Genomic DNA, 57,671 nt, shown 5'->3' with positions numbered 1-57,671 from the left:
GACATAGCGCTTGTTGTTGATGGAGGTATAACCGGACGACAGTTGAAAGGAGTCGCATGGAATCGCGTGTTGACGACACAGCGCAATAAACTTCAGCAATTGCTGTTGCGCATCCGGCGCATCGGTATAGTGCATGGTGGAACCGCTATACCCCAGACTCCATTTCGGCCCGAACAGCGTCTTTCCGGTTAGGCGCACAAATGCTTTTGTTACATCCAGCATGCGCGGCCCGATAAACAAATAGTAATCCAGATCCCCGGCCTCGGCCTGATAGCGCCGGTAAGCCTGATGGTAATTATCAATTTCATTGCCCAGATCCAGCCAGGTACTGCTCAGATTGTCGTAGAACAGCCCAAAACTGACGTCTTTCCGCCGGGTTAGGGTAAACGGAAGATGTTTATACAAGGGATCGGTGGTTGCCGCGTTGTAGCCCATCGCATCCAGATTTCTGAACTCAAAGCGGCGCCCGGTACGGTTAAGGTCGCCCGTCTTTTCGCCCAGGCCATAATAACGTTCTTCGGGAAAACGCTGCTGATAGTGAGCGACGCCATCCCCGTGCATATTGAGTAAATAGGCGCTGGTCGCCCGATCCTTGACCAGCCGCCGCCACTCGCCCTGCTCGTTAAGATATTCCCACTCCAGCCACAGCGGTTGATGTATCGTCACCCGCATGCGATCGGTGCTGACGCGCAAGCCGTCGTCCTGTTCCAGCAGGGTAAATCCCGGCAGGCTGAAGCCGTCGCTGCTTTCCCGGCATCGGCCCTGCCAGGCAACATCCTGCTGCGGGGCAATGCTCCAGGTTCGTTTCAGTTGCAGTTTACCGTTTTGTTTGATCAGCACCCGGCCCATGTCCGGCTCTAAAATGTACAGGCGAAAAATGTGTTTTCCATCGACAAGCAGCTCCAAATGGTCGGAAGTCTGATGTCGGAATACCCAATTCTTTAGCGTTTTCATGCAGCGTCCTTTTCAGGATGATTAAAGCAACAGTGAGATTAAATCTGGCGGGCTTTCTGGCGGCGCTCGGCAATGAACATAATCAGGAACACCGCGCCAATCAGGTCAAAAAAGCCCATAGCGACAAAGAGCGGATTAAAACCAATGTTGTCCGCCGTCACCCCGATCAACAGCGAAAACAGGAAGCTGGCGATCCAGGCGAAGGAACCGCGCATACCGTTCACCGTCGCCATTTGCCCTTTATCGAATGACTCCACCACCAGCGCGCTGAGCATGCAGGAAATGACCTGATGACCGAACCCGCCGACCGAAATAAGCAGAATCGCCATCCACGGCTCCTGGGCGAGGGTAACCAATGCCAGCGACAGCATAAGGAAGGCGCCGGTAACCGAACTGGCGACAATCGAATTGACGCGCGTGCAGCCAAACAGACGGACATATATGCGGGTCAGGTAACCGCTCGCCACGCTGCCCAGATCGGCGGCCAGAAAAGGCAGCCAGGCAAACATGGCAATCTGTTTCAAATCCATGCCGCGCTCGTTGGCCAGATAGAGCGGCACCCAGAAGCTCAGCACCGCCCAGGCGGGCTCGGCCATGAATGCGGGAATAGCGATACCGTAAAAGCGTTTGTTTTTTGATACCGTTTTCAACGCGGTTAAAAACGGCAGTTTAACTGGCGGCAGTTCATTGTCCTGACGGATAAACGCCAGTTCGTCATGGCTCAGATTGGGGTGATTTTCTGGCTCATGGTAAAACAACCACCACAGCACCACCCAGATCATCGCCAACCCGCCGGTAAACATGAAGGCACCCTGCCAGCCAAAATTGACATGGGCGATGACGACAATCGGCGGCGCCAGCATCGCGCCGATGGAAAAACCGACCCCCGCCCAGCCTGCCGCGACCGGGCGCTCTTTCTTGGGAAACCACTCCCCCAACGTTTTCGCGTTAGCCGGCGTCGCCGCCGCCTCGGATGCCCCCATGAAAAAGCGCACTATCGCCAAATGCAGCCAGCTTCCAGCGCCCGCATGCAGCATACACATCAACGCCCAGATGATCGCGCAGATAAGGAAACCGACCTTCAGGCCAATGACGTCAATCAACCAGCCACACAACGGCTGAAAAATGGTGTAGGCCAGTTGAAAAGCGCCGACAATCCACGAGTACTGTTCCGTGGTGATACCCAGACTGGTTTTCAGTTCCGGGGCCAGTATGCCGAGTGAGTTACGGGTGATGTAGTTGACCGTCACGCCGAGTAAAAACAGCGCCAACATCCACCAGCGAAGATGTTTGAATTTTCGTTTTCCCTTTACCGCAACCGGTGACTGATTAATATCAAGACTCATGATGAACTCCTTGTGGGGAGGTGAGGTTACATTGGTCTGACATGTCGGCAGATGTTTGATATTTTTTGCTTCTGGAGACGCGTCATTTTTTTATTTGTTTGTATTTCATGAAGTTAATGTCTAAGTCGCAATTGCCACTGACAAAAATTGGTTTACCAAAAGGAGACTAGAACAATAAAAAACGACGTGAAACTCACTTTTTTGCAAAAATTTTCATGGTAAGTTCAGAATGAGCGCGGATGGCGTCATCTGACAAGTCGCAGTGCTGTTTTTTGGTCATGAAAACGTTGTCATTGACTAAGTTGAACGGGATCACAAAATGAAAAGAAACCTGAAAATACGTGAAATCGCGGCGCAAACGGGGTTCTCAATCAGTACGGTATCACGCGTTTTGTCGGGCAAATCCAATACCAGCGACGCGGCGAAATCCCACATTCTCGCGTGTGCCCGTCAAAACGGCGTCTTGAACGATCTGGCGACCGGCCGCTTGCTGCTGAATAGCATGACCGTATTTGCTCCGCCGCGTGCATTTGACGTCCGGTCTGACATTTTTTACCACAAAGTGATACAAAGCATTATTGACGCCCTGGCGCCTCATGACGTGCACCTGCGCTACTGCGGACTGGATGAAAACAACAGCGACGTGCCGTTGTTTCTGGAGAAAATGAACGATCCCGAAACAGAGGCCGCGATATTAATCGGTATCGACGATCCGTATATTCATGCGTTGGCCGCCGATATCGGCAAACCTTGTATTCTAATTAATTGTCTCGACCGGAAAATGAAACTGCCGGGCGTTGCGCCGGCTCATCAGTTGATTGGGGAACTTTCGGCGAACTATCTGTTCGAGCAGGGACACCGCGATATTCTGACGCTACTCTGTTTGCGCCGCTATACCATGGAGTTACGTTTAGCCGGCATTTGTGACGCGTATCAGCACCATAATTTGCCTTTCTCCGATCGATACCATCTACTGACGCTGCAAAGTTTCAGCACCGCCGAAGCCGAACAGCGGTTGAAAGCGTTTCTGGCCGATTGTCCGGCTGCGCAAAAACCAACGGCTATTCTTGCGGGAGGCGACTTTATTGCGGTCGGCGCGGTCAACGCGCTGAATCAGGCTGGCTTACGCGTTCCACAGGATATGTCGGTCATGAGCATGGATGGCTTCAATCTGGCCGCCATTCATGATATTCCGCTGACCTCGGTACATGTCCCCCGTGAAGGCCTGGGAGAAGAAGCCGTGCGGCTTCTGCAATACCAACTGATGCGCCCGGACGCGCCCATTGGCAACCTGTTGCTGAACGGTAAACTGGTTATCCGCGACTCCATCCGGCGTCTTCGCCCCAGTAAAACCCACTCGCCGGTGCAGGACGACCATCTCTATGATTGAGGCTTATCAGTTCGGGTTAACCAGTCGCGCGCCGCGTCAAAGAAGTTCTGCGCCAGCGGCGTCGCCCGCCCCGACTGGGCCACGACAATGGCGGCAAGCCTTCGCATGGGCGGTAAGGCGATCGGCCTCACACGCAGGGCCGGTGTCATCTCGGGTATCAGACTGCCGCGCGGTACAATGCCGCAGCCCAGCCCGACGAAAACGCTTTGCATCAACTGCAAAATCGACGTGCTTTCCACCTTGACCCACAGCGAATACCCCATTTCGCGGAAATGGTCATCCAGATAGCGGCGGAAATAGCGGCTCGGCTCCGCCAGACACAACGGCAGTTCGGCCAGATCGTTCAGTGTCAGCGTAGTGTTCCCTGCCACCTGCGGGAAATGCTGTGGGTGGAATAACAGGTCAACGCCCTGCTCCGTCAGCGGCGCGACCTGGAAATGCCACTCCTGCAATGTCGAGAGTTCAAAAAAACCGATACCGACATCCACAGAGTGAGCACTCAATGCTTCCAACAGTTGATCGGCGCTGAATAGGGATATCTGGAAATCCAGTTGCGGATAAATTTCATTCACCGCCGCCAACATGCAGGACAGCGCAATACTGCTTTGAGGAACCGTCCCAATGCGCAATACGCCGCTCACGCCGCGCTTCAGCGCGACGACTTCCAGTTTTAGTCCCTGATAGACGGCAACGATCTCCCGTGCCCAGGCCAGGATGCGTTCGCCTTCGGCAGTAAATCCCACAAAGTTATTTCCCCGATTGATCAGCGACAGATCCAGTTCCCGTTCCAGATTCTTTAACCGCATTGAGAGCGTCGGCTGACTGACAAAGCTTGCCTCGGCAGCACGGCCGAAGTGACGTTCTTTTTCCAAATTGCAGAGGTAAATGAGCTGTTTGATGTCCATAGCGGCAGCCTGTGATGATGTAGGACAACAGTATATCATTGCCCGGCGCTTTCACCGTGCATCAACGCGGGCTGGATGGGTGTAGGGATAATTGCCCGGCCATACCCTGAAAAATTCGAGTTGCAGGACAAAACGTTATCGATTGAACAGCACAGCGCGTTGCCCCTTTGAATCGAAACCAGAGATAGGCGAGTAACAAAGCCAATCCACATGCAACTTGAAGTAGGACGGGTATATACTATTGAATCCATTTGATAAGGCGCCGAGGAGAGGAAACCTGATGATCGATAAGCACTCTTCGATCCCTTTCTATCTGCAAATCGAGCAAATTCTGAGCCAGCAGATTCGTGAAAATGTCCTAACGCCCGGCGATCCGTTGCCGACTGAGGCTGAAATGTGCGAGCAATATCAGGTTTCCCGCATGACCGCGCGTAAAGCGGTGGATTATTTGGTCCGGCAGGGGCTGGTTGAGCGTTTTCGCGGACGCGGCACCTTTGTCGCCCAACCGGATACGCGAATCAAAGTACAGCTCCCGCTCGATCAGCATCTGACATCCAGCGAGGTGGCCAGCACGGTCCATCGACCTATCGTTAACCAGTTACTGCATTTCTCCCGCCAGGCAGCCAGTCAAGATATCGCCCGCCAGCTACAATTGGCTGAAAACGCCAACATCTATTACATGGCGCGTTTGCGGCTGATTGACGGCATCCCTTTTGTCTACGAGCAATCCTGGATGAACAGCGACCTGTTTCCCGACCTCAGCGAGCACCATCTTAGCCGGTCAAAATACGCCTATCTTAAATCCAAGGGGTACGATGCGGTCGGCGGCCACAAGCAGATCTTTGCCGAATTGCCTACGTCAGAGGTTCGCGAGGCGCTGGGGCTGGCACGCGATGAACCGGTGCTGCGCGCCAGCGTCGTCGCGTTCTTTGACGATCAGGTTCCTTTTGAGCTATCGAACGTCTATTACAATCAACGTCACTATACTTTCACGCTGGATGCCCCGCTGCGCTTGCTGATGGGTTGATAACGGTCATTAGGGTGTCTGATGAAAACCTTTATCTCGACCCGCTGAAGCCGATCAGCCAACGCTTTATTTCAGCGCAGGCCAATACCCCTTATTCGCCTCGATCAGCGCATCCAGCACCTTGCGGGCTTTTTTGGCATCCACCACCAGACGATTAAGCGTCAGCGCCTGCAAAGCTTTGCCGTAAGACCCCTCGAACCAGGCTTCGACAGTCAGCCGTTCATAGGCAAACTGCTGCTCAATCATCCCCTTATAGAAGGTAGGAATATTCCCCACGCCATAAGGCCGCGGCCCGTTAATCCCCAACGTCGCCGCCACTTCCACCATCGCGGTGTCGTCCAGATTGTTGACCAGTCCGTTATTTTCCACGATCACCACGAAAATGCGGTGTTGGTTATAGGCGATGGACTCCGCCACTTCGACAATCATGTCGCCATGCGCGTCGTTGTGCACCACGCTGGCATCTTTGGTCGTACCTGCTTTCACCGCGGCGCGGCAGGTTTCAAACACCCGCTTCTCGCGTCCCGCCATCACTTCGTTGGCGCGGGTGAAATTCGGGTCCAGCTTGCTGAGCTTATATTCGGGATAAAGGTAGTATTGCAGATAGGTATTGGGCAGATAGTCCGGGAAATCGTGCAGCATATCGGCCACAACCGCATAGGTATCCAGCCATGAGCGATCGCGCTGCTCCGCATCCGCCGGTTTGAATCCCTGATTGCTGATGATTTCTTTCAACTGCGGCAGCAAATCAATACCCTGACGATCGTACAGATGGGTAAACCAGCCAAAATGATTCAGACCAAAATAGACCGGCTCGAATTCATTCACATCCCGCGCCAGCAAACGCGCGTAAGAGCGCAGCAGATTGACCGGCTGATCGCAGATATTGAGAATTCGCCGATCGTGAGGAAATTTCACCCGTAGCGCATCGGCGACAATCGCCGCCGGATTGGTATAATTGAGAATCCAGGCATCCGGCGAACGGCTACGCACCCGCTGCACCAGTTCGATCATATCGCCGATGGAGCGCATACCGTAGGCAAAACCGCCGGGGCCGCAGGTTTCCTGCCCGATAACGCCCAGCGACAGCGGGATTTTTTCATCCTTTTCACGCATTTCATAGCCGCCGGTACGCATCTGGCAAAATACAAAATCCACCCCGCTAAAGGCTTCATCCACATCCGTGGTGTAGGAAAAATCCAGTTCGGGATACTCTTCGTCAAACAACAGTCGGGCAAAATCGCCGATCACCGCCTGACGCTGCGCATTAACATCAAACATCACCAGCCGCTGTAAAGGGAAGGTCGCTTTACGTTTGCACAGCGCTTTCAACAGTCCCGGCGTCCAGGTTGAACCGCCCCCCACAATTACAATACTGTATCTTTTCGTCATCGCCATTGTCTCTCTCATATGGTTGAAAAAAACGTTACACCGTCACTCCAAGCGCGGTTTTAACATCGTTGGCGATTTTTTCCACTTTCGGACCGTAAATCACCTGAATGTTGTGCTCGTTAACCCGTTTAATGCCATTCGCCCCGGTGGACATTAAGGTTTTATCCTCCACCCGATTCATGTCTTTCACCAGCACGCGCAGACGGGTGAAGCAGCAATCCACCTCTTCAATATTGCTCTCGCCACCCAGACCGGTAATGATGGTTTTGGTACGTTCATCCGCGCTGACCGGCGCAACTTCACGCGCTGTCTCTTCCGCTTCCCGCCCCGGCGTTTCAACATTCATCCGCCTGATAATGAATCTGAAGGTAAAGTAGTAAACCGGAAGATAAATCAGCCCCAGCAACACCGCATACCACCATTGCGTTTTCGCTCCGCCCAGTATGCCGAACACCACCAGGTCGATCGCGCCCCCCTGAATATTGCCGATCATCAGATGCAGCATGGACATCAGCATAAAAGACAGGCCGCTCAACGCCGCGTGAACCAGATAAAGGAGGGGTGAGACAAAAATGAAGCAGAATTCTAGCGGCTCGGTAATACCTGTGGTGAACGAGGCCAGCCCCCCAGCCCACATCAGCGCCTTGACCCGTTTTTTGTGTTCCGGGCGGGCGCAGTGATACATCGCCAGCGCCGCACCGGGCAGGCCAAACATCATGATGGGGACTTTGCCCTGAGCCAGGAATTGGGTGGCTTCACGGATGATGTCGTCACTCATCGCGCCGGGATGGGTTAATGACACATTGAAAATATTCAGTGCGCCGACGATGGTTTGTCCATCCACGCTGGCCACCCCGCCGATTGGCGTAAAACGCACCGTTTCATTGAGGATATGGTGCAACCCGGTAGGGATTAGAATGCGTTCGGAGAACCCGTATAAAAACGCACCGTACTGCCCGCTCTGGCCGATCAGTTCACCTACCCAGGCTATTATCCCTTTGCCGATAACCGGCCAGATGAGCGCTAACCCCAGTCCCACCAGCGGCAGGAAAAGTACGGTGATGATGGGCACAAACCGCCGTCCGCCAAAAAAGCTGATGGCAGTCGGCAATTCAATCGTATAGAAGCGGTTGTGCAGCAGCGCCGTTACCACCCCGGCGATCACCCCGCCCAGCACGCTCATGTTATAGGTAAAAATCCCCAACGTTTGCGTAAACTCCGCCGCATACATCAGCGCAGCGGTATGGTCCATGCCCGCGGCGGTCAGCGCATCAACGGCGGTGGTCACCGGCGTCAGGTTTTGTGCGGCGAGCGTGGCCCTGACCCCGACGTGCATGGAGATAAAACCAATCACCGCAGCAAACGCGGCAGTGGGTTTCTCCGCATTGGCCAGGCCGATCGCGCTGGCGACAGCAAAAAATAGCGGCAGATTGGCAAACAGCGCTCCGGCGATCTGGCGGATAAAACCGATCACCAACTGAGGGATTTTCATATCGGCAAAAGCATCGCCGGTCACGGCCGGATTCTGCATCGCCGCCGCCAGACCGAGAAAAATCCCGGCGGCGGCGATAACCGAAATCGGCATCATTAACGCTTTCCCGAAAGCATGAATTTTAGTGCCAAAATCTTTCATCGTTCGTTTTTCCTGTTTTTCCGTACTGGTTAAGTAATACCCGGAAAACGGAGTTATTTGTATAGACAACTAGACAAAATAATCAGAATCAGCACTGAGTCACATTTTAAACCTCGATAACCCCCCTCTATCCCTCCATAGCGCCATTTGATTAGACGGTGTGACGGACACACCCTAGACTCACATAACAAGAGCAAATATTTAAATTTTTGTTCACATATATAAAACATTAACACCTGCGGATTTAACAATGAATTTCAAACCATCCATTAAGCCATATCGCAATGCTGCTGGGGGCTGGGGTTCTCTGGAGGCCACCGCGCGATTTGTTCTGGACAGCAGACAAGCGCTGAAAAATATTAAAAACTTGTTACGCGTCAATAAATCAAAAGGATTTGATTGTCCGGGTTGCGCCTGGGGCGATGACAACAGCAGCACGTTCAGCTTCTGCGAGAACGGCGCGAAAGCCGTGAGCTGGGAAGCCACGAGCAAAGCGGTAGGCCTCGATTTCTTCGCCGCGCACAGCGTGGCAACCCTGCGTCGACAAAGTGATTATTTCCTCGAATATCAGGGGCGCTTGACGCACCCGATGCGCTATGACCGCGCCAGCGATCGCTATGTGCCCATCAGTTGGGATGACGCTTTTTCCCTGATTGCCGCTCATGTCACCAATATGGCGCATACTGACCGACTGGAGCTTTACACCTCCGGCCGCGCCAGTAACGAAGCATCTTATCTGTATCAGTTGTTTGGACGCATGTTGGGAACCAACAATTTCCCCGACTGCTCGAATATGTGTCATGAAGCCAGCGGCACCGGGCTGAAGCAGAGCATTGGCGTCGGTAAAGGCACCATTCGTCTGGACGATTTTGAGTATGCCGACGCGATTTTCGTTTTCGGCCAGAATCCCGGCACCAATCATCCCCGAATGCTGCACAGCCTGAGCCACGCAGCCAATCGCGGCGCACATATTGTTTCGTTCAACACGCTGCGTGAGCGCGGTCTGGAACGCTTTTCCAATCCGCAAAACCCGCTGCAACTCCTGACGCCGCTCTCCGGCGCCATCAGCGAAACCTATCTGCAACCCAATCTGGGCGGGGATATGGCCGCCGTCCGCGGCATGGTGAAAGCCTTACTGGAAACGCACCGCCTGCGTCTTGCCGCCGGGGAGCCGGGTCTGTTCGATCAGTCGTTCCTGTTCGCGCACACCCGGCAGGTTGACGACTATCTGGCTGTGGTGGATGCCACCAGTTGGCGGAAGATCGAGCGGCAATCAGGATTAAGCGAAACCCAGTTGCGTTATGTGGCAGCCATTTATCAGCAATCGCCCCGCGTCATTTGTACCTGGGCGATGGGCGTGACGCAGCATAAACACTCCGTCGCCACCGTCCGGGAAATCGTCAATTTGCAACTGTTGTTCGGTCAGTTAGGCAGACCAGGGGCCGGGCTATGCCCGGTTCGCGGACACAGTAATGTGCAAGGCAACCGCACCATGGGCATTGATGAAAAGCCTTCCGCCGCGTTTCTGGATCGGCTGGCGTCGCATTTTGATTTCACTCCGCCCTATGCGCCGGGACATAACACCGTCGAAGCGCTGGAAGCGATGCTGCGCGGCGAGGTGAGCGTATTGATCGCGCTGGGGGGAAATCTCGCCGCCGCCGCCCCCGACACCGCGCGTACCGAACAGGCGCTCAGCCGTTGCGATCTGACGGTTCATATCAGTACCAAGCTGAATCGCAGCCACTTGGTTACCGGTCGGGTTGACGCACTGATTCTGCCGGCGCTGGGACGCACCGACCTCGATATGCAGGCTAGCGGGCCACAATTTATTACCGTCGAAGATTCATTCAGCATGGTGCACGCCTCTCAGGGAGTCGGTCAGCCGTTGTCCCCTTTGCAACAATCTGAAACCGCGATTGTTGCGGGGATCGCCCATGCCATATTGGGGAATGAAAAACTGGACTGGTTGGCGCTGGCGGACGACTACGCGCTTATCCGCGATCATATCGCCGCGACCATCCCCGGCTTCGAGCACTTTAACGCCGACTGTGATTTGCCCGGCGGATTTTTTCTGGGCAATGCCGCCGCCGAGCTGCGCTTTAACACCGCCAGCGGCAAAGCGCAGTTCAGCCTCGCGCCGCTGCCCGACTCGCTGTTTCCCCAGTTGGCTGATCAAGCGGCGCCCTTTACCCTGCAAACGTTACGCTCCCACGATCAATACAACACCACGATTTATGGTTTGGATGATCGCTATCGTGGCGTATACGGCCAGCGGGAAGTGTTGTTCATCCATCCTGACGATATCGCGGCGCTGGGGCTGGAAGAGGGCGAGCGGGTGGATATCGAAACCCTGTGGAACGATGGCATCACCCGAAAAGTGAGCGGTTTCAAGCTGGTCGGCTACAACATTCCGCGCGGCAACCTGGCGGCCTACTACCCGGAAACCAACCCGCTGGTGCCGTTATCCAGCTTTGGCGACGAAACTCATACGCCAACCTCAAAATCCGTACCGGTGAGAATATGCCGTAGCGAGCCGGCCGAACCATCACTGCGTATCGCGTGACGGAACCGCACGTCAGGCTTGCCGCCGGCACCCGATTCGCGTAAAACTGTTTGCCGCTAATCGAGCTACTTACAACCGTATTTCTGGACGCCATGTTTCAAGATAATCCGCTGCTTGCACAGCTAAAACAGCAACTTCATTCTCAGACGCCACGTGTTGAAGGTGTCGTTAAGGGCACCGACAAAGGCTTTGGCTTTCTTGAAGCTGATGCGCAAAAGAGCTATTTCATCCCGCCTCCGCACATGAAGAAGGTGATGCATGGCGACCGAATTACCGCCACGCTGCATACCGAAAAAGAGCGTGAGATTGCAGAGCCTGAATCCCTGATTGAACCTTTCCTGACCCGCTTTGTGGGGCGGGTTCAGAAAAAAGACGATCGTCTATCCATCGTTCCCGATCATCCGCTGTTAAAAGAGGCGATTCCCTGCCGCGCCGCGCGTGATGTCAGCCATGCGTTTCAGGAAGGGGACTGGGCCGTGGCGGAAATGCGCCGCCATCCGCTTAAAGGCGATCGCGGCTTTCACGCCGAGCTGACGCAATATATCACCACCGGCGATGACCCGCTGGCGCCGTGGTGGGTGACATTGTCACGTCACAATCTGGAGCAGGCCGCGCCGGAAGCTGACGCGACTGATCGGAATGATGGCGAACTGGTGAGTGAGGATCTGACCGCGCTCAGCTTTGTCACCATCGACAGCGCCAGCACGGAAGACATGGATGATGCCCTGTACGCTCAGGATAACGGCGACGGCACGCTGCAACTGACTATCGCGATTGCCGACCCGACAGCCTATGTCGCCATCGGCAGCGAGCTGGACAACATCGCGCGCCGGCGAGCTTTCACCAACTACCTGCCCGGCTTCAATATTCCCATGCTGCCGCGCCCGTTGTCAGACGATATCTGTTCGCTGCGGCCGAATGAACGCCGCCCGGTGCTGGCCTGCCGCGTCACCATTGGCGCGGATGGGGCGCTGGGCGACGATATCCATTTCTTCGCCGCCTGGATCGAATCCAAAGCCAAGCTGGTTTATGACGAAGTTTCCGACTGGCTCGAGGTAAAAGGCGAATGGCGCCCGTCCAGCGACGCCATTGCCGAACAAATTCGTTTATTGCACCGTATTTGTCTGGCCCGCGCTGAGTGGCGCAATGCCCATGCGCTGGTGTTTAAAGATCGCCCTGACTACCGCTTCCTGTTAGGTGAAAAAGGCGAAGTATTGGATATCGTGGTCGAACCGCGCCGTATCGCTAACCGCATTGTGGAAGAAGCGATGATCGCAGCCAACATCTGTGCGGCGCTGGTACTGCGCGACAAATTGGGTTTTGGCATTTACAACATTCATAACGGCTTTGATCCCGCCTCGGTCGAACAGGCGGTAACCGTGCTGGATACCCACGGGATCAAGGCCGATGCGCAGGCATTACTGACGCTTGAGGGCTTCTGTACGCTTCGCCGGGAACTCGATGCGCAACCCACATCGTTCCTGGATAGCCGTATCCGCCGCTTCCAGTCTTTCGCCGAGGTCAGCACCACGCCAGGCCCCCACTTTGGTCTGGGTCTGGAAGCCTATGCGACCTGGACGTCACCGATTCGTAAATACGGCGATATGATTAACCATCGCCTGTTGAAAGCGGTGATCGCCGGTCAGCCCGCTGACAAACCGCAGGACGAAATTACCGCTCAATTGGCGGAACGCCGCCGCCTGAACCGGATGGCGGAGCGAGATGTCGGCGACTGGCTGTATGCCCGTTTTCTGAAGGATAAAGCCGGAACGGACACTCACTTCCCGGCGGAGATCATGGATGTCACTCGCGGCGGTCTGCGCGTTCGATTGCTGGATAATGGCGCGGCGGCATTCATCCCGTCCTCCTTTATCCATCCCGTGCGCGACGAACTGGTATGCAGCCAGGAGATGGGAACCGTCTCCGTCAAAGGCGAGGTGGTGTACCGTCAGGGCGATAACTTCAACGTGCTGATTGCCGAAGTTCGTCTGGAAACCCGCAGTATACTGGCAAAACCTGCCGCATAACGCGGCGGCTCTTCTCCTTTGGTTGCAGAAAAACACGGGACAATGCGTCGCATTGTCCCGCATCGGCCATCCGGCAAAACGGCTTTCTGGTCAATCGCTTCCCGCGCATTCGCTTTCACCTTTAAATTTATTTACAAAAATTTATTGCTGCTCACACTTTCAAATACCTGCGCTTCTCTCCGGCCTTAAACGCACTATTGTTAAATTGCATTGACACGCACGCTATATCTCTTCCTGAATAACGAAGGAGCCGTTGCTATGAATAACGTCAAGAGCATGGTGATCTGGCTGTTAGTCGGTCTGGCGGGAGCAACCGCTTTCGCTATATTGGCATTAAGCCGTGGTGAACACGTGAATGCTGTGTGGCTGGTGGTTGCTTCAGTGGCTTGTTATAGCATTGCCTACCGCTTTTATAGTTTGTTTATCGCCCAAAAAGTCTTTGCGCTCGACGATCGTCGTTTGACGCCAGCGGAGCGACACAACGATGGTCTGGATTACGTCCCCACCAATAAATGGGTGCTGTTCGGCCACCATTTTGCGGCCATCGCCGGCGCTGGCCCGCTGGTAGGTCCGATTCTGGCAGCCCAAATGGGCTTTCTGCCCGGCACCATCTGGATTCTGGTCGGCGTGATGCTGGCAGGCGCCGTGCAGGACTTCCTAGTACTGTTTATCTCTACACGCCGTGACGGACGTTCGTTGGGGGAAATGGCCAAGCAGGAATTGGGCGCCTTCGCCGGGGTGATCACCATGCTGGGCGCATTGGGCGTGATGATTATCATCCTCTCCGCACTGGCGCTGGTGGTGGTCAAAGCGCTGGCCGATAGCCCCTGGGGATTATTCACTATTGCCGCCACAATTCCCATTGCGTTGTTCATGGGCGTTTATATGCGCCTCCTGCGCCCCGGCAAAATCGCGGAAGTCTCCATCATCGGCTTTGTGTTGATGATGCTGGCGATTGTCTATGGCGGCAACATCGCCGCGCATCCCTACTGGGGGCCGTTCTTTACCCTGCAAGGAACATCGTTGACCTGGATACTGGTGTGCTATGGCTTTGTCGCCTCGGTGCTTCCGGTGTGGCTCCTGCTGGCACCACGCGACTATCTCTCCACCTTCCTGAAAATCGGGGTGATTGTCGGACTGGCTGTGGGTATCGTCTTTGCCATGCCTGAAATGAAAATGCCGTCGGTTTCACGCTTTATTGACGGTTCAGGCCCGGTGTTCTCCGGCAGCTTGTTCCCCTTCCTGTTTATCACCATCGCCTGCGGCGCCATTTCCGGTTTCCACGCGCTGGTATCCAGCGGGACAACGCCCAAACTGGTTGAACGTGAAAGCCATATCCGCTTTATTGGCTATGGCGCCATGCTGATGGAATCGTTCGTTGCTATCATGGCGTTAATTTGCGCCTCGGTTATTGAGCCGGGCGTTTATTTCGCCATGAACTCCCCCGCCGCGTTAATCGGCACCACGGTGGAAAATGCCTCTCAGGTGATCAATAGCTGGGGATTTGTGATTACCCCGCAGGAACTTAGCGACATCGCCAAAGATGTCGGCGAGAACTCGGTGCTGTCCCGGGCCGGTGGCGCCCCCACCTTTGCGGTGGGCATGGCGTATATCATTACCGAAATTTTTAACAGCCGGGCAATGATGGCCTTCTGGTATCACTTCGCCATCTTGTTTGAAGCGCTGTTTATTCTGACCGCCGTTGATGCGGGTACGCGGGCCTGCCGCTTCATGGTGCAGGATCTGGTGGGTGTGATTATTCCCGGCATGGGGAAAAGTCACTCCTGGCTGGGTAATCTGGCGGGAACGACCGTCGCCGTTTCTGGCTGGGGATTCTTCGTCTATCAGGGCGTTATCGACCCGCTGGGCGGAATCAATACCCTGTGGCCGCTGTTCGGCATCGGTAATCAGATGCTTGCTTCTATGGCGCTGATCCTCGGTACGGTCGTATTGTTCAAAATGAAAAAGCAGCGCTATGCGTGGGTCACTATCATACCGACTGTTTGGCTGTTCATCACCTCAATGACCGCCGGTTGGCAGAAAATTTTCCACGAAAAACCCAGCATCGGCTTTCTGGCACAGGCAAAACGTTTTGCCGCGGGTATCGAGCAAGGCACATTGATTCCGCCAGCCAAGAGCATTAAAGACATGGAAACCATCGTGTTCAGTAACCAGATTAATGCCGCGCTGTGTGGCTTCTTTATGCTGGTCGCCGTCACCATGTTGATTTCGGCTTTCTTTGTTATTCGCCGAGCAATGAATAGCGATACGCCCACCGCGAAAGAAACGGCCGTTGTTTTACGAGAGGAAACTCATCAAATTTGAGTGAAACGTGCAAACAACTGAAGAGACGTAAAAATAAAGCGCCACGGCAAAGCGTGGCGCGCAAAGCAGTATCAGTCATGCGAGTAAAATTTGATTGCCTTGTTAATAGTACAATCATACTGCGCGGCATTACCGGTAGGCTGCCAGTCAGGGAGGGAAAATAACCGCATTGAAAACGTTATCGTATATTCATCCTTCGACCGGTAGCGAAGAATTTGCGCCACAGGTTTGTTTTCATTCGTCACCGTCTGGCGCGTGTCTGCAAAAGCCAGGGAACCGTCTGGCCGGATCAGATAAGCATTAATCACCAGACCGCCTTTCATGGTGCCCGTCGCGCCGGTATCCGGGTTGGCGCACTGCGTTAAATCTATCGTCAGATTGAGTCGTTCGCCTTTATCCAACTCGCGCTTAACATCGGACAACGTATTAAGCGGATAGGCAAAACTGTAATGGGAAAGACTGCATAACAGTGCGGTAAAAACAACTTTCTTCATGCCAAAAAAAGATGACATCCTGTTTTCTTTAAAAAAACGTTTGGCAAAAAACATATTTCCTTTTCTCCACGGGAATAAAAATTAACAAAATATCGAAATGGGCCACGGAAATATTTCATCTTTCAGAATAAAAGACAAGGACTATTAACAACAATCATTCATTGACAAACAGACAATTAAAATAATTGGCGCTATCTATCGAATACATGATTTTATTAAAAATAATATTAAATAGTAATTATTACGCCATTAGCAAAGAGGGAAGGGTTAGTTATAAAAGAGCGGCAATAACGTTTCACTGAAACATAAATCCAGATTCCCACCTACTGCCCGTAATAAGCATTTTTACCGTGCTTACGCAGGTAGTGTTTATCCAGTAAAGTTTGTTGCATATCGCTCAGTTCAGGCGTCAACTGGCGCGAAAAAATCCCCATGTAGGCGATCTCTTCCAACACTACCGCATTGTGTACCGCGTTATCTGCATCTTTTCCCCAGGCAAACGGTCCGTGCGCGTTGACCAATACCGCAGGAATAGTGACGGGAGAAAGTTGGCTACTCTGAAAGGTTTCAACAATCACCCTACCCGTTTGCCACTCATAGCGCCCGTTGATCTCTTCGTCGGTCATCAGGCGCGTGCAGGGAATATCGCCGTAGAAATAATCAGCATGCGTCGTTCCCCAGGCGGGAATCGCTTTTCCGGCCTGCGCCCAAATCGTGGCATGGCGGGAATGGGTATGGACAATGCCGCCAATCTCGGCAAACGCCAGATACAGTACGCGGTGGGTATCAGTATCCGAAGACGGTTTTTTCGTCCCCTCCACCACTTTGCCGCTCTCCAGTTCCACGACGACCATGTCGTCAATCGTCATCGCGGCGTATTCAACGCCAGACGGTTTAATGACCATCAGACCTTGCTGCCGATCCACCGCACTGACATTTCCCCAGGTAAACGTCACCAAATGATGCCGCGGCAATGCCAGATTAGCCTCCAACACCTGTTTTTTTAGCGCTTCCAACATGATTGCCCCCCCGCAGCGAATAGCTATCACGCCATTCTCGCGGTCGTCTGCACGCACTGCTATGGGCTAAATCGCTAAAGATCGGTTGGTGTTCTGCTGCAACGCGAGATTTGCAGCCTGATGCGCATGAACAAAAAGCGCCCATTTTACCAATTGTTGCTATCGTTAACTTAACGTGTCTGAATTAAGATTTTTTACCTGTTGCGGTTTTTGCCGATGATTATACTAGCCGGTAATCAAAGGAAGGCATGGTGTTATTATTTAATACCGTGAAAAAGCAGTTATACGATATTTTCCTCACCTACTAGCGTGAGGCCAAGAGTTAAAAGGGGAAAAACATGAAATTAAACAAACGTTTTGCTACTGCCGCGTTAGCCATTACCTTGGTGGTTACGCTCGCAGGCTGTTCAAACATGTCTAAGCGCGATCGTAACACCGCGATCGGGGCAGGGGCCGGCGCCGTGGGCGGAGCCATACTCACCGACGGCGGAACGTTGGGTACGTTGGGCGGCGCAGCCATTGGCGGCCTGATTGGTCGTCAGGTAGATTAACGAATTCACTGACAGCAGGCCGCTCGCCTTTCAAGCCTGCTGTTATCATTAATCAACGCCGCCAGTAAGCCAAACGCCGCTCATCCTCCAGCCAGCTTTACCTTCATCCCTTTTACTTCAAGGAGTTGTTTCAACAGATCGCGTTTATCGCCTTGTATCTCAATAACGCCATCCTTGACTGAACCGCCACAGCCGCATTTTTTCTTTAATTCGGCGGCCAGTTGGTCCAGAGCGGCATCATCAAGATCGATACCACTAATAACGCACACACCTTTCCCTTTACGCCCGCTGACCTGACGTTGAATACGCACAATGCCGTCGCCTTGCAGACGAACCGCTTTCTGTTCTTCTGGTTTGATACGTCCGCTTTCTGTTGAATACACCAGACGACTGTTATCACGGTTGCTCATTATTCTTCCCCGCTCAGCAATGAAGCATAGATATCGCGCAGCGTTTCAGCCGGATTGGATGATTGGGTAATCGGACGGCCAATCACCATATAATCCACTCCCGCATGCTGGGCCTGAACCGGCGTCATGATACGGCGCTGATCGCCTGCGTCGCTGCCAGCAGGACGAATTCCCGGTGTAACCAGTTTGAATGATTGACCGCACACCTGCTTCAGGCGTTCCGCCTCTTGCGCAGAACACACCACCCCGTCCAGACCGCAGTTTTGCGTCAGTACCGCCAACCGTTCCGCCTGCTCCGCAGGCGTGGCGGTAATTCCCAGGCCACGCAAATCGTCGGCATCGATACTGGTCAGCACCGTCACCGCAATCAACAGCGGCGCATCGCTGCCGAAAGGCAATAGCGCCTCTTTCGCCGCCGTCATCATCCGCGCCCCGCCGCTGGCATGGACGTTCACCATCCACACGCCCAGTTCGGCCGCCGCTGCAACCGCGTGCGCGGCCGTATTCGGGATGTCGTGGAATTTCAGATCGAGGAAAACATCAAAACCACGCTGTTGAAGCGTCTGCACAAACTGCGGGCCAAACAGCGTAAACATCTCTTTGCCCACTTTTAAACGACAAGACCGAGGATCGATGCGTTCAACAAATGACAATGCTGCCTGGCGATCGGCATAGTCCAGCGCCACAATAATCGGGGATGAAGAAGCCTGGCTGTTTTCTTGCGGATTTTTGTGTGTCACATGTCACCCCTTGCTCTAGCAAAACATTAATCACGACGAAAATTCCCGCCGCATTCTACATGCCCCGCGGCTTGAATCCCAGCCAACTGTACAGCAAAGGGATGTAAAGCCAGTTCTGGAACAGTAATTGTGTTTAGTCATAAGTATGTTGTAACTAAAGTGCATTAACAGAATTCCGCCCCCGTAAGATAGCGAAAATTATTGGCCGTCTAAGCCACGAATCGGTTTGATGCTTGCCCAGGCGCGGCAGGAAGGACAATGCCAATATAAGGACTGAGAGGTAAAACCACATTTATGACAGCTATAACGCGGTTTGGTGCGGATCTGTTCGCCTACCATGTCGCGTAAAACCAAAAGGCTCTCTTTTGCCCTGCCGTCTTCGGCTTCATGCAAATGGAAATCCATCAGCCGGTGAAACACGCGCATTGTAGGGTGACGTTGAAGCTGACGATTGATATAAATCTGCGCCGCTTCCGCCCCTTGCTCATGCTCAAGGATATCGGCCAGCATCAATTCGGCCGTGGCGCCCGTATTTTCTTCGACACAACGCTTGAGGAAATCAGCCCAGTTCAGGGGTTGCTGCAAGTGCTGATAGCATTCCTGTAGCATAGGCAGGGTTTCGCTAACCAGGTTTTTATCCTGAAAGAGAACCTGCTGCAACGAATCAACTGCCCGGGCATAGTCCTGCTGGGCCATGTAAATACGGCCCATCATGATGGAAGCCCTTGCGCACTGTTTGTCCGCCGCGGCGCCTTTTTTCAGCAACGACAGTGCTTTGTCCTGATCGTCACTGCCCAGGGCAAGCAACGCCTGTTCACAGTAAAAATGCGCGATCTCCACCCGGAGTTCTTCTTTCCCCATTTTCACCAATTTTTCGGCGACTTCGATAGCGTTGAGCCAATCACTGGTTAACTGATGAATCTGCAATAGCTGTTGCAAGGCACTACGCCGGAAATCCTCTTCCTCGACCAGTTGATTTAAGATCTCTTCCGCGCGGTCGTATAACCCCGCCGCCACATAATCACGCCCAAGTTGTTGCACCGCCAGCAGGCGCTGTTCAAACGTTAGAGAGGAACTTTCTGTCAGCGCCTGATGAATGCGAATGGCGCGGTCAACTTCGCCGCGAGAGCGGAACAAATTACCGAGCGTAAGGTGGGCTTCAAATGTATTGCTGTCGTCTTTAAGCATATCAAGAAAGAGTTCAACAGCTTTATCCTGCTGATTAGAAAGCAGGAAGTTCACACCCGTCACATACTCACGCGACAGACGATTAGACTCCTGTTCTTTATCCTGCTGCGCACTTCTGCGCCCCATGTACCAGCCGTAAGCGGCGGCCACGGGCAGCAACAGAAACAGCAGTTCTAACATAGAGAATGATTCCTTAGTGGGTGACGGGCTGTTCTGGCGTCACACTTTCCTCATTCGAGGCAGGAAGTTGTTGCTCCAGACGCTTGAGTTTACGTTGTGCTCGGCCCAACGCAATGCGCTGACGCAGATAAAACAGGCCGCAAATTACCCAGCCTAGGACAAAACCCAGCGCAAACAGCGTGGCGAGCAGCGTTGATACGCGATAATCGCCTTGCGCCAGCAGATAATTAAAGGTAACCACCTGATCGTTATGCGCGCCCAGTGTGACAGAAATGATGAATATCGCCAGCACGAGTAAAAAAATCAGTAAATATTTCACGTTTTCTTTCCTGTGATATCCCATTAACCGAATGAATTATGCCAAATTTTGACGATAAACCCCATTAAATTACCATTTCCCGTTCAGACAGGGAAATATCGGCCGCCTTCTCTCTGCCGCCACCCGCACTTATTATTTATTCCAGGCAGAATACACAGCCAGCGTGCTGTCATTAGGAGAGAAAACGAGTCAAAGCAAGATGAATAAAATTAAGATTCAAGATCGCTACGCCTTATTATAGCGAAGGGATAAGACAAGCAGAAATGACTGAAGCGCGCCGTTGATTACAGTCGCCTATAGGCGAGTGACAGGACGTCACCCGCTGTACTACAGACTGAAATAACGTTAAACGGCGGCCTATCGACAAAGGTCAATTGTTGACCGCATCCCTGGCGGCCTGCTCCTCGATTTCTGCCTGCTGTAATGAAAACGGGCCGCACCAGCGCTGAGCCAGCCAGCAGGCAACCAGCACCAGAAGCCAACTGATAAAGGTGGCGGCGATCAGATCGCGTGGCCAGTGCATACCCAAAACCAGACGGCTTCCCATCACCGCGCAGGCCCAGATCATCAGTACCGCAACGGTTTTGTAGTGTCGGCGAGTCCACAATAACCCGACAGCCAGCAGCGCCCAGGTTGCGGCGAACATCCCATGACCGGAAGGGAAAGCAAACCCGGTTTCAAACTGCCAGTGCTGGCGTAGCCATGCTGGAATCTGTTGTTCATTCCGCAGTTGGGATTTAACCAGTTCGGCACGTTCTTTACGCGGCAAAGCGTAGAAATAACCTTCGTCAACCTGGTGATTTTTTTCCAGCCAGACAACATATGGCCGCGGTTCCCGTGCCCATTCTTTAATGCCGGACTTTACCCCCTGCCCGATAAGCACCGTAATCACCATGATGACCAGTACCCCAAGCGCAGGCTTGAGCCGAAAACGCAGACACCATAAAAACCAGGCGCTTAACAGCGTGCTGGTCAGTGTGCCCCAGGGCGAGGTGACCGTTTCGGTTATCCAAAACAGCATCTTTAACCACAAACCACCATATTCTGGCTGCCACTGCCATCCGCTTATCCAAATTATGAATGGCATGATGAGCAGTAATGTTGCGCCAATGGTGGTTCTTTTGGCGATTTCGTACATTCTTTCTCCCTACAATTCAGTGCGATGCTGAAAGACAATCTTTCTAAATGCTATCAGAAAAACCGGCATGAACTGTCAGTATGGCGTAAAATAGCGACCAGTTCTGTCAATGAGCGCGCGATTGCCCCACAATTTCCTGCTGGTCAATCCCCCAATCCGGCAGTAGGATGCGCGTCAGCATTTTTGTTTTTTGGAGAATCACATGCAGCTAAAACGGGTGGCAGATGCCAAATTACCCACCCCCTGGGGCGATTTCCTGATGGTAGGATTTGAAGAGATTGCGACAGGACACGATCATCTCGCGCTGGTCTATGGTGATATTTCGGGTCCGGCGCCGGTGCTGGCCCGAGTGCATTCCGAGTGCCTGACGGGCGATGCATTGTTTAGCCTGCGTTGTGATTGCGGATTCCAGCTTGAGGCGGCGCTGAGCCACATTGCCGAAGCGGGTCGTGGCGTATTGCTGTACCACCGTCAGGAAGGGCGCAATATTGGTTTACTGAATAAAATTCGCGCTTATGCGTTGCAGGATTTGGGCGCCGATACGGTAGAAGCCAATCACCAGTTGGGTTTTGCCGCGGACGAACGTGATTTCACCCTGTGCGCGGACATGTTCAAACTGCTAGGCGTAGACGAAGTGCGTTTACTGACCAACAACCCGCTGAAGGTCAAAATCCTGAATGAAGCCGGCATCAATATCGTTGAACGTGTGCCGTTGCAGGTTGGCCGTAATCCGAAAAATGAACGTTATCTGGCAACGAAAGCCACCAAAATGGGCCACCTACTGGATACGAAATAACACCTCGATAAACGTGAATGCCAGGCTGCCCCTGGCATCCCCCCTGTCTTAATGCCTGATGATATAAATATCCTTACTGTATATCTCCGCTTTCAGATCTGGCTTAAATCCGCCGATATAGGGTTTTACCAACTGCGCGTGCACATAGTAATAGATGGGAAGCAGCGGAACGAGTTGCTGAAGAATTTTTTCCGCTTGATGATAAGCGGTATTACGCGCCGCTAAAGTATCCGCGTTGACCGCCTGATCCAGCAGGGCGTCGTATTTAGCATGAGTGAATTTACCCTGATTATTGCTGTTCCCGGTACGCAAGATATCGAAATAGGTGGAAGGCTCGTTGTAATCCGCCTGCCAGGACGTTCTGACCACCTCAAAATTACCGCTACGCATCGTGTCCAGCATGGTTTTCCACTCCTGATTCTTCAGCCTTGCCTCAACACCCAGCACCTGCTTCCACATGGAACTGGCGGCAATCGCAATCCGCTGATGCGACTCCGATGTATTGTAAAGCAGGTTGAACTTCAACGGCCGCTCCGCGCTATAACCCGCTTCGGACAGCAGTTTTTTCGCCTCGGCGTTTCTTTGCTGCTGTGTCCAGGCCGCCCACTCAGGTTGTTCACTGATATAACCCGCCATCCCCGCAGGCAACGGGCTATAAGCAGGCACCTGTCCCATGCCCAGCACTTTTTCGGCAATGACAGTTTTGTCCAACGCCAGATCCAACGCTCGTCTTACGCGCGGATCGTTAAACGGCGGTTTTTGCGTATTGAATTTGTAGTAGTACGTTGACAACTGCGGAGCCACTTTAACCTGATCGGGCAATTCAGCTTTTAGCGATTTGAACAGATGCGGCGGCAAGGTGGAAGTCACGTCCACTTCTCCCGCCCGGTAACGATTAACTTCAGCCGTATTTGACACAATGGGCAGATAGGTCACTTTGTTCAGTATCGTATGCGTATTATCCCAATAACGGGGGTTCCGTTTCCCGACAATCCGCTCATTGACCACCCATTCGCTCAATGTAAAAGGACCGCTGCTAACGAAATTACCGGGTTGCGTCCACTTATCGCCATATTTTTCAATCGCCGCTTTCGGTAATGTCACCACCGCAAAATGATCGGTCATCGACAGAAAATAGGACAATGGCCGATCGAGCTCAATCTGTACCGTTTGCTTATCCAGCGCCTTAATGCCTAATGCGCCGGGGGGCTTCTTGCCTGCCGTGACATCCTCAGCGTTGCGCAGATACATACTGGTGATATAGGACTGATAAGGGGAGAGGGTTTTCGGATCGGCGAGGCGCTGCCAACTGAATACCACATCATCGGCGGTAATCGGGCTTCCATCGGACCATTTCAGATCCGGGCGCAAATGGAATGTCCAAACCTGATGATTCTGTTGCTCCCACTTTTCAGCCAGACCGCCGGAAATGCTGCCGTCGTCTTTCACCGAAACCAGCTTTTCAAAAAAGTCATGAATAAGGTTTGCTTCAACATCACTTTCCACTTTATGCGGATCGAGCGACGCCGGCTCACTACCGTTGCCGCGCACCAGTTCCTGTTTGTCCGCCAGTTGAACGCCCGCAGGCACTTGCGCCGCAGACACGGCACCTGAAGTCATCGCCAAACAAAGCGGCAACAGCAACCTATACTTCGCTTTTTTCCCGGCGCCGTTTAACCCAAAATGTCTATGCATAGGATGCCCTTATTCTTTAACCACCTATTACCACATTTGAAAAGATATACCGCACCCGCGCCCTACGTCGCAAGCACGACGACTTGAAGAGTGACGATATGCCGGCGCGGTCATATCGTCTAGGCCATGACAGCGTCATAGCATATTGCGGATCACATAATGCAGAATACCGTCGTTCTGGTAATAGGTCAGTTCGTTGCGCGTATCAATGCGGCACCGGGTTTCAATCACCGAACGATTCCCCGCACTATCGTCAATCACGACCTCGACCGTGGCGCCGGGCGTCAGTTGGTTCAGCCCGGTAATGGATATTTGCTCATCCCCGGTCAGCCGCAACGTTTTACGCGTAACCCCCTGCGCGAATTCCAGCGGCAGAATCCCCATCCCGATCAGATTTGAACGGTGAATACGTTCAAAAGACTCTGCAATCACCACGCGCACGCCCAGCAACCTCGGTCCTTTGGCCGCCCAGTCGCGGCTGGAGCCTGAGCCATACTCTTTGCCCGCGAAAAGCGCCAGCGGAACGTTTTCCTCCTGATAACGCATCGCCGCGTCGTATATGGTCATCTCGTTCTGAGAAGGCACATGACGGGTATAGCCCCCTTCTCTTCCGGGCACCATTTCATTACGAATACGAATATTGGCAAACGTCCCACGCATCATCACTTCGTGATTGCCGCGGCGCGAACCATATGAGTTGAACTCACTGCTTTCGACGCCGCGTTCCAGCAGATAACGCCCGGCGGGACTGTCACGTTTGATGTTGCCGGCAGGAGAGATATGGTCGGTCGTTACCGAATCGCTCAATATGGCCAGTATGCGCGCGTTATGAATATCCTTTACCGGCTCCGGCACTTTCCCCATCTCAAGGAAAAAAGGCGTCTGACGGATATAAGTCGAATTCGGCGGCCATTGATAGGTCGGATTGTTATCCACCTCGATATCTTTCCACTCCTGAGTGCCTTCAAACACGGCCGAGTACTGTTTGTGGAACATATCGGCGCTGACATTCAATACCGCGTTGGCCACTTCCTGCGCGGAAGGCCAGATATCGCGCATATAAACCGGATTTCCATGTCGATCTTCGCCCAGCGGTTTAGCGGTAAGATCGATGTTCATATTCCCGGCCAGCGCATAGGCGACCACCAGCGGCGGCGACGCCAGCCAATTGGTTTTTACCAGCGGATGAATACGTCCCTCAAAGTTACGGTTTCCTGACAGCACGGCGCCAACCGTTAAATCGCCCTTTTTTATCGCCGCTTCAATGGCGTCAGGCAACGGACCGGAATTACCGATACAGGTGGTGCAGCCATACCCCACCAGATTGAAACCCAACGCATCAAGGTATGCCGTCAATCCGGCTTTGTCATAGTAGTCGGTTACCACACGCGAGCCCGGCGCCAGTGAGGTTTTCACCCAGGGTTGCTTTTTCAGTCCGCGCTTGACGGCATTCTTCGCCAGCAAGCCAGCGGTCATCAATACGCTGGGATTGGAGGTATTGGTACAGGAGGTTATCGCCGCGATCACCACCGCTCCCTGATTCAGCCGGTGCGTCTCACCCTCCAGCGAAAAGTCCTCATAATCCGGCTGGCTTTTTATCGAATTGAGATCCAGCTCTCTGCTCGCGTTAAACGCCTTCGGCACATCCGCCAGCGCCACCCGATCCTGCGGTCGCTTCGGGCCGGCAAGACTGGTTTCGACGCTTCCCAAATCCAATGCCAACTGGCTGGTGAATACCGGCTCATCCCCCGCGTTACGCCACAGCCCCTGCTGCTTGCTGTAGGCTTCCACCAGCGCGATTTGTTCATCGCTCCGGTTGGTTAACCGCATATATTCCAACGTGATTTGGTCAACCGGAAAAAAGCCGCAGGTCGCGCCGTATTCCGGCGCCATATTAGCGATGGTGGCACGATCGGCCAGCGGTAAATAATCGAGACCGTCGCCATAGAACTCAACGAATTTGCCAACTACCCCGTGTTTACGCAGCATTTGCGTTATCGTCAGCACCAGATCGGTTGCGGTGATCCCTTCCCGCATTTTTCCTGTCAGCCTGACCCCCACCACGTCCGGCACCAGCATGGATATCGGCTGCCCCAGCATGGCCGCTTCCGCTTCAATACCGCCGACGCCCCAACCCAACACGCCCAGGCCGTTAATCATGGTGGTGTGTGAGTCGGTTCCGACCAGCGTATCGGGATAGGCAATCGTTTTACCGTTCTGTGTCTCATGCCAGACCGCCTTTGCCAGATATTCCAGGTTCACCTGGTGACAGATCCCCGTTCCGGGCGGCACAACCCTGAAATGGCTAAAAGCGCCCTGGCCCCAGCGCAGAAACTGGTAGCGCTCGTAATTGCGCGCCATTTCCAACTGCGTGTTATCCGCCATCGACTGCTGATTGCCAAAGTGGTCAACGGTCACCGAGTGGTCAATAACCAGATCCACCGGCGTTAGAGGATTGACTTTGCCTACGTCGCCTCCCAGACGGTGCACCGCGGCGCGCATTGCGGCCAGATCAACCACCGCGGGCACGCCGGTAAAATCCTGCATCAGCACGCGGGCAGGACGATAGGCGATTTCTCTATCGATATGCCCGGTTTTTAACCAAGAAACCACGGCCCGTAAATCATCCTGTCGGACGGTTTCGCCATCCAGATGGCGTAACAGATTCTCCAGTAACACTTTTAAAGATTTGGGTAAGTTTTCCAGCGAACCGAGCTGCCGGGCCGCCAGAGACAGGCTGTAATAATGATAAATTTGTTGCCGAACTGTCAGGGTATCCAGGCAAGAATCGCGATAAAGAGCTGACATGCTACCTCCCAAAATGATCAAGCGAATCGTTATTTTGTGTCGGCCGGTCATTAATACCCAGCTTAACCATACGGTCTTATTTAAAGATAACACAAACAAAATATAACGTTTTCGCAACAAAGAGAGATAATGCAGCAATAGTCATTGACTATTGAGAAGCGCTATTGAGTGGGGAGTAATAAAAGTGATAAAGAAATTTCACGGCGGCAATATACTTTAAAACTATTTTGCAGGATGCTTCACAATCAGGTACTGATGTTTGTAGTAAAACAACAGGCGTTGGTTATCTAACGACAATTCCACTGACTTTTGTTAAAAAAATAATAATATTAAGGGGTTTTCATGAGGCTATTTTACAAACCTGAAAGCAGTTCCCTTTTTACCCATATTGTCCTGCTGGAGTCTAAATTAGAGTTCAAACTTGAAAAAGTGGATTTACGCACTAAAAAAACCGAACGTGGCATTGATTATCTGTCGATCAATCCCAAAGGTCTGATACCGGCCTTGCAGCTTGATGATGGCACCGTACTGACCGAAGGCGTCGCCATCGCCCAATACGTGGCGGATCGTGTACCGCACTGTAATCTGATTGCCCCAACAGGCAGTATGGCGCGCTACCACACCCTTGAATGGCTGAACTATATCGCCAGTGAGTTACACAAAAGCTTCGCCCCTATCTTCCGCCGCGGCACGCCCGAAACCTGCAAAGAACGGCTAATTGAATATTTGCAGGTACAATTCCGCTATATCAATCTGGTATTAAGCGAACAGAATTATCTGGTCGCCAACCGATTTAGCGTTGCGGACGCCTATTTGTTCACCGTGATGCGCTGGGCACAAACCTTGAAACTGGATATGTTCCGTTACCCCGCTCTGGCCACCTACCTCGACCATATTGCCGAACGCCCGTCTGTGGTCATGTCGCTTAAAATCGAGCGGCTAAAAGGCTAAATGGCGTCAAGGGTTGTTGGGGTCTGCATGCGGGCAAAAGATAACGGGAAGGCTTATTCATCACGGCATCTCCGCGATGGCGCGGGGAGCAACGCTTTAACCTAAAACACCCGACGACGACATTCTGCCGACCTCATCCATGAGGCAAGGTCGTTATAAACGCACCGCCTGGAAATGGTGACGAGGATTGGCAATGCCATCCTGAGCGGCCACCAATTGCAATTCGTACTCATCCATTTCTTTCGTCATGAGCATCACTTCATACACCGCGGCGGTAGTATGTTCCAGCGCTTTATCCAACGCGACGCCTTTCAGCAAATTCACCAGCAATAATCCGCTGGTCAGATCCCCCACGCCAACCGGTTGACGTTCAAACGCCACCAGAGGACGGCTGATATGCCAGGCGTCATCAGGCGTGACCAGCAGCATTTCAAAACTGTCATTACGGTAAGCGGCGCGACTGAGGTGTTTAACCAACACAATCCCAGGGCCTTGTTTGCACAGCGCACGCGCCGTTTCGACCGCCTCTTCGACATTACGCACGCCATGACCGCCGAGTAACTCCAGTTCAGGCAGATTCGGGGCAATCATGTCAGCGGCTTGCAACGACCGGCGGCAATGGAATTCCGACACCCCCGGCGCGACGATACACCCCTTTTCGGGCGTGCCCATCACCGGATCGCAGAAGTACAGCGCATTGGGATTAACCGACTTCACCTGACGCACAATATCTAAAATATGCTCGCCCTGCTCCGCTGAACCAATATAACCACTCAGCACTGCATCACAGTTTTTCAGGCGATCGATATCAGCAATCCCTTGAACGATCTCCGTTAAGTGGCTGGCGGGCATGACACAACCTGTCCAGTGCCCATATTGCGTATGGTTGGAAAATTGCACCGTGTTCAACGGCCAAACGTTTGCCCCCATCCGACGCATCGGAAACTCGGCGGCGCTATTCCCCGCATGTCCAAAAACCACGTGTGATTGTATAGAAAGTATGTTTTTCATTAGATATGGCTCAACTTTTTGCCTGCGCAAATAACGCGTTGATCACAGGCGAATAAGAAGAAAGGGAACTGCCGCTCCCTTAATGGTTTTTCTTATGTATTCCAGCAGATCAGACAGTAATGTTTTTTGCCTCGACGCAGCAGCGTGTAGCGGTCAAATAAACGATCGGACTCACTGAAAATATATTCGGGATTAGCCTGTTTTTCCCCGTTAATCGTGACGGCATTCGACGAAATCATCGTGCGAGCCTGACCGCGCGACGGCACCAGTTCCGCGCTGACCAACGCCTGTTGCAAATCGGCATCACGCGTCAGTTCAATAATCGGCATACCATCCTGCGCCAACTGCGCGAAATCATCCTGCGTCATAGCCTGAAGCGAACCCGAGAAGAGGCTTTGCGTGATGCGGCGTGCGGCAGCCAATCCGGTTTCACCGTGCACCATCCGGGTCACCTCTTCGGCCAGCACATGCTGCGCGCGTGGCGCTTTACCGCTATTCCTGTCTTCTTCTTCCAACGCATTGATCGCTTCAAGACTCATGAAGGTAAAGAATTTCAGGAAACGGTAAACATCCGCGTCGGCGGTGTTAATCCAGAATTGGTAGAATTTGTAAGGGCTGGTTTTGCTGGCATCCAGCCAGATGGCGCCGCCTTCCGTTTTGCCGAACTTAGTACCGTCGGATTTGGTGATCAGCGGCACGGTCATGCCGTAAACCTGTTTCTGATTCATGCGGCGAGTCAAATCAATACCCGACGTAATATTGCCCCATTGATCGGAGCCGCCGATTTGCAGCTCAACCTGATACTGTTTGTTAAGGCTGGCGAAGTCGTAGCTTTGAAGCAGGTTGTAAGAGAATTCGGTAAATGAGATCCCCACATCGTCACGGTTCAGACGCTGTTTGACGGCCTCTTTGTTAATCATCTGATTAACCGAAAAATGCTTACCGATATCGCGCAGGAAATCGAGCACGTTCATATTACCGAACCAGTCATAGTTGTTGGCGGCGATCGCGCTGTTTTCACCGCAGTCAAAATCCAGGAACGGGGAAACCTGCTGGCGGATTTTCTCAACCCATTCATTGACGGTGTCCGCCGTGTTCAGCTTACGTTCTGTCGCTTTGAAGCTTGGGTCGCCAATCAGACCGGTCGCTCCCCCTACCAACGCAACGGGTTTGTGACCCGCCAACTGGAAACGTTTCAGGCAGAGCAGCGGCACCAGATGCCCCAAATGCAAGCTGTCAGCAGTGGGATCGAAACCGCAATACAGTGCGATCGGCCCTTCCGCCAGTCGCTCCGCCAACGCGTCCTCATCCGTCACCTGGGCAATCAAGCCCCGCTCTTGCAGTTGTTTAATCAGGTTACTACTCGCCATCGATAACTCCATTTTTTATGCAAAATATAGTGTGATATGCCACGCTTATTGATATCGGCACGATCGCCTCGTTAAAAATCCTGAGCTTAAACATCAGGTTAATCGCCCATGTCGGCCCAAATAACCAGATGGCGCGAAACAGCATAGGATAAAGCGCCCACGACAGGAGCGCCAGAGTTTAACGAGGATATTTAAAGATCATGGCGCTAAACGATCGACCTGCCAGCCGTCGCCCAGCCGCTGATAGAGAAACCGGTCATGCAGACGGTGTTCGCCCCCCTGCCAGAACTCCATTGACTCTATCGTAACGCGAAAGCCCCCCCAGAAGCTGGGCAGCGGAACTTCACCGTTTTGGAATTTCTGTTTGAGCTCAAAGAATTTGCTCTCCAGCACGCCGCGTGTCGAAATGCGGCTGGACTGTCGGGAAACCCAGGCGCCAATCTGACTGTCTTTGGGACGGCTGTGGAAATATTTGAGTACGTCCAACGGCGACAGCTTCTCAGCACGTCCTAATACCACCACCTGCCGCTCCAACATATGCCAGGGAAAGAGCAGACTGATCCGGGGATTGTGCGCAAGATGCCGCGCTTTGCGACTGCCGAGGTTGGTGTAAAACACCAGGCCTTTTTCATCGTAATGTTTTAATAACACGATGCGCTGGTAAGGTTGCCCCTGCTCGTCAACGGTAGCAACCGACATGGCCGTTGGATCTGCCAGCTTTGCATCACAAGCCTGTTTCAGCCAGCGCTCGAATAAGTCCATTGGGTTATCGGTCAGATCGCGCCGACGCAACCCGCCACGCGTATATTCACGGCGCAAGTTGGCGATATCGGCGTCCTGGACAAGAGGTGTGTTGCCGGAAGGTATGCTGTCCTGTGTCATTGTGTCCTGCTGTAGCAATATCGGATTCAGAAGCGGGTTGTAAATCTCATTTTGCGCCCGCGACCAAAAAATCTCAATCAGCAACGCGCTCGTCCGGTGCCGGAAGCAACGTTCGCGCCACCGTGTTCAATGCCAAGAGTGAAACCTGCATAGCAGAAACACGATGACGATGGAACGTTAGTTCAATATACAGTCATCAACAATGACGCGCTCGCCACGTTGAATAAAGGCATGATTGCCTTTACTCCAGAAAGTATAGGTCCCGTCGCTGTATCTTGTCCCCGAAGCGGATATGACCTGAGGTAAATGATGTCGATCGCCATCCAGCAGGAAACTTACCTGTGATGACGACTTTTCTCCAGTCTGCATCGTGACCGTCAGCGGCATGGTGCCACACTGATAGTGAAACGTTTCAACCGTCTGTTCAGGAGTGAAGTAGCCACATCCGCTTAACAGAACCAGCGCTGTCCCCATCAGCACGCGTTTCATTATTTATCTCCTATTGTCATTGGTGTAAGTAAAAATTTTTGGTGTTATCAAAATGGATACCGCGCGGTAACACCCCATTCCATAACACCATTTTAACAATAGGCGATCAAATGAATCTTAGTTAAATCCGGTTAATCCACCACCACCGGATAAATCGCGCCAAGCAGCGTTTCCTGACTGGCGCCGGTAACCGAGGGCAAATTGCCGGGCAGCCCGGACAGCGTTCGTGAAGCCAGCCACGCGAAAGCCAATGCTTCCATATCATCGCTGCTGACGCCAAACTCATCGGTGGCGCTGACTTCAATACCCGGTAACAGCGCAGACAGCCTGGACATGATCAGCGGGTTTCTGGCACCGCCTCCGCACACCAGCAGGCGCTCGCAACCGCCGATCAACAACACTTGATCCGCCACGCTCGCGGCGGTCAGTTCAGTTAACGTGGCCTGAACGTCCTGCGGTGATATCGGTGGCAAACCGGCCAGTTTTCGCTCCAGCCAACCCATATTAAAGTATTCGCGCCCGGTGCTCTTCGGTGCGCGCCGTGCAAAATAGGGATCGGCCATCAAATGACGCAGCAGCAACGAATTAACCTGCCCTGTCATAGCCCACTGCGCGTCTTTATCATAAGGCTGGGCACAATGACGCCAGACCCAGGCGTCCAGCAGCATATTACCCGGCCCGGTGTCATAGCCCCGAACGACGGCTCCCGGCACCAGCAACGACATGTTCGCGATACCCCCGATATTCAGCACAATACGGCGTTCAACCGGGTGAAGCAGCAACGCGTGATGGAACGCGGGCACCAATGGCGCCCCCTGCCCGCCAAAGGCCAAATCGCGGCGGCGAAAATCCCCCACGGTAGTAATTCCAGTCAACGCGGCGACTCGATTATTATCGCCGATCTGCAACGTACAGGGCGCTTCGCCATTCGGTTCATGCCAGACGGTCTGCCCATGACAACCAATAGCGGTAATATCCTGTGGGGCAAGCTCCGTTTTTTTGAGCAGGGCCAGCACCGCCTGAGCGAAGAGCACCCCCAGACGGGTATCCAACTGCCCCAACGCAGAGAGCGTTACCTTTTGCCCCTGACACATGTCCAAAATGGCTTTTTTGATATCCTGCGGTAACGGATGACGATAGCTGGCTTGCTGCGCAACGGTGTGTTCATCTATTGCCGCCAGTACAACGTCAACACCATCGAGGCTGGTTCCTGACATCACACCGATGTATCTGCCTGATCTCATTTCATAACCTTTTCCCCTGCGGGGCAAAGCACAATAGCGACGGGAAATTTGACTGTGACAAAAATAGCATTTTAACAAGCTGGATTATGAAATTTTTTATGTTTTTGCCACACCTGTTACATTTTTGTTTAAAAATCAAAAATTGATAATTTTTGCTACAAAAAACCGCTTAAACAAAATTTTCGCGCTGTTTACTTACTGTTAAGGCGTACCCTCTTACTCTGCAAAAAAGCGTAAAAAGAGTGGAATGGGACGTTAAGCCAGACCATAATTCAAAGGCATAACATTACTTGTCGGGTAAGGTTGCGCCTTCCCGACATTGTTGCCATTACAGGAGTCTTTAATATGATGAAGCGTTTGCTTGTGGTTACCTTGTCTGGTATCACACTGGCTGGTTGCGCTAATACCAGTACGCTTTCAGGAGATGTCTACAGCGCCTCTGAAGCCAAACAAGTGCAGACAGTCACGTACGGTACTATTGTCTCAATGCGTCCGGTACAAATTCAGGCCGGTGAAGATTCCAACGTCATTGGCGCACTTGGCGGCGCCGTTCTAGGTGGATTTCTGGGTAACACCATCGGCGGAGGTTCCGGTCGAAGTCTGGCTACCGCCGCGGGTGCGGTGGCAGGCGGTGTAGCAGGTCAAAGTGCGACGGGCGCTATAAACCGTACTCAGGGTGTCGAGCTGGAAATTCGCAAGGATGACGGCAGCACCATTATGGTCGTTCAAAAACAGGGTGACACGAAATTCAGCGCAGGCCAGCGTGTAGCCATGGCAAGCAATGGCCGTAACATTACTGTTTCTCCTCGCTAATACTTAATGGCAATCACGCTCAAAGTGGTGATTGCCATCAATAATCAAGTCCCGTAATTAACCTATCAATAATAGATTTGTGGTATTGCCGGGATTTAATTTTCGCCTAACCATCCTTTCATCTCAGATTTAACTAAGTCTGGCTTTCATGCAATGCCAATATATTTTGTTCCAGTCGTGCGATTAGCAGCGCTAATTCATCAACCTGTTCAGGTGTAATGCCAAATAAAACTTCATTCCGTGTATGGCTAATTACATCATTGACCGCTCGAATTATCGGGTCCGCGGCTTCGGTCAGCATGATACGCTTGGCGCGCCTGTCGTGTGGGCACACATGCCGGGTAATTAAGCCTTTTTCTTCAAGTTGATCCAGTGTCCTTACTAATGAAGGCTGCTCAATCCCTATCGCTTTGGCCAGTTGAATCTGTGACTGACCCGGCGGCAAGTGATAAATGCTATGCAGCGTCACCCAATGCGTTTGAGTCAGTTCCAGGGGTTTTAATCGGTGATCGACTAATGCACGCCAAACGCGCACCAGACGAGCTAAATCAGATCCTAATGGCAATTCCATCACTTCTCCTTATAATTAGCTTGCTAGGTTATATCCCTGGATTGCAATCAACTCTGATTTATGAAAAATAGAAAAACGACTTTTTATTATAGTAGCTGAATGGATTCTACCAAATAAAAGTCTTTTAAAAATGATTTTAGGCTTATTTTATTCAGCGACACCCCAGCATTTAGAATAAAGACGGCTGCGGCGGTTCCACTGGTAATACAATTTTTTCTGTACGCTGTAGACGTTTGATTCTCTGCCGACACAGGCGCAACACTTCCTGTTTTTGCACATCACTCATCCGCCCCCAGTCAAAACGCTCATTGCGGCTGCGAAAACATCCGCGACAATATCCACGATCATCAGACTGACAAACGCCAAGACAAGGGTTTGGGATAGCAAAGAGTTCAAGTTGCTCTGGCACTTAACCTCCTTCTACAACTCTTTTATTGAAGCCTCGTTCGCTTCTGCTGGCAAGCCCCGGCAATCAGTAACGATGAAAATAATCACGTAGTCATTGTTATCTCGAACGTTTTTCCTGCTTCGGCGTCAATGTTTACCAACTGATAGACGCCGCCTACGCGCCTGCCAGCGAATGTTTTAACACATAATTCACTTAACGACATGTTTATCGTCACTTCTCTTTGCGATCGAGGGTTTGGACTCAACTGACCAGCAACGCTATACTTCTTTTCTATTTGTGCTCATTACCCAATAGTAATCACAGTAGTCAATCGAGGAAATTATGCGCTTACTTCACACCATGCTGCGTGTTGGTGATTTACAACGCGCTATCGACTTTTATACCCATGTATTAGGTATGCGTCTGCTGCGTACCAGCGAAAACACCGAATATAAATATACGCTGGCCTTTGTCGGTTATGCCGAGGAGAGTGAAAGCGCGGTCATTGAATTAACCTACAACTGGGGCGTTCAGCAATACGATCAGGGGAACGCCTTCGGCCATATCGCACTGGGTGTCGATGATGTGGCAGCAACCTGCGAGCGCATCCGGCAGGCCGGTGGCAATGTTACTCGTGAAGCGGGCCCGGTCAAAGGCGGCACCACGATTATTGCCTTTGTTGAAGATCCTGATGGCTATAAAATCGAATTGATCGAGGATTCACACGTCGGCCAGGGTATTGGCCGCTAATAGGACGGCGGGTGTCAAAACGGCACCTGCTTTTCTTCCTCTTCGCCCTTTACCGCTGCGACGAGCGCCGTCGCGTCGAATAAACAGGGTGTACTGCATCTCCCGCCAAAATTTGCCATAATGCCCGCTGCATTTTGCTAAAGATTAAGAGAATAATGGCTGATAAAAATGACCTGAACGCCCTGAGTAGCCGTTTCCGTGGGTTTTACCCGGTAGTGGTTGACGTCGAAACCGCTGGGTTCAATGCCAAAACCGACGCCTTGCTGGAAGTTGCTGCAGTAACATTAAAAATGGACACGGATGGGTGGTTGCAGCCGGATGAAACATTACATTTCCATGTCGAGCCCTTTGAAGGCGCCATTCTGGAACCTGCTGCGCTGGCATTCAATGGCATTGATCCCAGCAACCCCTTACGCGGCGCGGTCAGAGAATATGACGCCTTGCATGAAATTTTCAAAGTGGTGCGCAAAGGGATAAAAGATCAGGGTTGCAACCGGGCGATAATCGTCGCGCACAATGCAACATTCGATCATAGTTTTATGATGGCGGCGGCCGAGCGTTGTAGCCTGAAGCGCAACCCATTCCACCCTTTCGCCACCTTCGATACGGCCGCATTAAGCGGGTTGGTGTTGGGGCAGACGGTGTTGGCCAAAGCCTGTATTACCGCCGGTATCGAGTTTGACTCAAGCCAAGCGCACTCGGCGCTCTATGATACTCATCAAACCGCGTTGCTGTTTTGTGAGCTGGTGAATCGCTGGAAACGTCTGGGGGGATGGCCTGTAGTCGTTGATGAGAATGCCTCAGAAGCAGAGTCTAAAGCAAGCTAGGCAAAAAACGGGTGCACGATGCACCCGTTGGTTTTATTCCCGATCTTCCGGCTGAGACTTGTGTTTCTCAGCCGTTTCTTTAATCAGTTGCTGTAATTCGCCACGCTGATACATTTCTATCACTATGTCACAGCCGCCGACCAGTTCCCCATCCACCCACAACTGTGGGAAAGTCGGCCAGTTGGCGTATTTGGGCAATTCGGCGCGAATATCTGGATTCTGTAAGATATCGACATAGGCAAAACGTTCGCCACATGCTGACAACGCCTGTACTGCCTGTGCAGAGAAGCCGCAACTCGGCAATTTAGGAGAACCTTTCATATACAGCAGAATCGGGTTTTCAGCGATCTGACGCTGAATCTTTTCAATTGTCGTTGTCGTCATTCTCTTGCTTCCTCAAACCTTAATAAGATGGCTAACATCAGATGCATTAACCACGGGCCTCTGTCAGATGAGCCATTACAGCGCGATCTATTCAATTATATTGTACCGAGGGCCGTAGCGACAAAAAAACGCCATTTTTTGTGTGGCTTTGTTTTTTGCCACTTAATACAGAGACAAAATAAAGGTCACGTTCTAAGAATTTATCTCTCGCCCCCCTTCTCCCTGTCTGTACTCAGACACGCTTTGAGTCGCCAAAACGCGTTTAAACAGACGCACCGGCGAAACAAGTGAGCAGGTAAGCGCCAATCAGTTCAATACGGCGATAAAGCTGAATACCATGATCATGGCGAGCGCAGCAACGGTTGTCAGTAATGACAATTTAAGATCTGTATCCATAAGTCTCTCCTTTATCTATGACGGCAAATGATGAGAAGAAAGGCGTGTCCTTGATTGGGGATTCAACATCAAACGATAGTTTAAAACCACAACCCGATAACTCTGCCGATTCTTCCATAAGTTGAATGAAAAATCTCGTTCCTATGCCGCACTAATAGTATAAATTACTGCTTCCCCTTTCGTGGCAAATCGGACAAAATCCGCGGCTCAGGGTAGCGCTGCGTCCTGGTCGAAACGTCAACCTTGTTCCCCTCAGGTATAATATTCGGCACTCTCTACTGAATCCGGTTTTTTCGCCGGGAAGAAGAACTTCACACGCAGGCAAACGATTAACACTACCTACGACGGTAACAGGTAAGTCAGGAGTCATTTTTAGATGGCAACGATCAAAGATGTGGCAAAACGAGCGGGCGTTTCCACCACCACCGTATCGCACGTGATTAATAAAACACGTTTCGTCGCCGAAGAAACCAGGGCAGCCGTGAGTGCGGCGATTAAAGAGTTACATTATTCACCCAGCGCTGTCGCCCGCAGTCTAAAAGTCAATCACACCAAGTCCATCGGGCTGTTGGCAACGTCAAGTGAAGCGCCCTATTTTGCCGAGATTATCGAATCGGTGGAAAACAGCTGCTATGCCAAAGGTTATACGCTAATTCTGTGTAATTCACACAACAACCTCGACAAACAGCGCGCCTATCTTTCCATGTTGGCCCAAAAGCGCGTGGACGGCCTGCTGGTAATGTGTGCGGAGTATCCTCCCGCATTACTCACCATGTTGAAAGACTATCGCAGTATTCCGATGGTGGTCATGGATTGGGGACAGGCGCACAGTGATTTTACCGATACCGTCATTGATAATGCCTTTGAAGGCGGCTATATGGCAGGCCGTTACCTCATCCAACGCGGCCACCGGGACATCGGCGCCATTCCCGGCAGTCAGGAGCGTAACACCGGCAGCGGCCGCTATCTGGGGTTTTTGAAGGCACTGAAAGACGCGGATATTCCTGTGCGTGACGCGTGGATCGTTCAGGGCGATTTCGAGCCGGAATCCGGCTATAAAGCAATGCATCAGATTCTGGCGCGGAAGCATCGCCCAACCGCCGTTTTCTGCGGTGGCGACATCATGGCGATGGGCGCGATCTGCGCGGCGGACGAGTTGGGGTTGCGTGTCCCGCAGGATATCTCGGTCATTGGCTACGATAATGTTCGCCATGCCCGCTTTTTCACGCCGGCGCTGACCACGATCCACCAGCCTAAAGAGCGTCTGGGACAATCCGCATTCTCAATGCTGCTCGACCGTATCACCAGCAAACGGGAGGACGCACAGGTTATCGAAGTCCACCCGACGCTGATTGAGCGCCGTTCCGTGGTTGATGGCCCTTTCTGCGATCGCCCTCATCACGCCTGATATCGGATAATGTCTTCTCTCAGGCATCCGCCGTCCTTTCCGTGACACTGCTTCAGCCAATTTATACTTGTCCCCAGGCTGAAGCAGTCATAAACTGAATACGATTTTTACAAAAACTGCATTTTGCTTTCTTCAACTATCCTTAATTTTGCGCGCAAACGGATGCTGCGGAATTTATCTCAATGATGAGTGCCCCTACGTAGCTGCGTACCGGCTTTTCTTCTTCATTTTTCTCTGACGATTCAGAGAATAGGCGATAAGTATTTACCACTGGTATCAAACGTGGGTGAATATTGTCTATGTTTTCCTTGCGGCGCGTTATCGACCCCAAGGTAGGGAGAGGTTATGAGTTCATCATATATAGAGGAACTGGATAGCCATAACGCATCCTGGTTCCACATAGTGCATGAAATGCTGAGTATGGCGGATATCAAAATCAATGGTTCGCGTCCATTTGATATCACAGTGAAAAATCCAGAATTCTTTAAACGCGTGTTGCGCGAAGGCTCATTAGGGCTGGGTGAAAGCTATATGGATGGCTGGTGGGAGTGCGACCAGTTGGATATGTTTTTCCATCGCGTGCTGCTCGCCAAACTTGATAAAAAACTGCCCCGCCACCTGAGAGACATCTTACACATCGCCGCATCTCGTTTGATGAACCTGCAATCCAGGAGACGCGCGTGGATTGTTGGTGAAGAGCACTATGATTTGGGCAACGATCTGTTTTCACTGATGCTCGATCCCTACATGCAGTATTCCTGCGCTTACTGGAAAAAAGCGGCAACGCTGGAGCAGGCACAGGAAGACAAACTGCAAATGATCTGCGAAAAACTCCAGCTCAGACCTGGAATGACGCTGCTGGATATCGGTTGTGGCTGGGGTGGATTGGCGGAATTTGCCGCCCGTCGTTATGGCGTATCCGTTTGCGGCGTGACAATTTCCCGCGAACAGCAAAAGTTGGCTCAGCAGCGCTGCAAAGATCTGGACGTCACCATTCTGCTACAGGATTACCGCGACCTCACCCATGAGTTTGATCGCGTCGTGTCTGTCGGGATGTTTGAACATGTCGGTCCGCGCAATTATGACGCCTATTTTCGCGTCGTCAGTCAGAATCTCAAGCCTGACGGTCTGTTTCTGCTGCACACCATCGGCGCGAATCAAACCAACTCGCAGCTCGATCCCTGGACGGACAAATATATTTTCCCCAATGGCTGTCTTCCTTCCGTGCGTCATATTGCACAGGCCAGCGAGTCCTACTTGGTAATGGAAGACTGGCATAATTTCGGCGCCGATTACGACCGCACATTGATGGCGTGGCATGAGCGCTTCCAGCAAAGCTGGCCTTATCTTGCCTCACGTTATTCCGCACGTTTCCGCCGTATGTTCGGTTACTATCTGAATGCCTGCGCAGGCGCTTTCCGGGCACGGAATCTCCAGCTCTGGCAGATACTTTTCAGTTCAAATGGCGTTGAAGGGGGATTACGCGTTCCGCGCTAGTCCTGTCTGCTGAAAGCCGCCGGAAAGCCCCTCCCAACGGCTGGTGAAATACCGTTACGCTTCGCTGGCGGACACGGGCGTCTGTTGGCTGGCTAACACGCGCTCTACGGTATCCACCACCGCCTGAGTTTGCGGGTCGATTTCAATATTCACGCGATGTCCCAGCCGCTTCTGCCCCAGCGTGGTACGGTTAAGCGTTTCCGGGATCAAATGCACACAAAAACGGCTGCGGGTGACCTCGCCAATCGTCAGGCTGATCCCGTCAATACCGATAAAACCTTTGTGCAGCACATACTTCATCAGCGACTCGTCGGCCAGGCGAAACCAGATCTGGTGATTATTTTCCGATACCAGAATTTTCACCACCTCCGCCGTACAGATAATATGCCCGGACATAACATGTCCGCCGATCTCATCACCTATTTTTGCCGCCCGTTCGACATTGACGCGATCGCCTGCCTTCACTTCGCCAAGGTTGGTCAACCGCAATGTTTCTTTCATCAAATCGAAGCTGACGCAGTCGCCCGCTAGCGATGTCACCGTCAGACAGCAGCCGTTGTGCGCCACTGACGCCCCTGGGACCAACCCCGGCAGCAGTTCGGGTGGAAGTTTAAGCACATGCGTACGAAAATTTGATTTTTCATCAATGGACACCACCGGCGCGGTGCCTTGAACAATACCAGTAAACATACGGCGCTTGCCTCTTGAAAAAGGATGTAAATAAAACGGGTATTGAGCGATATACCCTAATTGACTCATATCAATGGCTGTCATGCAGTGTGCCCCAGATTAAGTGGAAAACCAAACCGCATGGCTAAAGTGAGTAAATATGTTAATCACTGTTAAATTTTCAGTGAATTTAATCTCCGGCATGCTGGTTTAGTTCCGGCAAGTCGTTACAATATCAGCCTCGCCTCTCACAGAGACGGCATTGCATTTATCCACGTTCGATTATCCCGCTATCCGGTTCGTCAATTCAAGGAAGGTGTTTGTGCAGAAGTATCTGTCCGAAGCGCGTAAGTTATTGGCGCTCGCAGTTCCTGTCATTATTGCGCAAGTATCACAAACCTCAATGGGTGTGGTTGATACCATTATGGCCGGCGCCTACAGCGCCACCGATATGGCTGCCGTCGCCATTGGCACCTCTATCTGGCTACCGGCCATTCTTTTCGGTCATGGATTATTGCTGGCTTTGACGCCGGTTGTCGCGCAGTTGAATGGTTCCGGCCGCCGTGAACGCATCGCGCATCAGGTTCAACAATCTTTCTTTCTGGCGCTGGTTCTCTCCGTGTTCATCATGCTGATGCTGTACCAGGGGGGTTACGCCATCAATCTGATGAATGACGGTTCGCCAGCGCTGGCGGAAAAAGCGGTTGGCTACCTGCGCGCGCTGCTATGGGGGGTGCCCGGCTACCTGTTCTATCAGGTTTTACGTTGCCAATGCGAAGGTTTGTCAAAAACCAAACCGGGTATGGTCATGGGTTTTATCGGGCTTTTGATCAACATCCCCATTAATTACGTGCTTATCCACGGTAAATTCGGCCTGCCCGAATTGGGCGGCATTGGCTGCGGAGTTGCCACGGCGTCGGTCTATTGGCTTATGCTACTGATGATGGTGATTTACACCCGCCGAGCCGCCTGGTTACGCGATATCAGGCGGCAACAATCACGCTTCAGACCGGACTGGCGTGTGCTGAAACGCCTGTTCTCGCTCGGTTTGCCCATTGCGTTGGCGCTGCTCTTTGAAGTCACCCTGTTCGCTGTGGTTGCGCTGTTGGTGCTGCCTCTGGGGGTTGTGGAGGTCGCGGGACACCAGATCGCGTTGAATTTTAGCTCGCTGATGTTCGTCTTACCCATGTCGGTTGGCGTTGCCACAACAATTCGCGTCGGCCACCGACTGGGCGAAGGTTCCGCCGAACTTGCCCGTATCGCGGCACATACCGGATTGATGACGGGGATTGTCATGGCATCCTGCACAGCGGTCTTCACCACACTGTTACGCGAACCCATTGCCCAGCTCTACAATCAGAATCCTGACGTAGTGGCGATGGCGTCGTACCTGATGTTGCTGGCCGCAGTCTATCAAATCTCCGATGCCGTACAGGTTATCGGCACCGGCGTGCTGCGCGGATATAAAGATACCCGGTCAATCTTTTATATTACGTTTACCGCCTATTGGATTCTGGGGCTGCCGAGCGGCTATGTGCTGGCGTTAACTGATCATGTCGTTCCCCGCATGGGGCCCGCGGGTTTCTGGTGTGGTTTTATTATTGGATTAACCGCCGCCGCGATCATGATCGCGACTCGCATTCGCTGGCTTCAGCGGCAACCCGTCTCACAGATTCTGGCAAGGGCGGCGCGCTAGGGGGCGAGTAAAAATCAGCCCCTCTGCATGATAATGATAACAATTAACATTTAAAGCCATAACTGATACGCTGGGCGGATAAAAAATAACCTTTACCTTGGGAGAAAAATGATGTCTGCAACCAACGACGCCCCCAAAACCACTTACCGCCCAGCCCCCCCGCAGTTGATCCAGGTTAAAGATTTTCGCGACATAACGCCCGGTCTTCGGCGTATCACATTCAGCGGTGAAAACCTGCATAACTACCCGCCGGACTGTGAAGGCTGGCACCTGAAAATCCTGTTACCATGTAAGGGGCAGTTAAAACCGGCTTTACCCACGTTGACGCCCCAGGGACCGCAATGGCAGGAAAATGAGGTGCCGCCGTTTATCCGAACCTACTCGGTACGGGCTATCCGACTAGGTCAGCGGGAGCTTGATATTGAGTTTGCCCTCCATGACGGCGCGGAAGGGCCGGCGTTGAATTTTGCCCGGCATGCCCAACCCGGAGACTGGATAGGAATCTCCAATCCTGGCGGCCCCGATCCGATGTTGCCGGAAGCAAAACACTATTTTATGGCCGGCGACCCCACCTCGTTACCGGCGATAGCGGCACTGCTGGAGAAAATGGCCCCCGATGCGCAGGGCAAAGTCATTATTCGTGTCGACGATGAGAGCGATAAGCAAGATCTGATCAAACCGGCCGGTGTGGAGGTCATCTGGCTGACAGGAGACATTTCCCAGACGGACAGGCTGGTAAACACGTTTACCTCATGGGCGTTACCCGAGCGGGAAGTCACTTTCTGGATCGCCGGCGAAGATCAGATAGTCAAATCGCTGCGTCGCTATATTCGCCGGGACAAAGGCTACGATCGTCAGCGAATCTACGCCATTCCTTACTGGCGCCACGGCTATGACGAAGAGCGTTATCACGATCTGCGCCATGAAATTATGGACAGCCAGGACTAGGCGAATCGCCGCGCGCCGGTACACCGGCGCGTGTCATGCGCTCCGCAGATGAATAACCCCGCCATCACGCGCCGACACCGCCGTCAATTATCTGCTCCGCTGCCGCATCCCGCCCGGCTGCTGACATTAATTCCGCCGCTCATACCCACGCGACCCTGACATTGATCCAGCAACGACTGCCAGCCGTTAAAAGTAGGATTTTTCATCAGGGAGATAAAATCGACCGCATACCCCTCCTGATGCAAGCGGGTGATCAGCGACATGATGCGCACCGAGTCCAGACCGTATTCGAGCAGGTTTTCATCGTCGCCAATCTCGCCGCAGTCTTCATCAAGCAGCGGCAACAGCACCTCGCGCAGACGCGCGTTATCCCAACCCGGCGTCTCGCTATTCAGCGCGTCCACCAGCCCGCCGGTGGTTGCCACCTGACCGCAGCAATTGGCCGTGTGGCACAGGGCCATCATATGCTGCTCATAACTGAAATCCGCCAGCGCATCGGCCACCATACAGGGTTTGATATCACGCATAAACGCGTCCAGAGCGGTTGTCAGGCAACCGATGTGCGCATAAACGCCACAGATTATCAATTGATTGCGCCCGCTGTTTTTCAGCATTAACTCTAAATCGGAGCGCTGAAACGCGCTGTAGCGCCACTTGGTTAACACGATGTCCTCCTTTTCCGGCGCCAGCGCATCGACAATCCCCTGCTGGCCGGCGCAATGCGTTAATCCCGCCCCCCAAATATCGTTCAGCAGGGCACGCTCCTCATCGTTCTGATTTTCGGGCTGGGCGGTATAGAACACCGGTATGCCCTGTTGACGGCAGGCCTTTTTCAGACGGGCAATATTCTCCACCACCCGCTTAACCAGCGGCGTGTCCTGTTCCCAGAAATTAAGGAAATAATGCTGCATGTCATGAATCAACAGCGCGGCACGGGACGTTGCCAGCGGCCAGTTGACTTTGTTGACCGGTAGCGCCGCCTGAACCGGCAAATCATAGCTTTTCAATTTAGGGATGCTCATTCTTTCCTCCTGTCAGTTAAGGTTGACTCGTCTCAGAGCGTGCTGACGCAGCCCTGGTTAAGCGATCCGGTAATTTGGTCCGGGTACATCGGCGGAACAAAGTCCGCCCCGATGCTCCCAGCCGGCGGCGATGATTCGGTCATGATGCCGCCTCGCCGCCGTGGTTCACCGCCTGCGGCGGCGAGACGAGCGCCGCGAGCGGCAGAACACCCGCCTGCGGTTCCGCCAGCCGCCCAAACGTCGCGGTGAGCGTACTGGCGATCAAATCGACCCGCCCGGCGTCATAGTGGCCGGTTCGGTAGCTCATCAGTACGCGTATCGACGTTTCGCCGTCGATGACCTCCTCCATCACCTCAAAATGCAGGCCCAGCAATGATTCGTTTTTTTCCGGGTCTACTTGCCGGAAAGCCACGCGGCCCCCCTCAGGCAAAGTAAAACAGCCGTTCAGTTTGTTTTTTGCATGCAGTTGGATAAAGACTTCAAACATATGCTTGCGATCCGATGCCTCTTCCTCCGACAGCGCTTCTTCAATCAAATCAATGGGAATATCGGTGTGAGGGATAGACTGGTTAATGTTGTTCTTCACCTGATCGATAAGCGCGGCCAGGGTGATCCCTTCGGTGAAGCGCAAACGATGCGCAACCACCGTGGTGAAATAACCGATGGTGTCAAAGAAGCGGGCATCGTTCCGTCCTGACGCCGACGTGCCGATGACCAGATCATCCGGCGCGCCGAGGCCGTGGAGCGTGGCCGCAATGCCGGCATACACCACATTGAACAGTGAAGCGCTGTGCTCATGGGCCAGCCGGTATAACCCCTCCGAGACCGAACGCGCTATTTTCAGCTCCACCCATCCCCCGGCGCTGGAAGATGACGCCACGCCGTTTCCGGCAGACGTTTCAATCCCGAACAGCGGTTGGCCACCGCGTGCACCGCGCAGGCTCTCGACCCAATAGTCAAGGTGCGTCTGGTTGAATCCGGCTTCATGTTGTGCAATGGCAAACTCATGAAAAGGCGCCGGCTGGTTATTCCATACCGGCGCTCTGTTCGCCACCCGTGCCGGGTAAGCCTGGGCCAACTCGTCCATCATCAGATTGACGGACCACTCATCCAGTACAATGTGATGGAACAGCATGGAAAGAATCTGCTGCCCTGATGCGCCATCGCGAATAAATTTAATACGCAGCGGCAGTTCTTCAGCGAGATTAAAGCGGTATCCGGCTTCCTCTGCCAGTCGCTCGCGCCAGTCACTCGCCTCGCTTTGATGCGAATACCCGAACCATTGATAGCTCGGCAGATCGCTGAACGCAACGACATGCTGGCGCACCTCGCCCTCCCTCTCGTTAAACAGCGTTCGCAAGCCGGTATGCCGTTCCAGCACATCAAGCAGCGCCTGCCGGAACGCCGTTTCATCGACCGGGTCGAGAAAGCGCAACGCAAAGGGAATATTGAAGATGTCGCCGAAATCATAGGCGGCGTAGGCTTTCCATAATGATTTCTGCGCCAGTGATAACGGCGCGGACGCCGCACCGCTGTGCGGCGTCGCGGTGACGGCGGGAGGCGCGACGATTCTCCCGCCGGTGCGCCGCGCATGCGCGGCCAGCCCCCGGGCGGTAGGATGACTGAACAGATCGCTGATATGAATTTCGATCTGGTGAAGGCTAAGCAACCGCCCTATCACGCGCGTGGCGATCAGCGAATGCCCGCCGTAATCGAAAAAATCATCATCAAGGCCCATCTGGGGCGATGACAGCGCCTCCCGGAGTTCAGCGAGGATCGTTTCGGCCATCTCCGCCTCGTGCGTGCCGTCTGACGATTGCGGCGCGTTTGTCGTTGGGGCAGGCGCGCCAACGACCACCGGCAGAGCCGCCGTCTGCCCGACCAACCAGGCAACAAACTGTTCGAGCAGGAAGCCGCCAATATGGGGTGAAACCTGCGGCCCGGTGATCAGATCCAGACTCAGACTCTCTCCCGGTTCGTCGCCGACGGCCAACGCGAGATCGACAGAACAGTGCGCAGGGGGCAACGGTATCCGTGTAGCAGTGACGTCCGCCAACCGCAGCGACGCCGAAGGTTCCAGCCGCCGGGTCACCAGCACATGGGAACCTGATGCCGCAACACCGTTTCCGCGTTGCGTCAGACTTTTCTGCGCCTGCGTCGCAATTTCACTCAGCGGTCTGCCGTCATTACGCACTACAACTTGCCGCAGTCGGGGAGCCGGCGCTGCGTCATCCGAGACGGCATCCCCGCGTTCACCGTCAACCGGCAGGCTGACGACCACCTCTTCGCCGGCACTGATGGTGGACAGATAGCAACCGAACAGCGCCGCGAGAACCCTCATCTGAGCTTGCGGTCCACCCTCTGCTGAGATGAACGGCGTCAGACGCGCTGCCTCGATCGTCGTGCCATACCGCGCCGCCGCGCCGCCACTGACATGTCGGTAACAGGGTTTGGCGAAATCGATAATCTCCCGCACCGCGCTCGACTCACTGCGATACAGCCAGGGCAGATTTATCTGGCGACTGCCGTCCGGCAGCCCTATTCCCTCAGTCAGCCCGCCGTGTTCGACGATCTGATCAAGGTTCGGCAACGTCCCGCCATTGTAAATGGCGGTCAGCGTGCTTAGGATCTGCGTCCAGGACAGCTGTTTTTCCAGGATACCGTGCGCCACCGCGCCCAGAATCACGCCATACGGCCCCCCGGTGAACAACAGAAAACGAACCGGCGGTTCAAGATGCAGTTCACAGGGTTTACCCTGCTCCCGCAACAGGACGGCGATCGCCTGCGCTTCGTCGGCGATGGGTTCAAAAGCGACGGGCTGTATCGCCGGGCGAACGGTAAATTTTCGCAGTTCTCCCTGCGCATCGAAACGGTATCTGACGTTAAGACCCGGAACCTTTTTCAGCACCGCTTCCAATGCGCTGACCAGCCGGCCGATACGAATTTGCGGGCTGAGCCGCCAGGCCAGCGCAAACTGGTCGGGCGTGTCCTGATCCTGCTGATGACGAAACCAGGCCTGTTCTTCAAATGCGGTCAGCGTTTGTCCGTGCGTTTGTTGCTCTTCCTTTGCGGCGGTCTCCCCGCCGGTCTGCGCCGTCAGCACCGGATTGGACCGCCGTGTTTCACCGTCAGCTCGTATCTTGTCAACATTTTCCGCCACAACTGTCGTCTCCTGTACCTCCGGCTGAGCCGGTACGCTGTCTCAATAAACCTGAGTCCCTCGCCAGCCTGTGACAATACCGGCTGGCGAGACGGAACAAACCGCCCTGTTCTTTCGTCCCGGCCCCACTAGAACGTCAGTTCGAGCGACGCGCCGATCATCCGGTCGGGCTTGACCTCGGAGAGATAATCCACGCCTCTGACACTGCCGTAATAGGACATAACGCTGTCGTCGTAGTCGAACAGATTCTGCGCAAACAGGACGGCCCGACCGTGGCTGAAGGTATAGGCAAGTTGGAGATTGGTCATCCAGTACGACGAGATCCGGCCTCGCGGGCTATTGTCGTTGTTGGAGTAATAGGCGTCGGAAAACGCAACGTTGCCGCTCAGTTCAAAGCCCTGCGCGAACCGGTATCTGGCGCCCACATTGGCGGTATAGCCCGGCGCGCGCGCCAGCTTGTTTCCCTCCAGTTCGCTGCCGCTGAAGCTTTCAATTTTCGATTTCAACAGACCGACCGAGCCGAACAGATCGAACGCCCAGGCCGGCGTCCAACGCGCGCCCAGCTCGGCGCCATAAGTCGTCACTTTGTCGGCGTTGAGGATCACGGAGGAGGCGCTCACATCAACGGGAAGCTGCATATCTTTGTAATCGTTATAGAAAATATTGGTGGTCAGTTCGACATTACTCTCCTTTAGCTGATGTCGGCTGAAGAGTTCATAGTTCCAGACATACTCCGCATCGTAGCGGTAGCTGACGAAAGGTTCGTAGAACGTCATGCCGGCGCCGCCCGCGTTGTAGCCGCGCGCAATCCGGGCGCCGTAGGTCTGTCCGTCCTGCGGCTTCCAGACCGTTTCGAACTTGGGCAGGAATACGTTATAAGCCTCGTCGAAGTCGATTGCCACGTTGCTGCTTCCGCCCTGGCGCCGCCGCTCCTCGCGCTCAACGCGTCCGCCCAGCGTCACGTCGACCTGCGGGACCACCGTGTAGGTGACCTCGGCGAAAGCCGAAAAAGCTTCGGTCTTGTCGTCGAACGTATTCACCCCGCCATAATAAGCGTTAAAGTTGACCCGTTCGTCCTGCTTGGCGTAGAAGTAGCGCAGCCCGGCCAACGCCCGCAACCTGTCTTCGCTTCCGCCAAAACGTATAAGGGGTTCTAGCTGAAACTCCTTGCCGTCAATGTTGGCGGATTGCAGGCCGTCATACGTCAGACGCTGATTGTCGAAATCCGTATACAGCAGTTTGTTTTCCAGTTGCACCATATCGGACGCTTCCCAGGCGATATCCCAAATGCCGCTGGTGGATTTGGTTTCGAACACCGGGCGCATGGTTTCGAACCGGATGCTGCTGGTCGTCTCGTTTTGCGGCGCCCGGGTGTCGTAGTGATTAAGGGAGAGTTTGGTGGTCAGTTCGGGCAGGTTGGCGGGATTGTACAGCAGCTTGGCGCGAGAGGTCGTTACCTCCACCTCGCGGGGATCGCCGACCGGCGCATAGGCGGTCAGATCCGCGGTGCTGCGCCGCCGCTGGCGATCGACGCTGACGCGAAACGCCAGTTCGTCCTCGACGATGGGGCCGGAAACCATCGCCGCCGTCTGCGAATAGTGCCGGTTGCCGATGCCGCCCTTCACCGCCTGTTCCCAATGAAAGGTCGGGTCTTTCGAGGTGATCAGCACCGCGCCGGCGATGGAATTCCGGCCCTGGAGCAAACTCTGCGGACCGCGAAACACCTCAACCCGTTCGATATCCCACATCGACTGGGGACCGAAGGCGAGTTCATTGTAGGTCAGCGAGCGGCCGTCCACCGCCATATTCAGACGCGCGCGCGAGCCGTTCAAAAAGGCGTGCGCCCCCTGCGCCGGGCCGGTTCCATCAATGCCGCGCACGGTGGGCAGATCGTTGCCGGCGCCAGTATCGACAACGTTCGACGTCATCTTAAGCAGATCCGACGCGACGGCGACGCCCGGCGTCGATTCGAGTCTGCGGGCGTCGTAGACTTCCACGCTCGAACCGGTATCGAAAATCGAACGTGACCTTTTTTCGCCAGTGACCACAATGGTGTCCGCTTCCTGTGGCGAAACGGAGGATGAATCCTGACGGGTTTCTTCCTTCTCCTCCTCGACGGCGGCCCTGGCATCGGATACGGATAAAGGCAGGACAACCGATCCCACCGCCCAGCAGCCCAAAGTCAGTAGCGACGGAAACGACAGCGTGTAATCGACAGACTCCCTTTCACCGCCCGGTATCCTGTGCCGTTGAGCCGAGTATGTCGTACTCATTACTCCCCCCTTAAGCAAATGTGCACAAAATCTGTTCTACTCACATAGAAAAAATAAGTGTGGTTTTCACTTTGCAAACGGCATTTGGCATCCGGTACGACTCTGTTACACGCGTTATCCATGCCGGAAGACAGACTGGATCTGCCCTGGCACCATCGCCTGATTATTGATTTGCCTTCTCTGACGATGGCTACAACTCAAATGAATTAAAAAAGAACGCCTCCACTGCTGGCTTTGACCGCCTTTCAGCAACCTGAGGTTAAAAAATAAGCAACTTAATCATAATAACGCGAATGATAATATTTCAAATTAGTTAATGCAAATCGTTATCAATAAAAATCATTGAGCGGTTGCCCAGGCAGCGCCACCTGGCTTGGCCCCGTAACGCTAAACGCTGTTTATTGCCAAAACGGGTGTCTGTCCATAGCTCTAAATGCAAATGCGAATAATTAGAATTATCATTTATACTGTAAGATGTTTTTTTGCTCTCCCGTTCACTCAACGTTGATGGGCTCCACCTATGAAAGAGTTGACTCCGATGCAGGCGGCCAGTTGGGTCGGTCGGCAATACGAACAGCCCCTCGGCGGCGTCGCAGCGCATTTATACGCTGAATTCGACGGCGCCGGGCTGGATATCGCGCGGCTAAGCCTGGCCATCAGCCGTTTGTATCAGAGTCATCCGATGCTGCGGCTGCGCATCACGCCTGAAGGCCGTCAGACCATAGAGAACATGGATGACCGCTACCGGTTGCAGATCGATGACTGGCAAGGCGATTCGCAGTGTGACGCAGACCGTTATCTTGCCGACAAACGCCAGAGCAAAACCACGCAGAAACTGCCGCTTGAGCGAGGTCTGGCATGCGATATCAGCGTCAGCCTGTTGCCGGAGGGCCGCTGTCGTCTGCACGTGGATCTGGACATGATTGCCGCCGATGCCCAGAGTTTCCGAATTCTGATGGAAGATCTGACCCGTTTCTACCGCCAGCCCGGTCCGCCCGCGGGCAATACGCAAGTCGCCTATTTTCGCTATCTGGATCGTATGCGCGGCGATAAAAGCCGGCTGAAAAGGTATCAGAACGATAAACAGTGGTGGCATGAGCGCCTTCCCGCCATTCCGCCCGCCCCGGCCCTACCGCAAAGCCCGGTCGCGGGCCACTGCCGCAGTAACCGGCTGGCCGGACTGCTGACACAGCCTGAGCGCCGGACGCTGGCGAAAATCGCCCGGACACATCATCTGACCCTGGCAACGCTGTTTCTCTGCGCGTTTGCCGGCGTGGTGGGACATAGCTGCGGCATGACGCGTTTCCGGCTTAATGTGCCGATGTTCCACCGCCGGCCCTATGTCAAAGAGGCCGAACGCATTATCGGCGATTTCTCCAACCTAGTTATCCTGGACGTGGCATACGATCCCGCCGAAAGTCTGCTGACGTTTTGCCGACGGACGGCCTCACGGCTGGCACGGTTAATTACCCATAGCCATTATCCTGGGGTCAATGTGCTGCGTGACCTGTCGCGCCACCACGGAAACATGCAAATTGCCCCGCTGGTGTTTACCTCAGGACTCGGGCTTCCCGGCGGCAAACTGTTTTCCGATGAGGTGTTGCGCACCTTCGGGGAAATGAACTGGGTGATCTCCCAGGGGCCGCAGGTGGCGCTCGATGCCCAGGTCGTCGAGGTACGCGACGGCATTCTGGTGAACTGGGATGTACGCCTTGACTTATTTCCCAAACCGATCATCCGTCCCCTGTTTGACAGCTATCTGAATCTGATGCGCCAGTTGGCCCTGACGCCCGATACGCTGAACCAGCCGCTTGAGAGCATGCTGATGCCGCGGCAGACGGCGGCGATCCATTCGCCGCCCCCCTCCGGCGCGGAGCCCATTCTGACGCGAGGAAATAACATGCAGACACCGTTGACTTCTCTGCAACAGGCTTATTTGCTGGGCAGAAGCGAACAATGGCCGCTAGGCGGCGTTGCCATGCAGGATTTCCGCGAGTACCGCGGGACTCTCCCCGCAGCGACCCTGCGCCAACGGCTGACCGAGCTGGTGCGGCGGCATGAGGCGTTACGCACCCGGATAGATCCCCACATGCTGATCCAATACGTTTCGCCTGAAACCGTCATTAATCTGGATGAAATCGATCTGCGCGACATACCCCGCGGCGACGCCCTGCGACAAGTGGACGAGATCCGCCGTGCCCGCTCCCATACCCTTAACAACCTTACCCTTTCGCCCTGGCATATCTGGATTATCACGCTGGCTGAAGGCGCCGGACACCAAGACGATGATTTTACTACCGTGGTGTTCACAAGTTTCGATGCATTAATTCTGGATGGATCGTCGATCTCGACCATCATTACGCGGCTGTTCGACGGAGCGGAACCGATGCCGCAGTCCTTCCCGCTGCGGATAGCGCGGCCTGACAACAGTGAACCGGCGTTACTGACCCGCCGGCGGCTGGATGACAGAAGGTACTGGCGCGAAAAGTTGCAACATCTCCCGCCGCCTCCCGCATTCCCCTGGAGAGAGCCGCTGGCCTCCATTCGCTCGTCACCATGGCGCAGAGAAAGCCTTCGCCTTCCGCGCCGATTGATCAGGAGAATCTCCGCCATCGGCGCGGCGCACGGTCTGTTTCAGAACAGCATCCTGTCGGCGGCGATTCTGGAGACGTTGTCACTCTGGCTGCGGGGTGGCGCATTGCCGGTGGGCATCCCGGTTTCCTTTCCATCAGCGGATGGCCGGCTGGGCAACGCATCCACGTTTGTGGTGATCAGCTTTACCCGCACGCGCGATGCATCTTTAAACGCCGCCCGCCGTCTGCAACAGGATATTCTGGAATCACTGCAACACCTGACGTTTTCCGGGGTTGACCTGACCCGGTTATTGCTCAAACAGCATGGAGAAAGCCCGGCGCTGCCGGTGGTGTTGACCAACGGCCTGTCGTGGGAGTCGCCGCCCGCGGACAGCCCGATGCGTTTCCACTCAGGGCTGACGCAGACCCCGCAGGTAGCGATGGATATTCGGCTGTCGCTGGATCAGGACAAGAATCTGCTGCTCTGTCTGGATTACGCCGAACACGCGCTGGATCAGACGATAGTGCAGGATATGCTTCAGGCGATCGCCGCCAGAATCGCGCTGACCTGCCGCCAGACGGCGCAGTTCCCGATGCCTGCGCAATTTATCGATTATCATCATTACCATCACAACGGCGACGAACGTGATTACATCGGTAGCGGTTTTCTCAATCGCATCGCCCATCATCTTTTCGCCCCGTCTCCCGATAAAGCGGCCATCCACTGCGGCCCCCGGACGATTTCCTATGCGCAACTCGGACAATCTGTTCAGACGGCGATGACGAACCTGCGACGCTATGGAATGAAAAAGGGCAACGTGGTGGCCCTTGCTCTGCCCCGTTCGCCGGCGCATCTGACCATCACCCTCGCCTGCGCGTTACAGGGGATCATCTGGGTGCCGATCGACATCAACTCGCCGCCGGAACGGATGGCGTATCTACTGACCAACTGTCAGCCCGATCTGATCGTCAGCGTTATTCCCGTTGGGGAGATGAGGGTCGTGCAACCGGCTGCGCTGCTATCTCCCGTCGAGCTGGCGGCGCTCGACCTGCCGGACGCGTCGCTCTCCGAGCGGAGCCACAGCCGCGACCCCGCCTATTATCTCTATACCTCAGGCACGACGGGCAAACCCAAATGCGTGGTGCTCAGCTACCGGGCGACCGACAATGTCATCGGCCGGACCCTCGAAAAATGGGGCGTCGGGCAGCAGGATGTGTTTATCTCGGTCACGCCGCTGCACCATGATATGTCCGTCTTCGACCTGTTCGGGTCGCTGTGTGCCGGTGCAACGCTGGTGATACCCGAACCGCACGAGGAAAAGGACGCCATATCCTGGAACCGGCTTGTCGAACGCCATCGCGTCACCCTGTGGTGCTCGGTGCCGGCCATCCTTGATATGCTGCTCTCCTGTACCCAGGACGATCGGCTACGTTCCCTCAGACTTATCGCACAAGGCGGGGATTACATCAGGCCGGCGACCATCCGGGCGCTCCGGGCGCGCCTTGCCGATGCCCGGCTGTTTTCTCTGGGCGGGCCGACAGAAACCACCATCTGGAGCATCTGGCACGAAATCACCGCCGATGATAGCGATACTATCCCTTACGGCAAACCTCTGCCGGCAAACCGGTATTTCATCTGTCACGACACCGGGGAACATTGTCCGGCTTACGTCGTCGGCCGGATCTATACGGCGGGGGTAAATCTGGCGCTCGGCTATCTGGAGAACGGTATCCTTTGTCAGCATGATTTCGTTACCCTGACCGACCCGGCGGGAGAGCCGGTACGCGCCTTTCGCACTGGCGATGAAGGCTATTATCGTAAAGACGGCAATATCATCTTCGCCAACCGCGTCAACGGTTATGTCAAGATCCGGGGGATACGGGTTTCACTGCCGGAAATAGAGAGCGCGTTGGATAAACATCCGTCGATCAAAGAGGTGGCGGTGGTGGATTACCCGGCTGGCGAAACGGGTGAGATCACGCTGGGGGCGATGTACACGTCGCAGCAGGGCGACGCTATTCCGATAGCGGAACTGAGAGCGTTCGTCAGTCGCCATTTACCTTGTACCCATGTGCCGACCCGAATGATACACGCCACGGCGCTGCCATTATCGGCTAACGGAAAAACGGATCGGCGCCGCATCAAGGAGAGCTTTATCGCTGAGCGATCGGCTGGCGTCACGGCACGCGACGCGGCGATAGCGGACGAGCAAACCCGGTGCTGTCAGCGCATTCTGGGTATTTATCTGCATGCGATTGGCATCCAGCACGGAGAAAGATTTGATGAAGATTCCGCCTTCATGACGATGGGGTTGAAACCGTCGCATCTCCAGCCCATCACGATACGGCTCAACGAGACGTTCGGGGTTCGGCTCAGCCCTTACGATCTGGTAAAATGCAATAATGCCCGCCATGTCTCGCGGCTACTGCAACAGACCTGACATCCCGCGCTTGACCGTTGAGACGCGGCCCCGCATGGCGACGCCGCCCGCCCTACTTCTGGCCCGGCGAGTCCAGGAGATCCTGAAGCCGCCGGGTCAGCGCGTTCTCCTGCACCACGCGCTGCATAAACGTTGGCAGCGTTTGCCGATGCAGGATAAATGCCTCCTGCCGGAACAGCGCGGGATCGGCGTCAATGTCCACCCTCAGCCTGCCGGCATCCATTCGCCCGCGCCAGGTGACGTTGAAACCGTCGCCGGGGCCGCTGGCAAGCACATGCCGGCGGGTCTGGCACCCTGCGAATCCGGGAGGATCGAAAGGCAACACATTCACCAGCGGGGAAAAGAAATAGCGGAACCCCGCCGACAGCCCGCGATCGGCTGCGATCTGCTCAATGCGATACCGCCCGTGCGACCGCTGCATGTGCAATTCCCGCGCCATTCGTTGTAAGAAATCCCCCAAACGCTCATCCGCCGCGACGTTGATAAACAGTGGCAAGATGTTGACCAGCAACGCCGGCACATAAGCGCCGACCAAGCTTCGCCGGTTCATAAACGGCACCCACAATGGCAGCGTCTCACGCTCGGTGTGGGGCTGGCACGGCAAATGATGAAACAGATAGGCGCCGGAAAGCACAAGCAGCAGATCGGGCCAGCCCATATCGCTGCTGTCGGCCATCTGCCGCAAATCACAGCTAAAACTCGCCGGTAGCCGGCAATCAAGATGTAAAGGGGACGCGCCGTAATCTTCGCCGCCTTTATGCAGTACCGGCAATTCAACAGGTGACGACAGGTAATTCCGCCAGTAACTGCGATCGTCATCAAAACGCTGACTTGCGCTATAGGCCATCTCTTCCGACAGGTAACGGGCAAAGGGATGGAAGGCGGGGCCCGCTTCGCACTTACCGATACAGTGGGCGTAAAGACTGGCGCAACGATGCTCGATCAGAACCATGCCATAGCCGTCAATGACGATATGGTGCGCCCGGATATACCAGAGATAGTGCGACGCGCCGATCCTGATCAACCAATGCGCCGCTAACGGCTGCCGCAATAGATCCAGCGATTGCTCCGCATCGGCCCGCATGCGCCGCAAGGCTTCCTGCCGGGGATCGGGAGCATCGCGCAAATCAATCTGTTGGAGCGATGGCGCCGCAGCCGGATCGCACCGCTGTACCGGCGCCTGCCCCGGCTGCGCAATATGAAAACGCAGAGCGAATGCATCGGTCTCCCCGATCGTCATCATGATTGCTTTACCCAGCGCTGCCGGATCAACGTCCCCCTGAATATCGATACAATGCGCAACCGTCGAGATCGGTTGATCGGGATACAGGGTGAATTCCTCCCAAAAATCCAGTTGTGCCGGTGTCAGGGGCATCCACCCTGCATTCAGACCTGTTTCTGACATATCCGCACTTTTCCTCGTAGCAAACGATATTAGCGCCGCGGGCAAATCCCCTGGCCCCGCCGAGGGTCCCACCCGCTAGCCTTTTTGCTCCTCTGGAGGCGTGGCCAGTCCCCGCGGCGACGGCCGTCTCTTTTTCCCTGAGCGGTAAGCCAAATCCATGAATGATAATAACACTTATTATCATTAACAAAAACAAACCGACCCAGAGACTGGTAAAACATCCGCCAGCGTCTACACTTAGTGACAATGATGTTACTTTCGGGAGTGTGTGTTTATTGGATTATAGCTATCCAATTCATCTTGTTAGAGAGTGCTGCCTACGGATTTACCGAAAATTGAGCTGTTTTATCCATACCTGCCTACTCGCAACATGTTGTTAGGATTTCGGTTGCGTCGCTTTCTTTCTTCACTTCTGCCCTGGCATCAGACACGTTTCACGCGATTGCGATTTAGAAAATCAATACCCGTGCCCGTCATGGCGCCGCGAGAACACCTTGCTTAACACGCAACAGCAGAACGCCATGCGGTGTGAACACCATTTTCAACCTACACGCTACAGACAGGAGAATCAGTTTGCCCCCCATGATTGCAACAGAAAACACGACAGACTCGCCGCCCCTCCCCGCACTGGACGGCGGCCCATACGCCTTCTTTTTCGATGTGGACGGCACGCTGGCGGAGATTCGACCTGAACCGGACGCCGTTGTCATCCCTTCCGCTGTCCGCGCCAATTTGCAGGCGTTGTCTACCGCGTGTCACGGCGCGGTGGCGCTGGTATCGGGCCGCCCTCTCGAACAGTTGGATAAACTGACCGCGCCGCTCATTCTGCCGCTGGCGGGAGTACACGGCGCCGAACGCCGTGACGCCTCGGGTAACCTGCATCGCGTCATACTGCCGGCGGAGGTGGCGGCCCCCCTGCGGCAGATGCTGGAACAGGCAATGGCCGCCATGCCGGGCACCTTGCTGGAAGCCAAAGAGATGGCCTTCGCACTGCACTATCGCCAGGCGATGGTGTACGAGCGGCAAGTTTTCGCGCTGGCCGAATCCGCCGTGGCCCGGTTTCCTCAACTGACGCTACAGCCCGGCAAATGCGTGGTGGAAATAAAGCCGCGAGGAACCGATAAGGGCGTGGCGATTAACGCCTTTATGCGGGAAGCGCCTTTCGCCGGACGCATCCCGGTTTTTGTAGGAGACGACCTGACGGATGAGAAAGGATTTATCGCTGTGAACGCCATGCAAGGCATCTCTGTTAAGGTCGGAGAGGGTTCAGGCCATGCCCGTTTCCGCCTGAAACGGGTCGCGGACGTTTACCAATGGCTTGAACAACAACGATTACAACTCAATCAAGATAACGTCGGTAAGGAGTTAAGGTTATGAGCCGTCTGGTTGTTGTATCCAACCGTATCGCCATTCCTGACAAATCGAAGTCCAGCGCGGGCGGACTGGCCGTAGGCATTTTGGATGCACTAAAAAGCACCGGGGGATTATGGTTTGGCTGGAATGGAGAGATAAGCGAAATATCCGGTCAGGACGAGGATGATCTGGAGCTACTTGAAAAGGATGGCATCACATACGCCTCGGTTCCGCTCAATCAAAACGATTA

General features: G+C 53.9%; 46 protein-coding genes (2 of these 46 only partly in view). 18 read left to right on the top strand and 28 right to left on the bottom strand.

What is annotated here, in order from left to right; genetic code table 11:
- Together EH207_RS08045 and EH207_RS08040 are read right to left on the bottom strand one after the other, a co-directional pair.
- Positions 1-954 carry the 5' end (the start) of a glycoside hydrolase family 31 protein gene (locus EH207_RS08045; RefSeq protein WP_137713513.1) on the bottom strand. 1,413 nt of this gene lie to the left of the window's left edge, so the window shows 954 of its 2,367 coding nt (coding positions 1-954); the start codon lies at positions 952-954; the stop codon falls past the left edge of the window.
- A 38-nt stretch (positions 955-992) separates the two neighbouring features.
- Positions 993-2,300 carry an MFS transporter gene (locus EH207_RS08040; protein WP_137713512.1) on the bottom strand — a complete coding sequence of 436 codons (1,308 nt, stop codon included), beginning with the start codon at positions 2,298-2,300 and terminating at the stop codon, positions 993-995.
- Positions 2,301-2,619: 319 nt separating this feature from the next.
- On the opposite strand from EH207_RS08040, the gene EH207_RS08035 reads away from it, so the two are divergent.
- Positions 2,620-3,690 carry a LacI family DNA-binding transcriptional regulator gene (locus tag EH207_RS08035; RefSeq protein ID WP_137713511.1) on the top strand — a complete coding sequence of 357 codons (1,071 nt, stop codon included), beginning with the start codon at positions 2,620-2,622 and terminating at the stop codon, positions 3,688-3,690.
- Here EH207_RS08035 and EH207_RS08030 read toward each other — a convergent pair.
- Positions 3,681-4,595: a LysR family transcriptional regulator gene (locus EH207_RS08030; protein ID WP_137713510.1), complete on the bottom strand. Its 915-nt coding sequence runs from the start codon at positions 4,593-4,595 to the stop codon at positions 3,681-3,683. The two genes, EH207_RS08035 and EH207_RS08030, sit on opposite strands and share 10 nt — an antisense overlap.
- Before the next feature lie 280 nt (positions 4,596-4,875).
- Between EH207_RS08030 and EH207_RS08025 the strand changes: the two genes are divergently transcribed.
- On the top strand, positions 4,876-5,622 hold the full coding sequence (locus EH207_RS08025) for a GntR family transcriptional regulator (RefSeq protein ID WP_175413658.1): 747 nt from the start codon (positions 4,876-4,878) through the stop codon (positions 5,620-5,622).
- 66 nt (positions 5,623-5,688) lie between these two features.
- On the opposite strand, the gene EH207_RS08020 is transcribed toward EH207_RS08025, so the two are convergent.
- Positions 5,689-7,014 carry a 6-phospho-alpha-glucosidase gene (locus EH207_RS08020; RefSeq protein WP_137715301.1) on the bottom strand — a complete coding sequence of 442 codons (1,326 nt, stop codon included), beginning with the start codon at positions 7,012-7,014 and terminating at the stop codon, positions 5,689-5,691.
- A gap of 34 nt (positions 7,015-7,048) precedes the next feature.
- Positions 7,049-8,647 carry a PTS transporter subunit EIIC gene (locus EH207_RS08015; protein ID WP_137713509.1) on the bottom strand — a complete coding sequence of 533 codons (1,599 nt, stop codon included), beginning with the start codon at positions 8,645-8,647 and terminating at the stop codon, positions 7,049-7,051.
- A 250-nt stretch (positions 8,648-8,897) separates the two neighbouring features.
- Between EH207_RS08015 and EH207_RS08010 the strand changes: the two genes are divergently transcribed.
- The 3 genes from EH207_RS08010 to EH207_RS08000 all read left to right on the top strand — a co-directional run bounded on the left by EH207_RS08010 (position 8,898) and on the right by EH207_RS08000 (position 15,562).
- Entirely contained in the window at positions 8,898-11,210 is a 2,313-nt protein-coding gene (locus tag EH207_RS08010; RefSeq protein ID WP_137713508.1) for an FdhF/YdeP family oxidoreductase, read from the top strand.
- Positions 11,211-11,302: 92 nt separating this feature from the next.
- The gene (locus tag EH207_RS08005; protein ID WP_137713507.1) at positions 11,303-13,237 is read left to right on the top strand and encodes an exoribonuclease II; all 1,935 of its coding nucleotides are present in this window, start codon (positions 11,303-11,305) and stop codon (positions 13,235-13,237) included.
- A 258-nt stretch (positions 13,238-13,495) separates the two neighbouring features.
- The gene (locus tag EH207_RS08000) at positions 13,496-15,562 is read left to right on the top strand and encodes a carbon starvation CstA family protein (RefSeq protein ID WP_137713506.1); all 2,067 of its coding nucleotides are present in this window, start codon (positions 13,496-13,498) and stop codon (positions 15,560-15,562) included.
- Positions 15,563-15,633: 71 nt separating this feature from the next.
- Here the strand turns inward: EH207_RS08000 and EH207_RS07995 are convergent, their stop codons facing one another.
- Both EH207_RS07995 and araD read right to left on the bottom strand, forming a co-directional pair.
- A complete protein-coding gene (locus EH207_RS07995; RefSeq protein WP_175413657.1) occupies positions 15,634-16,074 on the bottom strand; it encodes a VirK family protein in 441 nt (146 codons plus the stop codon).
- A 305-nt stretch (positions 16,075-16,379) separates the two neighbouring features.
- Positions 16,380-17,075, bottom strand: coding sequence for an L-ribulose-5-phosphate 4-epimerase (araD, locus tag EH207_RS07990; protein ID WP_137713504.1), 696 nt, complete (start codon positions 17,073-17,075; stop codon positions 16,380-16,382).
- A 338-nt stretch (positions 17,076-17,413) separates the two neighbouring features.
- On the opposite strand from araD, the gene osmB reads away from it, so the two are divergent.
- Entirely contained in the window at positions 17,414-17,626 is a 213-nt protein-coding gene (osmB, locus tag EH207_RS07985; RefSeq protein ID WP_113869068.1) for an osmotically-inducible lipoprotein OsmB, read from the top strand.
- A gap of 80 nt (positions 17,627-17,706) precedes the next feature.
- Here osmB and yciH read toward each other — a convergent pair whose 3' ends face one another.
- The 5 genes from yciH to pgpB all read right to left on the bottom strand — a co-directional run bounded on the left by yciH (position 17,707) and on the right by pgpB (position 21,601).
- A complete protein-coding gene (yciH, locus tag EH207_RS07980) occupies positions 17,707-18,036 on the bottom strand; it encodes a stress response translation initiation inhibitor YciH (protein ID WP_137713503.1) in 330 nt (109 codons plus the stop codon).
- Positions 18,036-18,776: an orotidine-5'-phosphate decarboxylase gene (gene pyrF, locus EH207_RS07975; protein WP_137713502.1), complete on the bottom strand. Its 741-nt coding sequence runs from the start codon at positions 18,774-18,776 to the stop codon at positions 18,036-18,038. Before pyrF ends, yciH begins: the two co-directional genes overlap by 1 nt.
- 198 nt (positions 18,777-18,974) lie before the next feature.
- Positions 18,975-20,144 carry a lipopolysaccharide assembly protein LapB gene (gene lapB / locus EH207_RS07970; RefSeq protein WP_137713501.1) on the bottom strand — a complete coding sequence of 390 codons (1,170 nt, stop codon included), beginning with the start codon at positions 20,142-20,144 and terminating at the stop codon, positions 18,975-18,977.
- A 13-nt stretch (positions 20,145-20,157) separates the two neighbouring features.
- The gene (locus EH207_RS07965) at positions 20,158-20,463 is read right to left on the bottom strand and encodes a LapA family protein (RefSeq protein WP_137713500.1); all 306 of its coding nucleotides are present in this window, start codon (positions 20,461-20,463) and stop codon (positions 20,158-20,160) included.
- Positions 20,464-20,833: 370 nt separating this feature from the next.
- Positions 20,834-21,601 carry a phosphatidylglycerophosphatase B gene (pgpB, locus tag EH207_RS07960; protein WP_137713499.1) on the bottom strand — a complete coding sequence of 256 codons (768 nt, stop codon included), beginning with the start codon at positions 21,599-21,601 and terminating at the stop codon, positions 20,834-20,836.
- A gap of 202 nt (positions 21,602-21,803) precedes the next feature.
- Here pgpB and ribA point away from each other — a divergent pair, with 202 nt between their 5' ends.
- Entirely contained in the window at positions 21,804-22,397 is a 594-nt protein-coding gene (gene ribA / locus EH207_RS07955) for a GTP cyclohydrolase II (RefSeq protein ID WP_137713498.1), read from the top strand.
- A gap of 48 nt (positions 22,398-22,445) precedes the next feature.
- Here ribA and EH207_RS07950 read toward each other — a convergent pair whose 3' ends face one another.
- Positions 22,446-24,017 (bottom strand): ABC transporter substrate-binding protein, encoded by a 1,572-nt coding sequence (locus tag EH207_RS07950; protein ID WP_246048962.1) that lies wholly within the window; start codon positions 24,015-24,017, stop codon positions 22,446-22,448.
- Positions 24,018-24,227: 210 nt separating this feature from the next.
- Entirely contained in the window at positions 24,228-26,900 is a 2,673-nt protein-coding gene (gene acnA, locus EH207_RS07945; protein ID WP_137713496.1) for an aconitate hydratase AcnA, read from the bottom strand.
- A 342-nt stretch (positions 26,901-27,242) separates the two neighbouring features.
- On the opposite strand from acnA, the gene gstA reads away from it, so the two are divergent.
- Positions 27,243-27,851, top strand: a complete 609-nt coding sequence (gene gstA / locus EH207_RS07940) for a glutathione transferase GstA (protein ID WP_137713495.1) — start codon at positions 27,243-27,245, stop codon at positions 27,849-27,851.
- A 153-nt stretch (positions 27,852-28,004) separates the two neighbouring features.
- Here the strand turns inward: gstA and pdxY are convergent, their stop codons facing one another.
- The 5 genes from pdxY to anmK form a co-directional block, all read right to left on the bottom strand.
- Positions 28,005-28,862 (bottom strand): pyridoxal kinase PdxY, encoded by an 858-nt coding sequence (gene pdxY, locus EH207_RS07935; protein WP_137713494.1) that lies wholly within the window; start codon positions 28,860-28,862, stop codon positions 28,005-28,007.
- Positions 28,863-28,954: 92 nt separating this feature from the next.
- Positions 28,955-30,232 carry a tyrosine--tRNA ligase gene (gene tyrS / locus EH207_RS07930; protein ID WP_137713493.1) on the bottom strand — a complete coding sequence of 426 codons (1,278 nt, stop codon included), beginning with the start codon at positions 30,230-30,232 and terminating at the stop codon, positions 28,955-28,957.
- Positions 30,233-30,430: 198 nt separating this feature from the next.
- A complete protein-coding gene (pdxH, locus tag EH207_RS07925) occupies positions 30,431-31,114 on the bottom strand; it encodes a pyridoxamine 5'-phosphate oxidase (protein ID WP_137713492.1) in 684 nt (227 codons plus the stop codon).
- A gap of 177 nt (positions 31,115-31,291) precedes the next feature.
- On the bottom strand, positions 31,292-31,603 hold the full coding sequence (locus tag EH207_RS07920; RefSeq protein WP_137713491.1) for an MliC family protein: 312 nt from the start codon (positions 31,601-31,603) through the stop codon (positions 31,292-31,294).
- Between the two features lie 131 nt (positions 31,604-31,734).
- The gene (anmK, locus tag EH207_RS07915; RefSeq protein ID WP_137713490.1) at positions 31,735-32,847 is read right to left on the bottom strand and encodes an anhydro-N-acetylmuramic acid kinase; all 1,113 of its coding nucleotides are present in this window, start codon (positions 32,845-32,847) and stop codon (positions 31,735-31,737) included.
- A 345-nt stretch (positions 32,848-33,192) separates the two neighbouring features.
- On the opposite strand from anmK, the gene EH207_RS07910 reads away from it, so the two are divergent.
- A complete protein-coding gene (locus tag EH207_RS07910) occupies positions 33,193-33,660 on the top strand; it encodes an outer membrane lipoprotein (protein ID WP_137713489.1) in 468 nt (155 codons plus the stop codon).
- A gap of 133 nt (positions 33,661-33,793) precedes the next feature.
- On the opposite strand, the gene slyA is transcribed toward EH207_RS07910, so the two are convergent.
- Both slyA and EH207_RS07900 read right to left on the bottom strand, forming a co-directional pair.
- Positions 33,794-34,231, bottom strand: a complete 438-nt coding sequence (slyA, locus tag EH207_RS07905; protein WP_137713488.1) for a transcriptional regulator SlyA — start codon at positions 34,229-34,231, stop codon at positions 33,794-33,796.
- A 169-nt stretch (positions 34,232-34,400) separates the two neighbouring features.
- Positions 34,401-34,640: a DUF1289 domain-containing protein gene (locus tag EH207_RS07900; RefSeq protein WP_137713487.1), complete on the bottom strand. Its 240-nt coding sequence runs from the start codon at positions 34,638-34,640 to the stop codon at positions 34,401-34,403.
- 321 nt (positions 34,641-34,961) lie between these two features.
- Between EH207_RS07900 and gloA the strand changes: the two genes are divergently transcribed.
- Both gloA and rnt read left to right on the top strand, forming a co-directional pair.
- Positions 34,962-35,369 carry a lactoylglutathione lyase gene (gene gloA / locus EH207_RS07895; RefSeq protein WP_137713486.1) on the top strand — a complete coding sequence of 136 codons (408 nt, stop codon included), beginning with the start codon at positions 34,962-34,964 and terminating at the stop codon, positions 35,367-35,369.
- Positions 35,370-35,524: 155 nt separating this feature from the next.
- A complete protein-coding gene (rnt, locus tag EH207_RS07890; RefSeq protein ID WP_137713485.1) occupies positions 35,525-36,196 on the top strand; it encodes a ribonuclease T in 672 nt (223 codons plus the stop codon).
- Between the two features lie 33 nt (positions 36,197-36,229).
- Here the strand turns inward: rnt and EH207_RS07885 are convergent, their stop codons facing one another.
- Positions 36,230-36,580: a Grx4 family monothiol glutaredoxin gene (locus EH207_RS07885; protein WP_137713484.1), complete on the bottom strand. Its 351-nt coding sequence runs from the start codon at positions 36,578-36,580 to the stop codon at positions 36,230-36,232.
- 306 nt (positions 36,581-36,886) lie between these two features.
- A complete protein-coding gene (cydH, locus tag EH207_RS07880; protein WP_137713483.1) occupies positions 36,887-36,976 on the bottom strand; it encodes a cytochrome bd-I oxidase subunit CydH in 90 nt (29 codons plus the stop codon).
- A gap of 376 nt (positions 36,977-37,352) precedes the next feature.
- Between cydH and purR the strand changes: the two genes are divergently transcribed.
- A complete protein-coding gene (purR, locus tag EH207_RS07875) occupies positions 37,353-38,384 on the top strand; it encodes an HTH-type transcriptional repressor PurR (protein ID WP_137713482.1) in 1,032 nt (343 codons plus the stop codon).
- Between the two features lie 345 nt (positions 38,385-38,729).
- A complete protein-coding gene (cfa, locus tag EH207_RS07870; RefSeq protein ID WP_137713481.1) occupies positions 38,730-39,881 on the top strand; it encodes a cyclopropane fatty acyl phospholipid synthase in 1,152 nt (383 codons plus the stop codon).
- A gap of 54 nt (positions 39,882-39,935) precedes the next feature.
- Here cfa and EH207_RS07865 read toward each other — a convergent pair whose 3' ends face one another.
- Positions 39,936-40,571, bottom strand: coding sequence for a riboflavin synthase subunit alpha (locus EH207_RS07865; protein WP_137713480.1), 636 nt, complete (start codon positions 40,569-40,571; stop codon positions 39,936-39,938).
- 301 nt (positions 40,572-40,872) lie between these two features.
- On the opposite strand from EH207_RS07865, the gene EH207_RS07860 reads away from it, so the two are divergent.
- Entirely contained in the window at positions 40,873-42,246 is a 1,374-nt protein-coding gene (locus EH207_RS07860) for an MATE family efflux transporter (RefSeq protein ID WP_137713479.1), read from the top strand.
- Between the two features lie 111 nt (positions 42,247-42,357).
- A complete protein-coding gene (locus EH207_RS07855) occupies positions 42,358-43,194 on the top strand; it encodes a siderophore-interacting protein (RefSeq protein WP_137715300.1) in 837 nt (278 codons plus the stop codon).
- Between the two features lie 83 nt (positions 43,195-43,277).
- On the opposite strand, the gene EH207_RS07850 is transcribed toward EH207_RS07855, so the two are convergent.
- The 3 genes from EH207_RS07850 to EH207_RS07840 form a co-directional block, all read right to left on the bottom strand.
- Positions 43,278-44,216, bottom strand: a complete 939-nt coding sequence (locus EH207_RS07850) for an isochorismatase family protein (protein WP_137713478.1) — start codon at positions 44,214-44,216, stop codon at positions 43,278-43,280.
- Positions 44,217-44,355: 139 nt separating this feature from the next.
- Positions 44,356-47,376: a condensation domain-containing protein gene (locus tag EH207_RS07845; protein WP_137713477.1), complete on the bottom strand. Its 3,021-nt coding sequence runs from the start codon at positions 47,374-47,376 to the stop codon at positions 44,356-44,358.
- Positions 47,377-47,504: 128 nt separating this feature from the next.
- On the bottom strand, positions 47,505-49,649 hold the full coding sequence (locus EH207_RS07840) for a TonB-dependent receptor (RefSeq protein WP_137713476.1): 2,145 nt from the start codon (positions 49,647-49,649) through the stop codon (positions 47,505-47,507).
- A gap of 520 nt (positions 49,650-50,169) precedes the next feature.
- Here EH207_RS07840 and EH207_RS07835 point away from each other — a divergent pair.
- Entirely contained in the window at positions 50,170-54,663 is a 4,494-nt protein-coding gene (locus EH207_RS07835) for an amino acid adenylation domain-containing protein (RefSeq protein ID WP_137713475.1), read from the top strand.
- Positions 54,664-54,715: 52 nt separating this feature from the next.
- Here EH207_RS07835 and EH207_RS07830 read toward each other — a convergent pair whose 3' ends face one another.
- The gene (locus EH207_RS07830; RefSeq protein ID WP_137713474.1) at positions 54,716-56,068 is read right to left on the bottom strand and encodes a condensation domain-containing protein; all 1,353 of its coding nucleotides are present in this window, start codon (positions 56,066-56,068) and stop codon (positions 54,716-54,718) included.
- A 582-nt stretch (positions 56,069-56,650) separates the two neighbouring features.
- Between EH207_RS07830 and otsB the strand changes: the two genes are divergently transcribed.
- A complete protein-coding gene (gene otsB, locus EH207_RS07825; protein ID WP_137715299.1) occupies positions 56,651-57,445 on the top strand; it encodes a trehalose-phosphatase in 795 nt (264 codons plus the stop codon).
- Positions 57,442-57,671: the beginning of an alpha,alpha-trehalose-phosphate synthase gene (otsA, locus tag EH207_RS07820; RefSeq protein WP_137713473.1), read on the top strand. It continues 1,195 nt past the right edge of the window; only the first 230 of its 1,425 coding nucleotides appear in the window; the start codon lies at positions 57,442-57,444; the stop codon falls past the right edge of the window. The genes otsB and otsA overlap by 4 nt, the downstream gene beginning before the upstream one ends.

This window comes from Brenneria rubrifaciens (genome assembly GCF_005484945.1).
Classification (GTDB): Bacteria; Pseudomonadota; Gammaproteobacteria; order Enterobacterales; family Enterobacteriaceae; genus Brenneria; species Brenneria rubrifaciens.
This window is presented reverse-complemented; position numbering and strand designations above follow the sequence as displayed.

Bases quoted from the DNA above. Each gene is read 5' to 3' on its own strand.
- EH207_RS08040 (WP_137713512.1), bottom strand. From the start codon at position 2,300: ATGAGTCTTGATATTAATCAGTCACCGGTTGCGGTAAAGGGAAAACGA.
- EH207_RS08035 (WP_137713511.1), top strand. From the start codon at position 2,620: ATGAAAAGAAACCTGAAAATACGTGAAATCGCGGCGCAAACGGGGTTC.
- EH207_RS08030 (WP_137713510.1), bottom strand. From the start codon at position 4,595: ATGGACATCAAACAGCTCATTTACCTCTGCAATTTGGAAAAAGAACGT.
- EH207_RS08025 (WP_175413658.1), top strand. From the start codon at position 4,876: ATGATCGATAAGCACTCTTCGATCCCTTTCTATCTGCAAATCGAGCAA.
- EH207_RS08020 (WP_137715301.1), bottom strand. From the start codon at position 7,014: ATGACGAAAAGATACAGTATTGTAATTGTGGGGGGCGGTTCAACCTGG.
- EH207_RS08015 (WP_137713509.1), bottom strand. From the start codon at position 8,647: ATGAAAGATTTTGGCACTAAAATTCATGCTTTCGGGAAAGCGTTAATG.
- EH207_RS08010 (WP_137713508.1), top strand. From the start codon at position 8,898: ATGAATTTCAAACCATCCATTAAGCCATATCGCAATGCTGCTGGGGGC.
- EH207_RS08005 (WP_137713507.1), top strand. From the start codon at position 11,303: ATGTTTCAAGATAATCCGCTGCTTGCACAGCTAAAACAGCAACTTCAT.
- EH207_RS08000 (WP_137713506.1), top strand. From the start codon at position 13,496: ATGAATAACGTCAAGAGCATGGTGATCTGGCTGTTAGTCGGTCTGGCG.
- EH207_RS07995 (WP_175413657.1), bottom strand. From the start codon at position 16,074: ATGTCATCTTTTTTTGGCATGAAGAAAGTTGTTTTTACCGCACTGTTA.
- araD (WP_137713504.1), bottom strand. From the start codon at position 17,075: ATGTTGGAAGCGCTAAAAAAACAGGTGTTGGAGGCTAATCTGGCATTG.
- osmB (WP_113869068.1), top strand. From the start codon at position 17,414: ATGAAATTAAACAAACGTTTTGCTACTGCCGCGTTAGCCATTACCTTG.
- yciH (WP_137713503.1), bottom strand. From the start codon at position 18,036: ATGAGCAACCGTGATAACAGTCGTCTGGTGTATTCAACAGAAAGCGGA.
- lapB (WP_137713501.1), bottom strand. From the start codon at position 20,144: ATGTTAGAACTGCTGTTTCTGTTGCTGCCCGTGGCCGCCGCTTACGGC.
- pgpB (WP_137713499.1), bottom strand. From the start codon at position 21,601: ATGTACGAAATCGCCAAAAGAACCACCATTGGCGCAACATTACTGCTC.
- ribA (WP_137713498.1), top strand. From the start codon at position 21,804: ATGCAGCTAAAACGGGTGGCAGATGCCAAATTACCCACCCCCTGGGGC.
- EH207_RS07950 (WP_246048962.1), bottom strand. From the start codon at position 24,017: ATGACTTCAGGTGCCGTGTCTGCGGCGCAAGTGCCTGCGGGCGTTCAA.
- acnA (WP_137713496.1), bottom strand. From the start codon at position 26,900: ATGTCAGCTCTTTATCGCGATTCTTGCCTGGATACCCTGACAGTTCGG.
- gstA (WP_137713495.1), top strand. From the start codon at position 27,243: ATGAGGCTATTTTACAAACCTGAAAGCAGTTCCCTTTTTACCCATATT.
- pdxY (WP_137713494.1), bottom strand. From the start codon at position 28,862: ATGAAAAACATACTTTCTATACAATCACACGTGGTTTTTGGACATGCG.
- tyrS (WP_137713493.1), bottom strand. From the start codon at position 30,232: ATGGCGAGTAGTAACCTGATTAAACAACTGCAAGAGCGGGGCTTGATT.
- pdxH (WP_137713492.1), bottom strand. From the start codon at position 31,114: ATGACACAGGACAGCATACCTTCCGGCAACACACCTCTTGTCCAGGAC.
- EH207_RS07920 (WP_137713491.1), bottom strand. From the start codon at position 31,603: ATGAAACGCGTGCTGATGGGGACAGCGCTGGTTCTGTTAAGCGGATGT.
- anmK (WP_137713490.1), bottom strand. From the start codon at position 32,847: ATGAGATCAGGCAGATACATCGGTGTGATGTCAGGAACCAGCCTCGAT.
- EH207_RS07910 (WP_137713489.1), top strand. From the start codon at position 33,193: ATGATGAAGCGTTTGCTTGTGGTTACCTTGTCTGGTATCACACTGGCT.
- slyA (WP_137713488.1), bottom strand. From the start codon at position 34,231: ATGGAATTGCCATTAGGATCTGATTTAGCTCGTCTGGTGCGCGTTTGG.
- gloA (WP_137713486.1), top strand. From the start codon at position 34,962: ATGCGCTTACTTCACACCATGCTGCGTGTTGGTGATTTACAACGCGCT.
- rnt (WP_137713485.1), top strand. From the start codon at position 35,525: ATGGCTGATAAAAATGACCTGAACGCCCTGAGTAGCCGTTTCCGTGGG.
- EH207_RS07885 (WP_137713484.1), bottom strand. From the start codon at position 36,580: ATGACGACAACGACAATTGAAAAGATTCAGCGTCAGATCGCTGAAAAC.
- cydH (WP_137713483.1), bottom strand. From the start codon at position 36,976: ATGGATACAGATCTTAAATTGTCATTACTGACAACCGTTGCTGCGCTC.
- purR (WP_137713482.1), top strand. From the start codon at position 37,353: ATGGCAACGATCAAAGATGTGGCAAAACGAGCGGGCGTTTCCACCACC.
- cfa (WP_137713481.1), top strand. From the start codon at position 38,730: ATGAGTTCATCATATATAGAGGAACTGGATAGCCATAACGCATCCTGG.
- EH207_RS07865 (WP_137713480.1), bottom strand. From the start codon at position 40,571: ATGTTTACTGGTATTGTTCAAGGCACCGCGCCGGTGGTGTCCATTGAT.
- EH207_RS07855 (WP_137715300.1), top strand. From the start codon at position 42,358: ATGTCTGCAACCAACGACGCCCCCAAAACCACTTACCGCCCAGCCCCC.
- EH207_RS07850 (WP_137713478.1), bottom strand. From the start codon at position 44,216: ATGAGCATCCCTAAATTGAAAAGCTATGATTTGCCGGTTCAGGCGGCG.
- EH207_RS07840 (WP_137713476.1), bottom strand. From the start codon at position 49,649: ATGAGTACGACATACTCGGCTCAACGGCACAGGATACCGGGCGGTGAA.
- EH207_RS07835 (WP_137713475.1), top strand. From the start codon at position 50,170: ATGAAAGAGTTGACTCCGATGCAGGCGGCCAGTTGGGTCGGTCGGCAA.
- EH207_RS07830 (WP_137713474.1), bottom strand. From the start codon at position 56,068: ATGTCAGAAACAGGTCTGAATGCAGGGTGGATGCCCCTGACACCGGCA.
- otsB (WP_137715299.1), top strand. From the start codon at position 56,651: ATGATTGCAACAGAAAACACGACAGACTCGCCGCCCCTCCCCGCACTG.